Annotated in this window: 53 protein-coding genes and 8 pseudogenes (1 of these 61 only partly in view); 27 read left to right on the forward strand and 34 right to left on the reverse strand. The window is 67.9% G+C overall.

Annotated elements, in window-relative coordinates; all coding sequences use genetic code 11:
* Window positions 1-538: 538 nt before the first annotated feature.
* From AAW14_RS00005 to AAW14_RS00015, 3 genes are all read right to left on the reverse strand, one after another.
* Window positions 539-1018: a hypothetical protein gene (locus AAW14_RS00005; RefSeq protein ID WP_265558442.1), complete on the reverse strand. Its 480-nt coding sequence runs from the start codon at window positions 1016-1018 to the stop codon at window positions 539-541.
* The gene (locus tag AAW14_RS00010; protein ID WP_265558445.1) at window positions 1015-1674 is read right to left on the reverse strand and encodes a hypothetical protein; all 660 of its coding nucleotides are present in this window, start codon (window positions 1672-1674) and stop codon (window positions 1015-1017) included. The genes AAW14_RS00005 and AAW14_RS00010 overlap by 4 nt, the downstream gene beginning before the upstream one ends.
* A gap of 507 nt (window positions 1675-2181) precedes the next feature.
* Window positions 2182-2481, reverse strand: coding sequence for a hypothetical protein (locus AAW14_RS00015; protein ID WP_265558447.1), 300 nt, complete (start codon window positions 2479-2481; stop codon window positions 2182-2184).
* A gap of 136 nt (window positions 2482-2617) precedes the next feature.
* Between AAW14_RS00015 and AAW14_RS00020 the strand changes: the two genes are divergently transcribed.
* Window positions 2618-3016: a transposase family protein gene (locus AAW14_RS00020; protein ID WP_265558449.1), complete on the forward strand. Its 399-nt coding sequence runs from the start codon at window positions 2618-2620 to the stop codon at window positions 3014-3016.
* Here the strand turns inward: AAW14_RS00020 and AAW14_RS39630 are convergent.
* On the reverse strand, window positions 2988-3239 hold the full coding sequence (locus AAW14_RS39630; protein WP_416223220.1) for a hypothetical protein: 252 nt from the start codon (window positions 3237-3239) through the stop codon (window positions 2988-2990). The genes AAW14_RS00020 and AAW14_RS39630 overlap by 29 nt on opposite strands.
* A gap of 212 nt (window positions 3240-3451) precedes the next feature.
* On the opposite strand from AAW14_RS39630, the pseudogene AAW14_RS00030 reads away from it, so the two are divergent.
* Window positions 3452-3685: pseudogene (locus AAW14_RS00030) on the forward strand (transposase); the annotation flags it as partial.
* A gap of 188 nt (window positions 3686-3873) precedes the next feature.
* On the opposite strand, the gene AAW14_RS00035 reads toward AAW14_RS00030, so the two are convergent.
* A complete protein-coding gene (locus AAW14_RS00035) occupies window positions 3874-4554 on the reverse strand; it encodes a DUF5701 family protein (protein ID WP_265558451.1) in 681 nt (226 codons plus the stop codon).
* A gap of 171 nt (window positions 4555-4725) precedes the next feature.
* On the opposite strand from AAW14_RS00035, the pseudogene AAW14_RS00040 reads away from it, so the two are divergent.
* Window positions 4726-5232: pseudogene (locus tag AAW14_RS00040) on the forward strand (transposase); the annotation flags it as partial.
* A 72-nt stretch (window positions 5233-5304) separates the two neighbouring features.
* Here the strand turns inward: AAW14_RS00040 and AAW14_RS00045 are convergent.
* The gene (locus AAW14_RS00045; RefSeq protein WP_265558453.1) at window positions 5305-6087 is read right to left on the reverse strand and encodes a class I SAM-dependent methyltransferase; all 783 of its coding nucleotides are present in this window, start codon (window positions 6085-6087) and stop codon (window positions 5305-5307) included.
* 47 nt (window positions 6088-6134) lie between these two features.
* Window positions 6135-7248, reverse strand: a pseudogene (locus AAW14_RS00050) (IS630 family transposase); the annotation flags it as partial.
* A gap of 136 nt (window positions 7249-7384) precedes the next feature.
* On the opposite strand from AAW14_RS00050, the gene AAW14_RS00055 reads away from it, so the two are divergent.
* Window positions 7385-7759, forward strand: a complete 375-nt coding sequence (locus AAW14_RS00055) for a DUF2255 family protein (protein ID WP_265558454.1) — start codon at window positions 7385-7387, stop codon at window positions 7757-7759.
* Here the strand turns inward: AAW14_RS00055 and AAW14_RS00060 are convergent.
* Window positions 7721-10384 (reverse strand): ATP-binding protein, encoded by a 2664-nt coding sequence (locus tag AAW14_RS00060; protein ID WP_265558456.1) that lies wholly within the window; start codon window positions 10382-10384, stop codon window positions 7721-7723. The two genes, AAW14_RS00055 and AAW14_RS00060, sit on opposite strands and share 39 nt — an antisense overlap.
* Window positions 10385-10517: 133 nt before the next feature.
* Here AAW14_RS00060 and AAW14_RS00065 point away from each other — a divergent pair, with 133 nt between their 5' ends.
* The 4 genes from AAW14_RS00065 (at window position 10518) to AAW14_RS00080 (ending at window position 13924) form a co-directional block, all read left to right on the forward strand.
* Window positions 10518-11798 carry an MFS transporter gene (locus AAW14_RS00065; protein WP_265558458.1) on the forward strand — a complete coding sequence of 427 codons (1281 nt, stop codon included), beginning with the start codon at window positions 10518-10520 and terminating at the stop codon, window positions 11796-11798.
* A complete protein-coding gene (locus tag AAW14_RS00070; protein ID WP_322740990.1) occupies window positions 11795-13138 on the forward strand; it encodes a carotenoid oxygenase family protein in 1344 nt (447 codons plus the stop codon). The genes AAW14_RS00065 and AAW14_RS00070 overlap by 4 nt, the downstream gene beginning before the upstream one ends.
* A 149-nt stretch (window positions 13139-13287) precedes the next feature.
* Window positions 13288-13422: a hypothetical protein gene (locus AAW14_RS00075; protein ID WP_265558461.1), complete on the forward strand. Its 135-nt coding sequence runs from the start codon at window positions 13288-13290 to the stop codon at window positions 13420-13422.
* Between the two features lie 64 nt (window positions 13423-13486).
* The gene (locus tag AAW14_RS00080) at window positions 13487-13924 is read left to right on the forward strand and encodes an ester cyclase (RefSeq protein WP_265558463.1); all 438 of its coding nucleotides are present in this window, start codon (window positions 13487-13489) and stop codon (window positions 13922-13924) included.
* Between the two features lie 987 nt (window positions 13925-14911).
* Here the strand turns inward: AAW14_RS00080 and AAW14_RS00085 are convergent.
* Window positions 14912-15439, reverse strand: a complete 528-nt coding sequence (locus tag AAW14_RS00085) for a DinB family protein (protein WP_265558466.1) — start codon at window positions 15437-15439, stop codon at window positions 14912-14914.
* 203 nt (window positions 15440-15642) lie between these two features.
* Between AAW14_RS00085 and AAW14_RS00090 the strand changes: the two genes are divergently transcribed.
* The 4 genes and pseudogenes from AAW14_RS00090 to AAW14_RS00110 all read left to right on the forward strand — a co-directional run bounded on the left by AAW14_RS00090 (window position 15643) and on the right by AAW14_RS00110 (window position 20596).
* Complete coding sequence (locus AAW14_RS00090; RefSeq protein ID WP_265558468.1) at window positions 15643-16728, forward strand: Gfo/Idh/MocA family protein; 1086 nt, start codon at window positions 15643-15645, stop codon at window positions 16726-16728.
* A gap of 858 nt (window positions 16729-17586) precedes the next feature.
* Window positions 17587-18357 (forward strand): hypothetical protein, encoded by a 771-nt coding sequence (locus AAW14_RS00095; protein ID WP_265558470.1) that lies wholly within the window; start codon window positions 17587-17589, stop codon window positions 18355-18357.
* Window positions 18358-19478: 1121 nt separating this feature from the next.
* Window positions 19479-19991 (forward strand): annotated as a pseudogene (locus tag AAW14_RS00105) (transposase); the annotation flags it as partial.
* Window positions 19992-20056: 65 nt separating this feature from the next.
* Window positions 20057-20596 (forward strand): AAA family ATPase, encoded by a 540-nt coding sequence (locus AAW14_RS00110; protein WP_265558472.1) that lies wholly within the window; start codon window positions 20057-20059, stop codon window positions 20594-20596.
* A gap of 129 nt (window positions 20597-20725) precedes the next feature.
* On the opposite strand, the gene AAW14_RS00115 is transcribed toward AAW14_RS00110, so the two are convergent.
* Window positions 20726-22684, reverse strand: a complete 1959-nt coding sequence (locus tag AAW14_RS00115) for a pentapeptide repeat-containing protein (RefSeq protein ID WP_265558474.1) — start codon at window positions 22682-22684, stop codon at window positions 20726-20728.
* Between the two features lie 694 nt (window positions 22685-23378).
* Between AAW14_RS00115 and AAW14_RS00120 the strand changes: the two genes are divergently transcribed.
* Complete coding sequence (locus AAW14_RS00120) at window positions 23379-23579, forward strand: SCO3870 family protein (protein WP_265558476.1); 201 nt, start codon at window positions 23379-23381, stop codon at window positions 23577-23579.
* Between the two features lie 88 nt (window positions 23580-23667).
* Here AAW14_RS00120 and AAW14_RS00125 read toward each other — a convergent pair whose 3' ends face one another.
* Window positions 23668-23838: a hypothetical protein gene (locus AAW14_RS00125; protein ID WP_265558477.1), complete on the reverse strand. Its 171-nt coding sequence runs from the start codon at window positions 23836-23838 to the stop codon at window positions 23668-23670.
* Between the two features lie 95 nt (window positions 23839-23933).
* Between AAW14_RS00125 and AAW14_RS00130 the strand changes: the two genes are divergently transcribed.
* From AAW14_RS00130 to AAW14_RS00140, 3 genes are all read left to right on the forward strand, one after another.
* Window positions 23934-24221, forward strand: coding sequence for a tyrosine-type recombinase/integrase (locus tag AAW14_RS00130; RefSeq protein WP_265558479.1), 288 nt, complete (start codon window positions 23934-23936; stop codon window positions 24219-24221).
* Window positions 24218-24553: a helix-turn-helix domain-containing protein gene (locus tag AAW14_RS00135; protein ID WP_265558480.1), complete on the forward strand. Its 336-nt coding sequence runs from the start codon at window positions 24218-24220 to the stop codon at window positions 24551-24553. Before AAW14_RS00130 ends, AAW14_RS00135 begins: the two co-directional genes overlap by 4 nt.
* A gap of 131 nt (window positions 24554-24684) precedes the next feature.
* A complete protein-coding gene (locus AAW14_RS00140; RefSeq protein WP_265558483.1) occupies window positions 24685-26109 on the forward strand; it encodes a hypothetical protein in 1425 nt (474 codons plus the stop codon).
* Here the strand turns inward: AAW14_RS00140 and AAW14_RS00145 are convergent.
* From AAW14_RS00145 to AAW14_RS00155, 3 genes are all read right to left on the reverse strand, one after another.
* Entirely contained in the window at window positions 26106-26312 is a 207-nt protein-coding gene (locus tag AAW14_RS00145) for a hypothetical protein (protein WP_265558485.1), read from the reverse strand. The genes AAW14_RS00140 and AAW14_RS00145 overlap by 4 nt on opposite strands.
* Window positions 26313-26436: 124 nt before the next feature.
* Complete coding sequence (locus tag AAW14_RS00150; RefSeq protein WP_265558487.1) at window positions 26437-26730, reverse strand: DUF1330 domain-containing protein; 294 nt, start codon at window positions 26728-26730, stop codon at window positions 26437-26439.
* Window positions 26731-26868: 138 nt separating this feature from the next.
* The gene (locus AAW14_RS00155) at window positions 26869-27666 is read right to left on the reverse strand and encodes an ABC transporter permease (protein ID WP_265558489.1); all 798 of its coding nucleotides are present in this window, start codon (window positions 27664-27666) and stop codon (window positions 26869-26871) included.
* 181 nt (window positions 27667-27847) lie between these two features.
* Between AAW14_RS00155 and AAW14_RS39635 the strand changes: the two genes are divergently transcribed.
* On the forward strand, window positions 27848-28150 hold the full coding sequence (locus AAW14_RS39635; RefSeq protein WP_416223221.1) for a hypothetical protein: 303 nt from the start codon (window positions 27848-27850) through the stop codon (window positions 28148-28150).
* 223 nt (window positions 28151-28373) lie between these two features.
* Here AAW14_RS39635 and AAW14_RS00165 read toward each other — a convergent pair.
* Window positions 28374-28617, reverse strand: a pseudogene (locus tag AAW14_RS00165) (IS701 family transposase); the annotation flags it as partial.
* 880 nt (window positions 28618-29497) lie between these two features.
* Between AAW14_RS00165 and AAW14_RS00170 the strand changes: the two are divergent.
* Window positions 29498-29998 (forward strand): hypothetical protein, encoded by a 501-nt coding sequence (locus AAW14_RS00170; RefSeq protein ID WP_265558490.1) that lies wholly within the window; start codon window positions 29498-29500, stop codon window positions 29996-29998.
* A 71-nt stretch (window positions 29999-30069) separates the two neighbouring features.
* Here the strand turns inward: AAW14_RS00170 and AAW14_RS00175 are convergent, their stop codons facing one another.
* From AAW14_RS00175 to AAW14_RS00190, 5 genes are all read right to left on the reverse strand, one after another.
* Entirely contained in the window at window positions 30070-30396 is a 327-nt protein-coding gene (locus AAW14_RS00175; protein ID WP_322741001.1) for a transposase, read from the reverse strand.
* A 225-nt stretch (window positions 30397-30621) separates the two neighbouring features.
* Window positions 30622-30777, reverse strand: a complete 156-nt coding sequence (locus AAW14_RS39640) for a polymorphic toxin-type HINT domain-containing protein (protein ID WP_416223235.1) — start codon at window positions 30775-30777, stop codon at window positions 30622-30624.
* A 139-nt stretch (window positions 30778-30916) separates the two neighbouring features.
* Window positions 30917-31915, reverse strand: a complete 999-nt coding sequence (locus AAW14_RS00180) for an SIS domain-containing protein (RefSeq protein WP_265558493.1) — start codon at window positions 31913-31915, stop codon at window positions 30917-30919.
* Window positions 31916-31950: 35 nt separating this feature from the next.
* Window positions 31951-32931: an ROK family protein gene (locus tag AAW14_RS00185; protein ID WP_265558495.1), complete on the reverse strand. Its 981-nt coding sequence runs from the start codon at window positions 32929-32931 to the stop codon at window positions 31951-31953.
* A gap of 131 nt (window positions 32932-33062) precedes the next feature.
* Window positions 33063-34532, reverse strand: coding sequence for an APC family permease (locus AAW14_RS00190; protein ID WP_265558497.1), 1470 nt, complete (start codon window positions 34530-34532; stop codon window positions 33063-33065).
* A gap of 150 nt (window positions 34533-34682) precedes the next feature.
* Here AAW14_RS00190 and AAW14_RS00195 point away from each other — a divergent pair, with 150 nt between their 5' ends.
* From AAW14_RS00195 to AAW14_RS00205, 3 genes and pseudogenes are all read left to right on the forward strand, one after another.
* Complete coding sequence (locus AAW14_RS00195) at window positions 34683-35885, forward strand: ROK family transcriptional regulator (protein ID WP_265558499.1); 1203 nt, start codon at window positions 34683-34685, stop codon at window positions 35883-35885.
* Between the two features lie 64 nt (window positions 35886-35949).
* Window positions 35950-36285, forward strand: a pseudogene (locus AAW14_RS00200) (transposase domain-containing protein); the annotation flags it as partial.
* Window positions 36286-36687: 402 nt separating this feature from the next.
* Complete coding sequence (locus tag AAW14_RS00205) at window positions 36688-37128, forward strand: VOC family protein (RefSeq protein ID WP_265559237.1); 441 nt, start codon at window positions 36688-36690, stop codon at window positions 37126-37128.
* Window positions 37129-37678: 550 nt separating this feature from the next.
* Here the strand turns inward: AAW14_RS00205 and AAW14_RS39645 are convergent.
* The 3 genes from AAW14_RS39645 to AAW14_RS00215 form a co-directional block, all read right to left on the reverse strand.
* Window positions 37679-37870: a DUF6098 family protein gene (locus AAW14_RS39645; protein WP_416223222.1), complete on the reverse strand. Its 192-nt coding sequence runs from the start codon at window positions 37868-37870 to the stop codon at window positions 37679-37681.
* A 29-nt stretch (window positions 37871-37899) separates the two neighbouring features.
* Complete coding sequence (locus AAW14_RS00210) at window positions 37900-38127, reverse strand: DUF5133 domain-containing protein (RefSeq protein WP_265558501.1); 228 nt, start codon at window positions 38125-38127, stop codon at window positions 37900-37902.
* Between the two features lie 244 nt (window positions 38128-38371).
* Window positions 38372-39787, reverse strand: coding sequence for a sugar porter family MFS transporter (locus tag AAW14_RS00215; protein ID WP_265558502.1), 1416 nt, complete (start codon window positions 39785-39787; stop codon window positions 38372-38374).
* A gap of 467 nt (window positions 39788-40254) precedes the next feature.
* On the opposite strand from AAW14_RS00215, the pseudogene AAW14_RS00220 reads away from it, so the two are divergent.
* The 4 genes and pseudogenes from AAW14_RS00220 (at window position 40255) to AAW14_RS00235 (ending at window position 43066) form a co-directional block, all read left to right on the forward strand.
* Window positions 40255-41509: pseudogene (locus AAW14_RS00220) on the forward strand (IS256 family transposase).
* Window positions 41510-41594: 85 nt separating this feature from the next.
* Window positions 41595-41936, forward strand: a complete 342-nt coding sequence (locus AAW14_RS00225; protein ID WP_265558504.1) for an ArsR/SmtB family transcription factor — start codon at window positions 41595-41597, stop codon at window positions 41934-41936.
* A gap of 3 nt (window positions 41937-41939) precedes the next feature.
* The gene (locus AAW14_RS00230) at window positions 41940-42446 is read left to right on the forward strand and encodes an SRPBCC family protein (RefSeq protein WP_265558506.1); all 507 of its coding nucleotides are present in this window, start codon (window positions 41940-41942) and stop codon (window positions 42444-42446) included.
* Entirely contained in the window at window positions 42446-43066 is a 621-nt protein-coding gene (locus AAW14_RS00235) for a dihydrofolate reductase family protein (protein ID WP_265558507.1), read from the forward strand. The genes AAW14_RS00230 and AAW14_RS00235 overlap by 1 nt, the downstream gene beginning before the upstream one ends.
* 237 nt (window positions 43067-43303) lie before the next feature.
* On the opposite strand, the gene AAW14_RS00240 is transcribed toward AAW14_RS00235, so the two are convergent.
* The 7 genes and pseudogenes from AAW14_RS00240 to AAW14_RS00270 all read right to left on the reverse strand — a co-directional run bounded on the left by AAW14_RS00240 (window position 43304) and on the right by AAW14_RS00270 (window position 49831).
* Window positions 43304-43786 (reverse strand): asparagine synthase-related protein, encoded by a 483-nt coding sequence (locus AAW14_RS00240; RefSeq protein ID WP_265558509.1) that lies wholly within the window; start codon window positions 43784-43786, stop codon window positions 43304-43306.
* 24 nt (window positions 43787-43810) lie between these two features.
* Window positions 43811-44245, reverse strand: a complete 435-nt coding sequence (locus AAW14_RS00245) for a VOC family protein (RefSeq protein ID WP_265558511.1) — start codon at window positions 44243-44245, stop codon at window positions 43811-43813.
* Window positions 44246-44772: 527 nt separating this feature from the next.
* The gene (locus AAW14_RS00250; RefSeq protein WP_265558514.1) at window positions 44773-45906 is read right to left on the reverse strand and encodes a hypothetical protein; all 1134 of its coding nucleotides are present in this window, start codon (window positions 45904-45906) and stop codon (window positions 44773-44775) included.
* 1358 nt (window positions 45907-47264) lie between these two features.
* On the reverse strand, window positions 47265-47420 hold the full coding sequence (locus AAW14_RS00255; RefSeq protein ID WP_265558516.1) for a hypothetical protein: 156 nt from the start codon (window positions 47418-47420) through the stop codon (window positions 47265-47267).
* Between the two features lie 8 nt (window positions 47421-47428).
* Window positions 47429-47748: pseudogene (locus AAW14_RS00260) on the reverse strand (transposase family protein); the annotation flags it as partial.
* Window positions 47749-47796: 48 nt separating this feature from the next.
* Window positions 47797-49152, reverse strand: a complete 1356-nt coding sequence (locus tag AAW14_RS00265) for a serine hydrolase domain-containing protein (RefSeq protein ID WP_265558518.1) — start codon at window positions 49150-49152, stop codon at window positions 47797-47799.
* Window positions 49145-49831: a TetR/AcrR family transcriptional regulator gene (locus AAW14_RS00270; protein WP_265558521.1), complete on the reverse strand. Its 687-nt coding sequence runs from the start codon at window positions 49829-49831 to the stop codon at window positions 49145-49147. The genes AAW14_RS00265 and AAW14_RS00270 overlap by 8 nt, the downstream gene beginning before the upstream one ends.
* Window positions 49832-50018: 187 nt before the next feature.
* Between AAW14_RS00270 and AAW14_RS00275 the strand changes: the two genes are divergently transcribed.
* Window positions 50019-50858 carry an IS5 family transposase gene (locus AAW14_RS00275; protein WP_265558523.1) on the forward strand — a complete coding sequence of 280 codons (840 nt, stop codon included), beginning with the start codon at window positions 50019-50021 and terminating at the stop codon, window positions 50856-50858.
* A gap of 24 nt (window positions 50859-50882) precedes the next feature.
* Here the strand turns inward: AAW14_RS00275 and AAW14_RS00280 are convergent, their stop codons facing one another.
* The 4 genes from AAW14_RS00280 to AAW14_RS00295 form a co-directional block, all read right to left on the reverse strand.
* Window positions 50883-51035: a hypothetical protein gene (locus tag AAW14_RS00280; RefSeq protein ID WP_265558525.1), complete on the reverse strand. Its 153-nt coding sequence runs from the start codon at window positions 51033-51035 to the stop codon at window positions 50883-50885.
* Between the two features lie 52 nt (window positions 51036-51087).
* Window positions 51088-52857: an ABC transporter ATP-binding protein gene (locus tag AAW14_RS00285; protein WP_265558527.1), complete on the reverse strand. Its 1770-nt coding sequence runs from the start codon at window positions 52855-52857 to the stop codon at window positions 51088-51090.
* Between the two features lie 80 nt (window positions 52858-52937).
* Complete coding sequence (locus AAW14_RS00290) at window positions 52938-54086, reverse strand: cupin domain-containing protein (RefSeq protein WP_265558529.1); 1149 nt, start codon at window positions 54084-54086, stop codon at window positions 52938-52940.
* 167 nt (window positions 54087-54253) lie between these two features.
* The gene (locus AAW14_RS00295) at window positions 54254-54415 is read right to left on the reverse strand and encodes a hypothetical protein (RefSeq protein ID WP_265558530.1); all 162 of its coding nucleotides are present in this window, start codon (window positions 54413-54415) and stop codon (window positions 54254-54256) included.
* Window positions 54416-54878: 463 nt separating this feature from the next.
* Between AAW14_RS00295 and AAW14_RS00300 the strand changes: the two genes are divergently transcribed.
* Window position 54879, forward strand: partial view of a hypothetical protein gene (locus AAW14_RS00300; protein ID WP_265558533.1) — a 1-nt sliver only. 263 nt of this gene lie beyond the right edge of the window; only 1 of the gene's 264 nt is visible here; only part of the start codon is in view: it crosses the right edge, with 1 base visible at window position 54879; its stop codon lies off the right edge, out of view.

The raw sequence follows: 54879 nt of genomic DNA on the forward strand, positions 1-54879 counted from the left end.
CACCCCCCACCACCCCCACCTCGCCGCCCAACTCGACGCCCTCACGAACCCCGCCACGAAACCGGCAGCCCCCCACCTGAACCGGGATGCGGGATCGACCATGTGATCAGGCGGCTTCCTGTATCACGTAGCCGTGGACGACGTCGCGCCGTTCCGCGGGACGGGCTGTGCGACGGGTGAGCCGGCGGGTCATTCAGGGTGATGGCGGCCCACGTGATCAGGGAATCGCTCATCTCGGGCAGGCGTTCGTGGTCGCGGCAGTGCCGGCGACCGAGACGCCGCTATCGCCGACCTGCCCCTGCCGTGGAACTCGGGGGTCGTCGAAGGACACGTCCATCGCAATGGGACACTCAAAGCAACTCGCGCGCGGTGGGTCACTCGTGCGCCTCATTCGCGACACACGTGCGCCCAGCCCGGCCTGGCGCGGGCGCGCGACGTACACCCCAAGGGCCTGTGCCCGCCGCGCCGTGGGTACCCGCTCTGGCGATAGCCCACATTCGCAACGGAGTGACCCTCGCGCAGTTGGACGGTCACCCCGTCACGCGGGAGGCTGCGCTTGCGATGCCGCGCTAGTTGCACCCTTCGCGGCAGCCGCGACGGCCGCCATGTCCCCTGCATCGCTGCGCCGCAGGACGATGATCTTCAGGATGGCGATCAGGCTTGGCCCGCACAGCACCATTGCCAGCCACCACACGTCTTTCGCGACGTACACGCCAGCACCCAGCATGGCGACGCTCATGACCGCGCCCACGATGAGGCTGGTCATGCGGAGCTTGTATTGGCGGATCTCGCGCTCAGCGCGGGCCTCACGTTCGGCAGCCTGCTTCTGTGCCTCCAGCTGCTTAAGGCGGATCTGATGTTCGCGCTTCAGCTGGGGCTCAAGCGCCTCGAAGGCAACCTTGAGTTGTTCCGGTCCGCCCAGCGCAGCGCCCCACTTCATGGCGATTTCCAGGCCAGCAGAGATGACTGGGTCGTCGTCGCGGGGCAAGGGCATCGCGCTGCTGTTCTCCACGTTCACTGCTGCGCCCCTCCGCCACCGCTTCCCGCGGGTGTGTAGTCGAGTTCGGTTGGCTCAGGTGGGGGGCCGAGGCGCATGAACATCCTGGCCATGGTGTGTTCGATGGTTTCCTCGGCGGTGGGGGCCACTGCTTCGGCTTCCTCGGGCCCGAGTGGCTGGTCAAGCAGGCGGCCCTGCGCTGTTGAAAGCTGCTTGCCGGTTGAGCTCGCGCGCTGCCAAATCGCCACCGGAATCCCGGGGTTGTCGAAAAGCGCGGTGAGGTGTTCGACGTTGAGTCGCGGTCTGGTTTCGGATTCTGGATGTGGTCCGTCCAGCTTCGCGATGCGCTCAGTCAGCTCATCGAATGCCGCAATACGATCGCTTCCGCGTCTTCCGCTGAGCCTCTGTAGAGCCGCCGCCAGGTCGGGATTGTCCGCATCTTCGGCAGCCCCCTCGTTGGCCTGTAGAGCCCAACGGAAGCGGGTCTCAGCGCCTGATGACTCGCCATCGACCGTCATTCGCACAGCGCCAGGTGGCATCGGGCTTTCGCGGGTCAGATCACGCAAACGCCAAGTCTCGGTGAGCGCCTGCTGACGTTCTGCTTCTACCTCATCCGCCGAACTGGCTTCCTCAGCACTGGTTAACCGGGTGTCGAGCGCTTCAGCCACTTCGGTCATCTGTGGAATCCGGACGGGTACCTCGTCTCCAGCGTCGACGTACTCGTCCTGCTGTGGGAGCTCCGCAGACTTGTCACCGATCTCCTGCCTGACTTCGGCCTGCGCACCGGTGCGCTGCTTCCGACGCGACAGCCTTGGTACGAACCTGCGAATAGCCTCCACCCCCCTGCTGCCCAACTCACCCTATACAGAGGCAAGTTGCGGACGGGAGGATTCTGGTATCACGGAGCCATCCGCCTGAGACGCCCCCGTGAAGGGGCGCCCGGTCGCGAGTTGCTGTCCGCAGATAGAAGCGCTTCCGCGCTGTGAAGCGTGAGTGCCCCCTACTGTCGGCCGGGCATCTGCTCCCGTCCCGGCCGCACCGCCGCGCTGATGGACCTGTTCGCCCAACTCCCGGCCACGGTCCTCACCGACTGCTGGGCATCAGCCCCGAAACCGCGACTGCCTGGACGCAGGCCGGCGGGCAATGGGCTCGATACGCCGCTGACCTTCCCGACCGCCCCGGGTTCAGGGCAGGTGCTGGCGCACGGACGCCCAGCTTGCGAGTTGATCTTTGATCGGTCCGGGCGGCAGGCTGGGCAACAGCCGGTCGGCGTGAGCGGTGAGGTTCTTGTGACGGCGCAGGTCGCCGATCTGCTCGACCGGGAGGTCTCGCCAGCCTGCCGCGGCCGACTCCGCCCGGCGCGGCTCAAGCGAGAGCACAGCGAGGGTGTCGTTGGCCAGAGCTTCGGGGTTCCAGTCCGGGTCAGTATCGGTGCAGAGGTGTTCAATGACCCAGGTCCGAAGTGCGAATTCCTGGCTGCGCATACGGGCTTGCTCCCACACACCGTCGACGTGAAACCGACTGTTCGCCCAGGGACAGCTTGGCCCAGCGAAGATCGGGCATCGCGCGACTGTACAGACCGATAGACGTGGGACTGCGCAAACGTTCTGGGACTCGCTGGTGTTCGACGGGATCGTCGAGCGGACCGTCGAGGCGGTGACGGCCGTTTTCGGCACGGTCGACGTGGCGGCAAAAGGCCAGGCGGCCGGGGCCCTCTGTCCGGACTGCAGTGGCTTGTCGGACCCGGTACACGACTCCTACCAGCGCAGACTCAGAGATCTCCCGGTCGGTGAGTTCCGGGTCGTGATCCCGTTGACGGTCCGGCGGTTCGTCTGTGGCTCGGCGGACTGCCCGCGCCGGACGTTCGCCGAGCCGTTCGCGCAGTTCACAACCCCGTACGAGCTTTTCATCACGCGGCTCAACCATGTCCTGGAGCGCGTCGGGCTCGCGCTCGCCGAGCGGGGCCGGCGCCCGGCTGGCCGGTGGCTGGTCAACTTGGCCTGTGGTCAGGGCGGATGACATTGCTGCGCAGGGTCACGCCAGTGCCGGACCCACAGCCCAACTGAGCGAGGAAGAGCGCACGGCTTTGAAGAACGTCCTGGCACGCTGCCCGGAACCGGACACCGCCGCCGAACGCGTCCGAGACTTCGGCGAGATACACACCAACCGACTTGGCCAGCATCATCGCCGGGCGACAGAGCACCGAGTTGGTACCGCCCCGGCGCACGATCTGCTGCAGCATTTGCCCCTCCTGATCGCTCAGTCTGCGCACCCGCCGAGGCTCGGCCACCGCACCTCCGGCGGTTGGACGGACGTCACCCCCCCCCCATCCAACCGCTCCCATCGTCAACCGGCGAACCCATGCGGTCACAGCACCAGGGCCTGTACGGAGTCGTGATCAATGGTGCGATGGATCCGGCTCCGGCTCGCTCTGCGTACCGGTACAAAGCCTGGATGGCACGACGCGAACTCCGCGATCACGAGTGGGAGTTGATCGAACCGCTTCTGCCGATCGGGCGGTTCGGGCCCTACGCCTACCGGCTGCGCGAGCAGTTCGAGGGTGTGATCTGGCGGTTTCGCACCGGCAGTCAGTGGCGGGAGATCCCGCGTGAGTTCGGTGCTTGGCCGACGGTCCATGACCGGTTCCCCCAGTGGCGGAGCGCCGGGGTGTTCGCTGCGCCAATGGAAGCCCCGCTCACCCACGATGTCGAGCAGTACAAGGGCCGCAACACCGTCGAGCGAGCCATCAACAAAATCAAGGCGTGGCGCGGCCTGGCAACCCGCTACGACAAGACACCGGAGCTACCTGGCGGGGCTTCAGCTGCGCAGTCCGATCACCTGGCTCCGCAGCCTCCACCCGGCCTGACCACGACTCCTTACAGGTCCTGGACCCGGCGGCCCGTTGCCGAGGCGAAGCCCAGCCAGGTGTGGCGGTTGCCCCACCAACACCAGCCGACCTTCGGCGCATTGCGCCGCTCGCGCCCGTCCCGCCCCGTGCCGTTGCTGATCCAGATCGCCGGAGTACGGGCGTCCAGGGCGCCGTTCGCCTTGCGCAGCCGGGAACCGATGGTCATGAAGCAGCGGTTGCGCTCCAGGATCGCCGGCTGCTGGAGCACCCAGTGGATGCCCTCGGTGAGCAGCAGCGGGGTGCGGTCCCCTTTGGTAAGGGCGGGCAGCGCCTCTTCCGGGCTCCAGTTGGCCATGTGGTCGCCACGATCGAGACCGGTGACGAGGTAGAGGGGAGCCTCGGGCAGCGCGGCCGCTTCGAGCGGGGCAAAGTAGTCGACATCGGGCATGTCGGTGACAACGAAGCCCGGCTTGCCATCACGGCGGAGTAGCGGCGTGAGGGCGGAGGCAGGAGCCTGGTCTGGGTGAACAGCGAGCAGAGCACCATCGCTGGTCGCAGCAACCTCGGCGGCCCTCGCGAAGGCACGCAGCTCGGCGGCAGGCAGCCCGGCGATCTCATGCACCCCCAGCTCGATCAGACGCTCGGCCTGCACGCTCAAGTCCGGGAGTACCGGGGGAACGGTGGGGGTGACGGATATGGTTTCGGGCACGATGCTCCCTGGGATAGCGATGTGGACGGGCCCAGGCTGAACGAGGCGACCCGCCGGAACATTCCCGCCGCTGCCGTCTCCACCCTTCCCGTGATCACGACTCCGTACAGGCCCGAGTAGGACTCCGTTAGGTCTTCACGACGGGGCCTGTTCAGGGGCATGTTGGGTTGGGTGGACACGCATGAAGTGAACCGGGTTCGTGCGAAGTTGGCGTTGTACGTGGCTGATGTGTTCGCTTCGGTGTCGCGGAAGGACCAGCGGGCCAAGGGCGACTGCTACCTGCGGGGACTGATGCTGGACGGCCGCCGCAGGTCGATCCAGGCCATGGCCGCTCGGCTGCCGGACGGCAATGAATAGAACCTGCAGCAGTTCGTGAACCAGTCCACCTGGGATCCGGTGCCGGTGCAGCGGCGGATCTGCGAACGGATGCTGCCGCTGATCGACCCGACGGCCTGGGTCATCGACGATGCGTCGGTACCCAAGGACGGAAGAATGTCGGTCGCCGTGGCCCCGCAGTACTGCGGAGCCTTGGGCAAGCGCGCCAACTGCCAGGTCGCCGTCAGCGTCCACGCGGCCACCGACACCGCCTCCTGCCCGCTGCAGTGGCGGCTGTTCCTGCCCCAGGAATGGGACTCGGACACCGACCGCCGCACCATCACCCGCGTCCCGCGCGAAGTGCTGTGACCGGCAACGTTCACGGGTTTGCCATGGATGAACGGAAAGTTGGGCAGGGCGGAGCCGATGTCTGGGCTACTGCGCTGAGGGAGCGCGCTGTGCGGTGAGCACGGGCTGGTAGTACCCGCTGGAGGCCGGACTGTGCCAGGCGATTTTGGTGAAGCCGGCTTCAGTCACGAACTCTGTCAGCTGCGGGGGTGTCAGCGCCCAGTGGGTGGTCCGGCGGACTCGGACCTGCCAGGTGTTCTCCGCGGGGATGAGCTGGAAGTGCTCCAGGTCGTAGCGTTCGCCGTCTTCGTGCCAGTGCCACAGCTGGAAGGTGATCGCTTGGCCGTCGCGTGTTTGCGAGACCTGGGGAGGTGTCGACGTGGGTCTGGTCTGGCGCGTCTCGTTATAGGACCGGACGGTGATCACCAGCAGTCCGTCGTCTCGGAGTACCCGTCTCATGCCGAGGAGTGCCGTCCGGAGATCTTGCCCGGAGAGTAGGTGCGTGAGCGAGTTGTCCGCGCAGAGGACGACGTCGAATGACGTCTCTCTGAAAGGCAGTTGGCGCATGTCAGCCGCAGCGGCCGGAAGCCGGCTGCCACGGGCCGCCGCCTCGGCGGCGGCGCGCGCGGCGGCGACCGGACTCAGGTCGCTGCCGACGACTTGGTGCCCGGCCCGGGCCAGCCCGATGGCCTGGGTGCCGATCCCGCACGAGCAGTCCAGGACGGTGTGTGGTCCCGCGCCGAGAGATTGGCGGACGAGCCCGCCCAATACCTCGGCCTGGTAGGCCATGCTTGCGTCCCAGTCCCGGAACATCAGGTGGTAGTCGTGGGCCAAATCGTCGTAGAAATCCCGCACGGAGGGCTCAAGCATGTATCCCACCGTAGTGCGTGGTCGCCGGGGAGTGCGGACAGTTCAGGAGCGGCTGCCTGACTTCGGCCGCCCCAGCGGATGCCCTTCTCGCTGCGGATACGGGCACATTCGCGGCGTTGGGCGGCCAGCACGTCGGGGTGGCGGGCGTTCGCGTTGCGCCAGCGGAGGTAGGCGTGAAGGGCTCGGGTCTGCGCGGTGTGGTTGCGATGGTTGGAGTTAGCGATGGTGAACTGCCGCAGCGGTCCGAAGTGAGCCTCGATCGGGTCGGCCCAGGACGCATAGGTCGGGGTGAAGCACAGCTCGACCCGGTTCTTCTTTGCCCAGCGCCGGAGGGTCTCGCCCTTGTGGGCGGACAGATTGTCCAGGATGACGTAGATCGGGGCGCCGTCCGGCCGGGCCGCCCGGATTGGCCTCAGCGCAGTCAGGGTGTTCGCGGCCCCTTTCTTGCGCCGGTTGCCGCCCCAGAGCGTGTCGTCGCCCACCGAGTAGCAACCGTGAAAGTAGCGCACCCCGTGAGTACGGTGATAGGTCGCGGGATGCCGCTCGGGCCGACCCTGTTCGGCCCAGCACGATCCGGCGGTGGGCCTGAGCCGAGCGGGCCGAACTCGTCGAACGCGAACACACGGTCCGGGAAGTGCTCCAGCACGTGCTCGATCCGGTCGAGCTTGGCGTCGCGCTCGGGGTCGGGGGATTCCTTCCAGGTCTTGGTGCGCTGGAAGGTGACGCCGCGTCGGGCGACAGGCACCGTAACGCCTCGCGGCCGATCCGGATCACACGGCCGTGTACGCGGCACAGGTAGGCGGCGAGTTTGCGGAGGGACCAGCGGGCGAAGGGCTGCCCGAGATTGGTCGGGCGGGTGGTGGCCGTCTGGACGACGAAGTCCTCCTCGTCAGGACCGAGCAGGCGGGGACGGCCTCCCGCCCACCGAGGGTCCAAGCAGGCCAGACCTATCTCGTTGAACCGGTGGATCACATCCCGGACCATGTCCTCATCGGCCTGCACCAACTTCGCGGTCACCGGCACCCGGTTCCCGCCAGCCGAGGCCAGCAACATCATCGCGCGCCGGTAACGCACCGCACGGGTGCTGCCCCGGCGCACGATCTGCTGCAGTTTCTGCTGCTCCTGGTCAGTCAACCTGCGCACACGGACAGGCTCAGCCACCACACCCCCAGCGGTAAGATCGGACGTCACCGCGCATCCCACCGCTCGGACACCCAACCCGGCGAACCTACGTGGTCAGAGCACTAGGTGAAGACCACCGACGCGTACGTAGTGCCGCCACGGTGAAAGTTGGTCCATGAGCACTTACATGGATCGCCCGGAGATCGTTTTGTGGGTACGGCATGCGGACGGCCGGTGGTCGCCCAGGACGGTCTGGGTGGTGGTGCTCAGCGGGGAGGCTTATGTCCGCTCGGCTTTCGGCCGGCGCAGTGCCTGGTACCGCCGGGTCCTACGGCATGTGGACACGGAGGTGGAGGTGGCCGGGGTCCGGCTGTCCGTCACCCTCCGACCGGTGGATGACCCCGAAATCGTCCAGCGCGTCTCCGGTGCCTACCGGGCCAAGTACGGGTTGAGCTGGCCCGGCCCCGTGGAGTCGATGAACCGGCCCGAGTCCGCGGCCACCACCATGCGGCTAACGAATGTCGGGCAGGTCTCGCAGTTGTCTGCGTGAGGTGAGCCCGAGCTTGCGGAAGATGTTGCGCAGGTGCGCGTCGACCGTCCGTGGGCTGAGGAACAACTTCGCCGCCACCTCCTTGGAGGTGGCGCCGTCGGCGACCAGGCGTGCGATGTGCACCTCCTGCATTGTCAGCTGGTCCGATGCCTTCGACGTGCGGCTGCGGGCCTGCTCGCCCGTGGCGCGCAACTCGCCGGCGGCCCGCTCGGCGAACGCCTCCACGCCGAGGTCGGACAGCGACTCGTGCGCCAGCCGCAGCGCGGACCGGGCGTCACGCCTTCGGCCCTGGCGGCGCAGCCACTCCCCGTACAGCAGATGTGCCCGGGCGCGGTAGACGACCAGTGCGCCGTCGTCGAGCAGACCGATCGCCTCTTGGTAGGCGGACTCGTCCTCGGTCACCAGGGCCCGCGCATAGGCCTCGACTCCAAGACCCCACGCGTGGCCGCCTGCCTGGGTGCGCTCTTGGAGGGACGCGAGGGCCGCAGCAGCGGCCTCGGTCTCGCCGCACCGCATGGCCGCCTCGACGAGCTCGGGCAGGGCAAGGCCCGCCGTGCCAACGGGGCCGCACTCGACCGCTTGCTTCGCCGCATTCAGCGCGGCCGGGTAGTCGGCCAGGCCGTTGCTGAGCACGGCCGTCGCCCACTGCACGCTGAGGCTCATCCGGTGGTCCACCGACGCGAACAGTTCGACGGCCTCCTTGCGCCGTCCGCGCAGCGCGGCCAGGTGGAGGCGCGGATAGACCAACGGCGCCGCGCCGGTGGCGTCGGCGATCGCCTCCTCCTCGGAGATGAGCTCCACCGCGGCACCGAAGTCGCCGGTGTGCGCGGTCACGGCGGCCTGCATGGCCAGTCCGATGGGCAGCGCGTGGAAGGAGCCCGACTCCCGGCCGGCCGTGACGGCACGGGTGGCGATGCCGTACATGGCCTCGATGTTCCACAGCTCGTTGGCCACCATGAAGCCCAGTGACGGCCGCCTGGCCCACACCTCCTCGTCGGCGTCGGCGACGACCGGCCTGAGGATCTCCCCCGCCGCCCGGTGCCCGTCGCTGACCAGGTTGATCAGGCCGGTCAACACCACCGCCGCGCCGGATTCCGACTCGCCCGACGGCGGGACTTTCCTGACGGCCTCCACCACGTGGTCGAGGCCGCCGAGCAGAAGGCCCATCTCGATGGCGTCCAGATAGCACTCCCGTGACCAGGCGGGGTCGGTGGCCGCCAGCCGGGCGGCGGCACGCAGGAGGTACTTCGTGGGGCCTTCGTCCCCCCGGCGGCGGACGAACGACAGCCTGCCGCGGAGCAGGTCGGCCCTGGCGGCCTGGCTCGGATCGTCGGTTCGGACGGTGGTGAGCAGTTCGGCCGCGGTGTCGAACTCGCCCACCGAGAGCTTGGCCTGGACCGCGGCGAGGACCCGCTCGGTGCGTTGGACAGGGCCGATGGTGAGCGCGGCCGAGCGTTCGAGGAAGGCCGCCGCCGCCGCGACACCGCCACGTTCGCGGGCGCGGGTGGCGGAGGCTTCGAGCTCGGCGGCGACCTGCTCGTCCGGGCCGGCACTGGCCTGGGCGCGGTGCCAGGCCCGCCGGTCGGGGTCGGCGACCGGGTCGGTCGCGGCGGCCAGCGCCTCGTGCGCCCTGCGCCGCTCCTCCGGTGCCGCGGCGTGGTAGGTGGCCGAGCGGGCGAGGGGGTGGCTGAACCGGATCCGGGTGCCGAACTCGACCAGCGGGGCGCACTCCGCGACGGCAGCCGCGTCGACGCCCAGGAGTTCGGCCGCACGCCACAGCAGGCCCGGGTCACCGATCGGGTCGGCTGCGGCGACGGTCACCAGCAGCCGGGCCGCCGGGGGCAGGAGCTCCAGCCGGGACCGGAAGCTCTGCTCGATCACGCCAGGTACCGAGTCGGGCTGGGCGAAACCGCCCGCCATTCCGGCGAGTCCGGCGGTCCTGGGAAGCTCCACCAGCGCGAGGGGATTGCCGCGCGCCTCGGCCAGGATGCGGTCGCGCACCCGCTCGTCCAGCGGAGCGCGGATCGCCGCGGCCAGCAGCGCGCGGGCATCCGATTCGCCAAGACCCTGAAGCGAACGGCCGGGCAGCTCGTCCAGCTCGGGCAGGCGGCTCGGATCGCGCGCCGCGAACACGAGGGCGATCGACTCGGCCGAGATCCGGCGGGCCAGGAAGGCCAGCGCCTTGGCCGACGCCCGGTCCAGCCATTGTGCGTCGTCGACGACGCACAGGAGCGGGCGTTCCCGCACGGTCTCCACCAGAAGGCCCAGTGACGCGACGCCGACCAGGAACGGATCGGGTGTGCCGGTGTCGAGGCCGAAGGCGATCTCCAGCGCCTTGCGGTGCCGCGCAGGCAGCGCCATCAGCCGGTCGGTGACGGGCGCGAGCAACTGGTGCAGCGCGGCGAACGGCAGCTCCGTCTCGAACTCCGCGCCGGACGCCCGCATGACGAGGAATCCGGTCTCGGCCTCGTCCAGGTGCCGCAGCAGCGCGCTCTTGCCGATGCCTGGCTCACCACGCAGGACCAGGGCGCCGCCCCGGCTCTCCCGCGCCGCTTCGAGTAGGGCGTCGAGCTGCCGTATCTCGTCATGACGACCGATCAGCTCATCGGTGTGGGTCTCCGGCATGTCCGAAAACCTATGCGGTTGTGCGCCGCAAGGGAATCCAGAACGGACAGTGCCCCAGAAGCCGCCCCGGCGGGAGTCGTATAGGCAACGATTACCGACGCGAGCGGCGGGCGCGCGCTGCGAGTGTCGAGCCATGACCCGCACCGCAAGGCAACCGACCGCCACCGGCTGGATACCGCTGGCGGTTCTGGCCACTGCCCAGTTCCTGGTTGTGCTGAGCACTTCGATCGTGAACGTCGCCCTGCCCCAGATCCGGGCCGGGCTCGATCTGTCGGACGCGGGCCAGGCGTGGACGGTCAACGCCTACGTACTGGTCTTCGGCGCGCTGTTGCTGCCGGGCGGGCGCGCAGGCGACGTATACGGCCTTCGCCGCGTGTTTCTGCTCGGCGTCGGCCTGTTCGCACTCTCCTCCCTGGGTGCGGCACTGGCGCCCACGGCGATCGTGCTGATCGCTTGCAGGGCAGTGCAGGGAATCGGCGCCGCGCTGCTGGCGCCCACGGCGCTGGCCCTCGTGCTGACGATCTATCCCGACAGGGAGCGGCGTGGCACCGCGCTCGGAGTGTGGGGCGCGGTCTCCGGTGCCGGCGGGGCGGCGGGCGTGCTGCTGAGCGGGCTGCTCACCAGCCTGTACGGCTGGCGTGCGGTGTTCGTCGTGATGACGCCCCTCGCCCTGGCCGTCCTGGTGGCCACCCGGCTGCTGGTCGGGGCCGACCGGCCGCGTGGCGGAAGCCTGGACGCGCCGGGCGCAGTGACGGTGACGGCGGGGCTGGTCGCACTCACCTACGGCCTGTCAGGCCCTTGGCCGCTCGCTGTGATCGGTCTGGCGCTGCTCGGCCTGTTCGTGGTGCTCCAGCGCCGCGCCGCCGACCCGCTGCTGCCGACGCGCATGAGCGTGGTGGCGGTGCCCAACGTGCTGATGGCCCTGCTGGGCGCGGTCTGGCTCGGCCTGTTCTACTTCCTGCCCCTCTACCAGCAACGCACCCTTGGCTACTCGCCCTTGGAGGCCGGGCTGACCCAGCTTCCCCTCGCCCTCATGATCACCCTCTCGTCGTGGGCCACCGGCAAAGTCTCCGGACGCCATGTGCTCCCCGTGGGCCTGCTGGTCCTCGCGGCCGGACTGGCCTGGCTGTCCCGAACCCCGGCCGACGGCACCTTCCCTGTGGACCTGCTCGGCCCGACGCTCCTCATCGGCATCGGGCTGGGGGTGGCCTTCGTCCGGCTCACCGCGATGTCCTCCACGGGCGTCCCGGCTGCCGACAACGGCCTGGCCGGCGGGCTGGTCAACGCCACCCGGCAGATCGGCGGAGCCATCGGCCTGTCGTTCCTGACCCTTCTCCCCTCCTCCGGCGCGGCCTTCCTGGCCTGCGCCGCCCTGACCGTGCTCATCTCGGCTCTCTCAACGCGAAAGGCATGACCATGACCCTGAACAAGCCGTACATCAGCGGCCACTTCACCCCCGTCACCGACGAGATCACCGGCCGCGAGCTGAAAGTGCGCGGCACCCTCCCGCCCGAGCTGAACGGCCGCTACTTCCGCAACGGTCACAACCCCAAGCCGGGCATCACCCCCACCCACTGGTTCCGCGGCGAGGGCATGATCCACGGCGTCCGCCTCACGGGCGGCCGGGCCGAGTGGTACCGCAACCGCTGGGTGCGCACCCCCTTCCTGGACGGCGTGCCGTTCACCGGAACCGAGCTCGAAGTCAGCGCCGCCGCCACCAACATCATCTTCCACGGAGGCCGCTATCTGGCCCTGCAGGAGGCCAACCTGCCCTGGGAGGTCAGCGCCGACCTCGACACGATCGGCGTCTACGACTTCGGCGGCAAGCTCACCAGCGCGATGACCGCCCACCCCAAGGAGGACCCGGAGACCGGCGAGCTGCACTTCTTCAGCTACAGCCCCTTCCCGCCGTACCTGACCTACTACGTGGCCGACGCCTCCGGCAATATCGTCAAGTCGGAGGTCATCGACGGCTCCGGCCCGTCGCTCATGCACGACTTCGCCATCACTCGCGAGCACGTCGTCTTCATCAACTCGCCGGTGATCTTCGACCACGCCGAGCAGTCCGGCATCCCCTACCGCTGGCACGACGACGTCCCGCTGCGCATCGGCGTGATGCCGCGCGCCGGGGGCAGGACCACGTGGTTCGAGGTGGCCGACCAGGCGGCGCTGTTGCACGTCACCAACGCGTACACCGACGCGCAGGGCCGGATCGTCCTCGAAGCACCGTGCTTCGACCGTTCCGCCTGGGAGAGCTCGTGGAAGTGGTGGGTCGGCGCTCCCGGCTACGGCACCAGCCCCGCCACCGGCTCGACCTTCTACCGGTGGATCATGGACCCGGCCACGGGCAAGGTCACCACTGAGTCTCTCAATGACCTGGTCACCGAGTTCCCGTCGATCAACGACGCCCACGCCGGTTCGGCCTACCGCTACAGCTACGCCATCGCCTTCCCCGGCGCGGGCCTGTCGGGCTACCACACCGTCAAGTTCGACACGCGGACCGGCCAGGAGAAGCTGCTCGCGCACGGCGAGGGCCGGATGCCCGGCGAGGCCGTCTTCGCGCCCGCCGAGGGCGGGACCGCCGAGGACGACGGCTACCTGCTCACCATCGTCAGTGACCTCACGGCCGACGCCTCGGAGCTGCTCGTCCTGGACGCGAGCGACCTGAGCACCGTGGCCGCAGTCGAACTCCCCCGCAGGGTGCCCGCCGGTATCCACGGCCACTGGATCCCCGATTCCGAACTGCCTGCCTGACCCACCCCGGCCGCCCGGGCCGCCGCTGACTCCCCCGCAACAGCGGCGCGGGCTCCAACGCCACCGCAGCAGCCCTCGTCCTCTGGCTCCGCACCTCTCAGGTGTGTGGGTGGCTGACCACACACATTTTTCAACACTCTGGAGTCCCGATGAAGTTCCTGTTCGAGAACGACGCGTTCTCCTTCGAGGCGCTGCGCCTTCGACTGGACCGACACGGTCCTCACCCGCTGCGCCGATGGGCGCAACTGAAGCCGCAGCCAGTCGCGGCACCCCACGGCTTGTGACGAACGGCAAAGACCGCGCGCCGCATGTCCTGCAAGAAACCCATCACTACGAAGGAGAACTGCCATGTCGGCTTCCGCCAACGCCCTGCTCGCCGAGCCGTGGAAGGACCTGTGGAACAACGACCTGTCCCAGACCGAGAAGATCATCGCCCCTGACTTCGTCGCGCACGCCGCCCCCATCACCGGGTCTGGCGACGACACCGTGCACGGCCGTGAGGGCCTGAACGGCTGGGTGGCCGGCATCCACACCATCCTGCGCGACCTCAGCTTCGAGATCACGGTCGGCCCGATCGCCACTGACGACTACCTGGTGGTCCGCTGGGCGGCCGAAGGCACCTACGCCGGAGGCTTCCCGGGAGCGTCCGACGACGCCGTGGGCAACCGCGTCCACTTCACCGGCACCGACACCCTGCTGATCAAGAACGGCATGCTCGCCGAGTACTGGGCCAACGCCGACAGCCTGCTGTTCGTGCAGCAGCTCGGTGTCCGCGAACTGTCCTGAACGGCGCGCAGCCGGTTCCACAACGGGTCGGCCCGGCAGACTGCTGATGGCCCTGCCGCGTGAGTTGACGTCCGCCGCGCAGATGAAAGAGGCATTGCTCGGTCTGGGACTGCAGACCGTACTCACTGCGGGCAGGAGCAGGGCCTGAAGCTCACCTTCCCGCCTGCCTATGAGGCCGGGGGCAAGGTCCTCGCCTCCCGCATCGCTGTCGCAATTTGAGTCACAGCCGAGCGTCCGGGGTCACCTCCGCGTCATCGACGGCGCTTACGGGCTCCCGCGGAACTGGTTTGGAGCCGAGGTCCCGCCCCCGTCACCTCGCTGCCTTCGTCCCGACCATGCTCCGCCCGCTGCCACACCCGGTGTGGTCTGCCGGATGCAGTGGCGGCAGAGGCGTTGTGGTGGGAACAGCACATTGGGGAGGTGCTGCGCGGGGTTCCGCCGCAGGCAGCACCGGGCACGATGCCGAAGCCGGAGTACGACCGGGCGGTGGTGTCGCTGACCCGCCGTGAGCAGGCCAAGGCAGCGGAATTGACTGCTGCTGGGGCGGCCTGTGACAGCGAGCGCGATCGCCGGCGCCGCCGCCGCTGTGAGGCCCGCGAAGTGGTCGGGATGGCCGACAACCGAGCCACCAGGCCGGTCACCGCGCACGGCTGGGTGGACCCGCCGGTGATGGAGGCGATGCGGAAGGCGATCGCTGAAGCCGCGCAGGATTTCTCACGGACGGCGACCTACCTGTTCCGGCGGACCGGCCGGATCCTGGAGGCGGATCACGGGCGGGGTGCGGTGGAGTTGCCGTCGCAGCGCAGTCTCTACCTGCTGCTGGAGAAGCTGTCAGCGGGAAAGCACACCACCGGATCGGCCCGCACCCGCCGATCTCTGGCCGACCGGCCCGAGGGGCCGTTCGGCGAAAGGAACGCGTGGCCAGGCCGCCTTCGGCTGAGAGGGAGTCGGATGCTTGCGCGGTCCTTCCGACCGCGCAAGCACGTTTCACGCGCCGGTAGTTCCGTCGATCTGCTCGCGGATGAGGTCGGCATGACCGTTGTGACGCGCGTACTCCTCGATCATGTGCACCATGATCCAGCGCAGGGAGACTCCCTGATCGCCGATGTGGCCAGCTTCCTGTTCGGACAGTCGGCCGGAGTCGTCCAGCGATCCGTCGGCGATCAGCTCACGGCCTCGGGCGACCTCCGCTTGCCAAGCAGCCATCGCCTCGTCGAGCCCTCGTTCCGGCTGAAGGGCAAACCCGTCGAGGTTGCTCTCCCCGAAGACCGGAGGCGCATCCTGACCTGCGAATACACGCTGGAACCAGTTGCGCTCCACCTCAGCCAAGTGCTGAACGAGACCGAGCAGCGTCATCGACGAGGGTGACACCACAACAAGCCGTAATTGCTCATCTTTGAGGCCCGAACACTTCAGGGCGAGAGTCGCACGGTGAAAGTCCAGCCACGCTTCCAGCGTGGCGCGCTCGTCAGCGTGCGCGGGCGGGATTGGCCGTCCATCTGGTGTCGTATTCATGAGCAAACCCTGGCAGCAGCAGCCGTGGCTCACGACCGTCTTCGCTGGCGACGAACACGCGTCTCACCCATCTCCCAGGCGAACCACTGACATCGAAACTCACTGACATTGATCTTGCTGAACCACGGGAGGTGACTCCCGGAACCACCTCCGTGTCGGTGTCGTAGGTCTGAGCGCGAGCGGCGGGTGGGCGGCCACCCCATGTGCCCGCGCTGGCCGGGCTCGACGGATACGAGTTGCGGGCGCTGAGCGCGAGTACCGCCGAGTCGGCGCGTGCGGCCGGCGAGAGGTATGCGGTGCCGCTGGCCTTCGCCAGTGCAGAGGAGCTGGCCCGCAGCGAGGAAGTCGACCTCGTGGTGGTGACGGTGAAGGTTCCGCACCACCTGAAGCTCATCCGACCCGCGCTGGAAACGGGGAAGGCGGTGTTCAGCGAGTGGCCGCTCGGTGCCGACCTCGCGCAGGCCGAGCAACTGGCCGACCTCGCGCATCGCAGGGGCGTGCTCACGGCTGTCGGTCTGCAGGCCCGGTCGGCTCCGCCGCTTCGGCATCTGCGGGACTTGGTCACCGACGGCTACGTGGGGCGGGTGCTGTCGACCAGCATGCTCGGGTCAGGCTGGATCGGTGGCGCCACTTACGACGACAGCCATGCGTACATTCTGGACGTCACGAGCGGCGCCACGCTGCTGTCGATCCCCTTCGGGCACTCGGTCGACGCGCTGACCATGGTGCTCGGGGAGTTCCGCGAGGTGTCGACTCTCATCGAGAACCTGCGCCCGGAGGTCGTCCACGTCACGAGCGGGGCGGTCGCGGCCAAGAGCGCAGAGGACCAGATCGCCGTCACTGGTGTGCTGGAGTCGGGGGCCGTGGCCGCGGTGCACTTCCGCGGTGGGACGTCCCGCGCCACCGCGTTTCATTGGGAGATCAACGGCACGGAGGGTGATCTCGTCGTCAAGGCCGACCAGGCTCTGTGGTTCCAGGGGCGGCTGCGGCTGTACGGCGCCCGGGGAGAAGACGGCGCCTTGGCCGAACTTCCGGTTCCCGCCCACTATCAGCGCTCGCTGACGCAATGGACCGAGCGATCCGCCGAGCCCGCCTGCAACGTCGCCCACGAGTACGCGCTCCTGCGCGACCAGATCACCGGGAGCCTTGCGCCGGACAGGGACGGCGTTCCCGACTTCCGGCACGCGGTCCGGCGGCACGGGATGCTGGGAAACATCGGGGAGGCAGCGCGGACCGGCCGGAAGGTCACTCGCAGAGCAAGGCTCGTAGGAGCGTGCCCCACATGGTGAGGCGGCGGAGGCGTTTGTAACAGCAGAGGGCGGCCGCCAATCCGAGAAAAGTCAGGTAGTTGCCCGGGTGACGCTCATAGCGGTGGTTGAGTCTGGGTACCCGCTCGGGTGTTGAGTGGTTGGGTCAGATGGCTCCTCGTCGCCTGCGGCGTCATCCTCACTTTCTGGCTGGGCGTACTGCTCGGCCGTTGGCTACCAATCGGAGTTCCCGAGAACGAAGCCCGGGCCATGCTCGTCGCGTACCAGGTTCGCTCGAGCTGGTCGAGGGCGCGGAGCGCGTCCTCCAAGGCAGCCACCAGCGCCGACCAATCACCTCCGATTACCGGAAATGGCACACGCAGCACTGACAGCCACACGTTACTCCGCCGTAGTTCCGGGCGTGATGGACGGCGAGCCCCGCGGGTTGTCGGAGTTCGCCCGTGGGTTCGTGGTGAACATGCTGATCCGCCGCGGCCATCGTCGATGACCCAGATACCGGCTCCGGGACTGGTGGGCTCGTATGTCGAGATGTCGCGTATTCCTCGTTGAGGTCGGTCCTGGTGTCACCGTGTGTGGTCGCCGGGGGCGTATCGGCTGCCACGCAACCAGAACATCGCCGCCCAGCGCGCCCGTGATGCACAGCGAAAGACCGGGGAAAGTACATGTCCGCAAGGACAACGTCCGCCCTGGTGCGCCGATGACCGCGCCGCCGGGGAACGCGCAGGCAGCCCATGAGACTGCTGCGGTTGAGTGACAAGGAGTACGGCTCCACAAGGAGGTTCACGATGTCGCGAGATGATTTCTCTTAGCTTCTTCTGAGATTCGCATGTGTCGCCCAGCAGGTGGACGCCTGCGTCCGCCGCCCATGGAGGTCATCGGATGAACCTTCGTCCCTGGGTTGCAGCGCCACTGGCGGGTGCGGCCATCGCCCTCGTGTCTCCGTCGGCCGCCGCCGCTGCGCAGGCGTCTGCACCGCACGCTTCCGGCTCCCTGTGGTTTCATGAAGGGCACCGGCACCACGGGCACCACAATCCCTGGCGTGACTGCTACAGCCACCGCCGTGTCGTGCTCATCGACAAGAACCTGAGGGCGATTCTGACTGATGGCCAACGTGGGCCGGAGGCTCTCGTCCTCCAAGGGCAGCCGGGAACTTCGTCCTCGTCGCCGGCGGCGCCGTGGGGCAACTTTACTGTCTCGACGTATCTGGACGTGAATTATCCCACCCAGACCTCCAGCCAGTATGAGTTTGCGATTCGTGATTTCTTCAGGGTGCACCCGCTCTTCGTGGTGAAGGCCTTCGACCGCCACGAGCGAGCCTTTCCCTTCCCGGCCGCCCACTGCATCAACGACCAGGACGACGGTGACCGCCGGGACCGTACTCGTCCGCATGGCGGTCCACCTGCTGACGGGAGTGGCTCGTCCGGCTCCCCGTTGCCCCAGAAAGGGGACCACCATCAAAACGGCCAGGGTGAGCAGGGGAACCCCGCGCCCGGGGGCACCATTCCCGCTGTTCCACGTGATACTGCGGCCGCTGGCTGCAGCACCGGCCTTCTGAGCGCGAAGCACATCGTGATCGCGGCCAGCGGTTTGCTGATGATTCTAGGAACGCTGGCTACGGCCTGGCTTCGCCGACGCAGTTCTGCCGCGTGACACTGGGTCGGAAGAGGAACCGGCAGCACCCTTGGTCCCTGACATCACGTCGCATCAGGGACCGGATGTGCTGGCACCCCAGCCGTACCAATTGACGAACGGCCGACCCCGGTGTGGAGATCGAGGCAAGAGCCGAGACGGTCTTCTTCCCTCGGCAGCACCTGCGGTTCGACCGCCACCGGCAAATGCGCACCACCGCTGCTACCGGTCGCCTGAGATCTCCCGGCGGGACTGGTCAGAAGGGACTGCTGCTTCCGGCGGAGGCCGACGTGTCCGAGGGACTGGGTGTGGCCGAGGGGCTCGGGCGGGGGTCGTGAGGGCAGAGCCAATCAGGGTTTTTGAATCCGAAGCTCAGGCCCCACTCCCAGTCGCAGCCGCCCCAGTAGGGTCTCACCCAGCCGCAGTAGGGGCCGCCGTAGCTGTAACAGGGGGGCACTGATTCGTGCGCGCCCGGAATCGTGAAGGGTGGCTGAGGCGATTCGGCGTTGCTCCGCGAGGTGCCGGTGGCGCTGACCATGCGGACCTGCGTGGCATGGGAACTCTGGGGCATCAAGTCCGTGAAGAAGGGGAGCAGGCCGATGGCTGGGGCGGAAGCCGCCACCGTTGCAGCAGCGAGAGCGCAACGGATCAGGCGCATGACTGTTCCTCTCGGCTTTGTGGTCTGTGGCAGGTGCGGACGAACTCTGTGCACGGGCGACCCCGCTGTGCGCGCTGGAGCTGAACGTATGGTGTGGGGACCCCCGACAACCAGCGAACCGCCAGCCAGGTGGCCTTGCACCGGTTTTTTCACTCGAAAAGTCTCGCCTCGATCCACTGTCATGTGACACCGACGGCATTCTTCGCACGATTCCAACTCGGGTCCCCACCGCACCGGCGCCGTCTGGCGCAAGTCGCCGCACAGCGCCGACGAAGGCCAGTGCGCGGAGATCACCCACCTGCCCGGCGGCGGCATCGCCGTCCCGGACTTTATGAACCTCCACCTGCCCGCCGGCGCCATTCCGCGGCAGAGTGGCAGGGCCTGCTGGTCACGTCCGCTTGCTCCTCCTATGTCAAGCGGCTGCTGCGAGGTGGACCCGCTGCTCGGTAAGGCCCGGTAAACGCATCAGAGAGCCTGCGCTTGAGGGCGTCCCAGCCGGCTGCCGGCCACCTGCCACCGCACGCACGGGGTGCGCTACTTCCACGGCTGCTACTCGGTCGGCGACGACACCCTGTGGGGCGTCAACCGGCGCAAGAAGGGCGCCGGGAACACGCTGGCCGCGCTGAAATCGATCCGCGCCGCCCGCCCGGACGGCGCACCGATCTACGTGATCCTGGACAACCTGTCCGCCCACAAGGGCGCCGACATCCGCCGCTGGGCGAAGAAGGACAAGGTCGAGTGGTGCTTCACCCCGACCTACGCCTCGTGGGCCAATCCGATCGAGGCGCACTTCGGGCCGCTGAGGCAGTTCACCATCGCCAACTCCAACCACCCGAACCACACGGTCCAGACCCGAGCCCTTCACGCCTACCTCCGCTGGCGCAACGCGAACGCCCGCCACCCCGACGTGCTGGCCGCCCAACGCCGCGAATGTGCCCGCGTCCGCAGCGAGACAGGCATCCGCTGGGGCGGACGCCCTCTCAAAGCCGCAGCATGACCGCAACCCCGCGAACCTGCGCGGTCACAGCACTGTCCCGGGGTGGTCATGTCTACGCTGGCGGCGTGACATTGGTGTGGGTGACGGGCAATTCAGGGACTGGTAAGTCCACGGTCTGCGGGGTGTTGCGAGCGCGTGGCTACGTTGCGCTCGACGCCGACGAGGACGGCTTCAGTTGCTGGATCGACCGAGCCAAGGGCGAGGTTGTGGTGGATCCTCCGCATCCGGTTCCTGGGGGCTGGCTCGACCGATACGGGTGGGCGATCGTCCGTGAGCGCGTTGAGACTCTCGTCGAGGAGTCTCGTTTCCGAGTCGCGTTCTTGTGCGGGTCGGCGGAGAACGAGGCAGACGTCCGCGATCTTTTCGACCTCATCGTGTGCCTGGTGATCGACGAGGACACCCTCCGCCACCGGCTCGCGACCCGCACTACGAACGCATTCGGTCAACATCCCGAAGAACTGGCAGCGGCCCTGAAGTGGAATCCTCGGATGCGAGCGATCTACGAAAGCCGTGGCGCGACGATCATCGATGCATCCAAGCCGGTGATCGAGGTGGTGGACAGCGTGATCGACGCATTCCATGGGCTGACAGAGGACACCCGATAACTCGGATCACGTCTGCGCACCGCGTGGTCGCTCAGCGGCAGTCCGAGCGCCACCTCCGCCGACCCGGCGAACCTATGTGGCCAGAGCACTAGCGACGTACACGGAAACTGCCAGCGTTGCTTGGGGTGGTCAGCGTTTGATGCGGCCGCGTACGGCGAGGGCTGCGAGGGCGAGGAGGGTGGGTTCGAGCAGGCGGGAGGTCATCTCGATGTAGATGCCGGCGGTAGTGAGGTCCTGGCCGCTGGAGCGGAAGACGACGGAGTTGACGGCGACGCGAGTGGCTTTCTCCGCGCGGGCCCCGGTGATGCGCTTTGTCCATCCACCGTGCAGGACTGGGTCGGGGGTGGTGGTGTTGAGACTGATCTTGCTGCCGTGAAGGGTTCCGATGGTGGCGGGGTCGGGGTCGTGGATGGGCAGGCCAAAGCCCATGAGCAGCAGGACGGTGAGGGACATGGCGGCCAACAGCCAGCCCGCCGCGCGGGAGGCGCGCAGACCGTAGCCGGACAGCAGCCAGTACCCCCACAGCAAGCGCCGTTCGCTCTTGGGGGTGATCAGGTCGTGGCGACGCATCTCGCACTCGCCGTAGTAGAAGTCGGCGGCGCCGGGTTCGTTCTTGCCGTCCTCCAAGGCTTTGCGCAGCTGCCGGTAGAGGGCGGCGATGTCCACGGGATCGGGAGTGAGACCGGGGTCGGGGTGGTGGGGTCCGCAACGCCACTGACGAGGCGAGGGGGCCAGACCGGCGGGTAGCGCGGGCTGGCCGACTGTCCGGGCACGCCAGTGGTGTTCCTCGGCAACGGTTCGCCGGTGGGTCCAGTGCACCGGCCAAAGCCCGCGGCGTTGCCAGCCGGTGGGGGCGACAGCGAAGGCGGTGCGGCCTTCCAGGCGGATCTGGTCCAGGTGGAAGGCTCCGGAGAACAGGCAGTCGGTCAGATCGGTATCGGTCAGGACCAGGTGCGAGGCATCCACGCCCTGCACGGAGGTGACCCGCACGGTGTCCGCGCCTGTTATCAGATCCTCGCCCACGGGCCCGGCGAAGGGGCTGGTGAAGGGGCTGGTGTGGGCGATGACCGCTACGGGGGCGGAGAGGACCGCGTGGCTGAGGTTGACGGCCGCGTACCGAAGACGCACGGTTGCCGTCGATTCCCACCGCGTCCGCTCACACACCACCTCTCGCGCCGCAATCTCTACCGTCACTGGCACGGCGAACACCGTCCGGGACAGGTTGAAGCGCCCTGCGCATACCAGGGGGCCCAACACCGGCGTGCCCTCGAACCGCACTCCGTCGAACTGGGCGTCGTGGGCGAACTGCGTCCCATTGAAGTGGGCGTCGCCGGCGAAATGGGCCTTGCCGAACCGGGCAAGCCCGGTGAACTTCGTCCCGATGAAGAGGGCGTCGCTGCAGAACTTGGTGTTGCTGAACCGGGCTGTGCGGTCGAACTGCACCCGGTCGAACTGGGCGTCGCCGACGAACTGCGCCGCCATGAACCAGGCCTCGCTGGAGAAGCACGTCACGGCGAAGTGGGCATCGCGGGAGAAGTGGGCCTTGACGAACCGGGCGTCGTCGGTGAACTCGGCCCCGAAGAACCGGGCGTCGTCGTCGAACTGTGCCTCGACGAACCGGGCGCCGCCGGAGAAGCGCGCTCCGCTGAACGTTGCGTCGCCGGAGAACCGCGCCTTGTCGAAACCGGCGAGGCCGGAGAACTGCACCCGGGAGAACCAGGCGGTGCCGGAGAACTGCGCTCCCCTGAATGAGGCGGCGCCGGAGAACTGCGCCCCATCGAATCGGGAGGCGCCGGAGAACTGCGCCCCATCGAATCGAGCGCTCTTGAAACGGGCGGTGTGGGTGGTGGGGTCACGGAGGGCGTCGAGGAGGGCGTCGAGGAGTGCTTGGGTGAAGGGGGTGCCGCGATGGTCGATGTCTGTGCCGGGCGTCAGGCTGATCAGGTAAGCGTTGAGGTCGGTGTCGGTGAGGTGGGCGAGGCATGCGGTGCGGCCGGAGACTCGGATGCCGCGGCAGCCGACCGGGTCGGTGGCCGGGGCTGCATCAAGCCCGCAGTGCGGCCAGGACGGTGATACGGGTGTGCTCACGTAGCGACTCCGCGGGTATGTCTGTCGGTCCAACAGAGACAGAGGGCTGCGAACTGGGACCACGTCAGTCCCTGCCCGGCGGAAGACGCTGTACGTCGTGGAGGGGGTTTCCGTCGGCTTCCCTCGGTGGTGATCGACCTGGTACGCGGCCCAGGCAGCTGCGGCCTGGCAAATGGACCGGAAAGGCATGCCGGTGCGGGCGGCGGCGATCGTCAGCTCCTGTTCGGTCAGTCGTCAGCCCCGCTCCACCCGTGCCTCGGCACGGATCCGTGGCCCGTCGACGCGCCTCACGTGCCAGAAGCATTCACTGCGCCTTTGGCCTGCATGAAGGCTTTTACAACCCCAGATGAGGAGGGACATCGTTGACGCACTCCCGTAGTTCGGGGTGGGAGCCAGGGATCGGGCTCCCGAGTTCGGGGGCGACGGACAGCGCGGTCAGAGCGCGGGCCCCAGTCGGCCAATCCCTCGGGCATTGCGCTTGCTCCTAGAAAGAGACGTCGAAATAGTCCTTTTCAGACGAACAACATGCGGGCCCGATGCCGCCCGCGGCGGCGTAGCGGGTGTATGCGGATGGCCGGGCTCGGCCGCCCGTCACGCGCGTGAGCTGCGCTGTTGGGGGCAGGGAGAGGGCAGTTGACGGTGCATACGTAAACTCGGAATCGACCAGTCGTCTTGCAGCTTGGAGGAAGTACTCATGAAGAAGGCCCCATTCGGCCCACTGACTGCCGCGATCGTGGCGCTCGGGGTGGTGCTTGGTTTCCTGGCGCTCCAGCTCCGAGCGGACGGCTACGAGCAGTACGTCGGATCCGTAGCGAACGCCAGCTGCCTGATGTACTTCACCGCGGCCATGGTGGTGGTCACATGGGTCCGCGACCGTCGGACGCACTCTAACTGAGTTCCTCGGTGAGAAGAGGCGGCGGGTGCCAGGGCATTGCCCTGGCACCCGCATTTTCTTCAGGTCATGGTCACTCTCGACGGCGCGCTCAGGAGGCGAGTGTCTGGCGCCCGCTTGGTGCCGCGCCGAGATGCAGAACTGAGCGCTTGTAGACACCTGCCGTCAGCCACGCGGCCCCGCCCGTTGCCACCGTCATCAGCGACGCCGCCGCGCCCTGTTCCCAGAAGCTGACCTCGTGGACGGCGGCCGGCATCGGCATCAACAGGCAGGGGAACGGAGGACATCCGCCGAACGCGCCACGCTCGACCAGGGCGTGACCGTACGACGGGGCAAGGGCTACACCCTGCGCATTTGATGCGGATCGGTTGCCAACGCATCAACTCCCGCTTCATCACCTACCGCAAGGCCCTGGGCCTGGACGCCGGGCTGGACTACCACTCCTTCCGAAGGTCCTACGTCACCCACCTCATCGAGGACGGCTGGGATCCCCGCTTCGTCCAGGAACAGGTCGGTCACGAGCACGCCAGCACTACGTCCATCTACACCTGCGTATCCTCGGACTTCCGCACCCGCACCCTGCGCCGGCACCTGGACGCCACCGTCGCCGCCGCCCTCCAGGTCCAGAACGGGAAGCAGGCATGAAGCACAAGGTCGGCTACAGCTGGCGGTTGCGTGAGGTGATGGCCCAGCATCGCATCTTCACCGCGACCGAGTTGGTCCCGCTGCTGCGCGAACGCGGCATCGACCTGTCCGCCTCCCAGGTTCACCGCCTGGTCTCCGGAACCCCGGAGCGGCTGTCGCTGCAAATCCTGTCCGCGCTCTGCGACATCCTCTCCTGCACCCCGGCCGACCTGGTGGCCACCACCGCTGAGAACGCCGGCGTCCGCAAGACCGCCACCGGCGACCTGCGTGCCTCGGCCGCGAACGTCGCGAAGCTGCGGCCCCGTGCGGCCCGCATCCTGCCCGACGCATGAGCCGGCCCTACGCCACTGACGAGCAGTACGAACGCTGGTTCATGGCCGACTGCTCGCGCTGCGGCCAGCGCAGACACAAGGCCGGCACCTGACCGGACGGATACGTCTGCCGGACCTGTTCGGACCGCGCGGTGCGAACGCGAGGAACCTGCCCGGGATGCGGCCAGGACCGTGCCCTCCCGGGGCGTCACCCCGTCGATGGCTCCGCGATCTGCACGACCTGCGCCGGCTTCTCCCAGACCTTCGACTGCTCGCGCTGCGGCTTCGAGGGCAAGCTCCTGGGCGGACGGCTCTGCGCGCGGTGCACGCTCGCCGACCGGCTGACCGCCCTCCTGGACGACGGCACCGGCCGCGTCCGGCCCGCGCTGACGCCCTTGTTCAACCTGCTGGTGGCCATGGACGAGCCCAGAAGCGGCCTGGCCTGGCCGGCGATGCGCCGCGGTCAGCCGGGAAACGCCTCCCAGATGCTGCGGCGGTTCGGTCTCGGACAGGTCCCCCTGCCCCACGACGCCTTCCACGAACTACAGCCCTGGCGGGCAGCGGCTCATCTGGAAGAACTCCTGATGACCAGCGGAGTCCTGCCGGCCATCGACAAGTACATCTGCTCCTTCCAGCGATGGCTGCCCGGCCACTTGGCCGACATCGCCGATCCCGAACAGGTCAAGACGATCAAGCTCTTCACGACCTGGCACGTCCTTCCCCACCTACGGGAACGAGCCGATCGGAGCCGGATCACACCGAGCGTCCGCCGCTTCGCAGCCGAGCAGATCAAGTACGCGACGGCCTTCCTGCAGTGGCTCAGCACCCGGAACAGCACCCTCGCATCCTGCGGTCAGCTCGACATCGACGCCTGGTTCCAGGAGAAACCCGAACACGGCCGCACCTGCCTGAGGGCCTTCCTCAACTGGGCCAGTCAGAGCCGCCGTTGTCCACGCTCTCTGTCCATCCCCGCTATGAAGATCTCCCGGCGCCCCGCGCTGAGCGAGGACCAGCGGCTGGCGGCTCTCGGCCGACTGCTGACCGACACGGACACACCGATGCGCCTCCGCGTCGCCGGCGTCATCGTCCTTCTCTATGCGCAACCCCTGACCCGGATCGTCCAGCTGACGGTCGACGACGTGCTCCATGAGGGGAAAGCCACCCTTCTGCGGCTCGGGGAGCCCGCGTCCCCCGTCCCCGCGCCAGTGGCAGCCCTGCTACTGACCTACATCGCGGGCCGCGACAACATGAAGACCGCCACCAATCGGGCATCGCGCTGGCTCTTCCCCGGCCGCCGGGCCGGCCAGCCAGCCGTCCCGACCACCTCTCCGCGCTCCTACGCGAGATCGGCATCCCGGTCGCCGCCGCCCGCGGCGCCGCCATCCGACAGCAGCTCCTCGAACTGCCCGCCCCCGTCGTCGCAGACGCCCTGGGCTACCACGACAAGACCACCAGCCGCCTCCTCAAAGAGACCGGCGGAACCTGGGGCCGATACGCCGCCGACGATCACACGAGGTCTCCCGCCGGTTGGACTCCTCGGGGAGTCATGCCCGCCCAGGCCAGTCACTCACGTCTAGGCAGTCCCCGGAGGCAGGCCGCTCTCGACCAGGTGGAGGTGCCGGACGAGTTCCTCCAGGCCAACCTTGAGCGAGGCCTTGTCGTTCTCCCTCAGCACCGTCGAGGCGGAGGAGACCTTTCGCTCGTTGCTTCTCGCGCCCCACTGCTTGGCCATCTTGACGTAGGTCAAGGAGACGTTGAGCCTTGTGGCAACGGCTGACATGCTGCCAGCCCAGCTTTCAAGGTGAGTCGCAAGCCAACTCTGGTCGCGTGCCTGCCCGGCGGTGTGGTGCTTCTTCTCCGTCGCGGTGCCCGTCGGAGCTGGACGCCGGGCAGGTCGCCGACTGTCAGTCGATGCCTTCGATGATGCGGAAGTCGCGCTCGACGCCGTCGGAGAGCGCGACCAGTGCCTCCTGGTAGGCCTCACTCTCGTGGGCCGCGAGGGCCTGTTCGAAGCTGTCGAACTCGATCAGGACGGTGCGCTCGGCGATTCCGGCGTCGTGTGCGACGACCCGACCGCCACGGGCGAGGGGCCGCCCGCCCCCGACCCGGACGGCCGGACCGGCCAGCTTGTTGTAGGCAGCCAGCTTCTCAGGGTCTGAAATGGTGCGGTAGACACTGACCCAGTAGCCTTTTGGCACGGAACCCCCAGTGTTCGTAAGAGCACATCTGACTTCGAATATATAATTCAGTTCGATCGTACCCAACGACGGGACGCCGGGGTGGTTCGGAGAACGCGCCGGTCAGCCGACCCGGCGGTCGCCGTGAGGAACTCGCGGTCAGCATCCCGAGTAGTAGGCAGCGTCGGCGACCGGCCGGGTCCCGTTGCGCATCGGCCGCAGGCACAGCGTCCGTGCCAAGCTGGCCGTGTCGGTGTCCTGGAATGACCCGTTCGGCGCTGGCGGAGCGGCACGTTGGATGGCTGAAGTTGCCTCGTCTGAGCAACCTGCGAAGTCGGCGACGGTGACACCGCCCCTGTCCTCATCACGCTCGACGTCTGCACCGAGGTAGAAGAAGGTGACGATCAAGCGGTGCTCGACCTCGATGCTCGCGGACCAAGCGGCCAGGAGCGGTGCCAGCTGTGATCGGGCTTCGTCCACGGCCAAGGCCGTGGACGGCGAGGCGTCGAGCCGCTTCTCACTCAGCAACAGGTCCCAGCCGTCAGCCCTGTAGGTGACGGGGAAGGCAGCCTCGTCCCAGCTGAGTGGGTGCTGGTCGACCCACTGAACCGAATATTGCAGTGTACGAATCCGCTCGCTTTCCACACGACCAGTGTCGCGTCCGACTGAGAGCGGCGCTCCCCGGAGGCGGTCATCCATCGGGCTGATCTTTTTGAAGAACCGGTGACCGTTGAATACGCGAGCCCACCAATACCGAGGCCGGAAGCCAACGCTGCTGGTGTCCGTCACCGCCGAGGTGCCGATCGCCACCGCCGCCAGCACTCCCATCTGCACGAATGCGCTGATCCCGATCCCGAGCACCTTGCCAACCAGCAGCCGCAGTGGCGTCAGAACGGACAGCAGGACCTCGACCACGCGGGTGGACTTCTCCTCGACGACGCCCTGGGACACCACCATGCCGACCCGCGCGGTAGTGCGCGGGGCAGGACCGCTTCGACGCGAAGAGCGCTGCTTTTCGTCAGAGGATCCGCAAACGACCCGGCCTGCACCAGCCCCTCGCCGCCGTCCGCGTCGGCGGCACCCTCCCGGTCAGCGCCCGTCGAGTGAATCCTGCGCCGGGCGGTCCGTATGGAGTGGCATGGCCCGCGTGCTCGGCGAGCTGCCAGCTGTTCTTCCGGCCGACCGGGCCGAGCAGGCCGCGCACGTGATCCCGCATCCGTTGCCGCGGCTCTACCCGCCCGAATCGCTTGCCCACCCGCAGCAGCAGGGACTCCAACTCACTGGCCCACAGACCCGCTTCGACATCCGACTCCACGACTGGCTCAACGCACTTCGATCGGGTGAGTCACGAACCACCGCCCCCCTGATGGGGCGTCAGTCAAATAGACTCGAAACCGACGCGCTGACCAGCGCAAATGGAGAAACGCGACTGGAGTATTAGTACTCCAGCAGCGGCTCGTGTCCTGAGCTGCGTTTTCGGTAGTGGCAGCTTCGGGCGATGGCTGGCGGTGTCTTCTCCAGGCCAACCATTTCAGTGCGTGCGTGACGGGTTCGTGAGTGGGGTAGGAGAGCGTTCGGGAGTCGCCGGATCTCTGCCACGGTGAGCGGGATAAGGGCTGATCCGTTTCTGCAGCCCCCTTTGTGTCACTGCTGGCCTTGGCTGCAAGTGCGGCCAGGACAGCGTGGGCGAGCATGGCCAGGGTGATGTGCCGGTACCAGCCCACGTATCGGCGAACCTCGTACTCGTCCAGGCCTGACTCGTTCTTCGCGGCCCTGGGAGCATTCCTCGATCGCAAAGCGGCTGCCGGCGACGCGGACCGGCTCGGCGATCTCGATGCCGACGGGGGCGTAAGTTAGGTGGTAGGCGATCTCGCCGGGGTTGGACAGGCTGCGGCGCGCCATCACCCACCGGTGGTGGGTCGGCGGGTCGGGATCGAAGATGATGTTGACGGGGAGTTTGGCCGCGGCTCAGTCATAGCTCTGATCTGCACATTAGGCCGGGGCTGCCGGGCCGGATGGCCAGCAGCGGACGCGGGCAGCGCCGCCTCCCCGGCCAGAACCGCAGTGGTGAGGACAACAGCAGCCAGACGGCAAGCAGTCGTGGAAGTGAACACAAGTTCCCCGTGCGTGGTGCGGGCACGCCCCGCGCAGCATGCGGCCGCGCACGAGCGGCGCGATGTGCGGATGCGGGGCCGGGTTGGCCACGCATTCACGCTCTGCAGCCCAAACGCGCAGAGTCTGGATGATCCGCCGGGCCAGACGGTCGGGCGGGAGAGCGAACGGGTTGGCAGACTACGGCAGGAGTAGCAGCCGTCAGGAGATGCCGCTTCAGGCTGCAGCAGCGTTCGGCCCAGCACCCCAGCAGATAGTCGTGTCGACGACGGCGTAATTGGTTCTGGCGGCGATTCCGTGACTCCCCAGGTCATTGCGCGACTGCCGGAACGTTTCTTGCGGGCATTGCCCAGGTATGGGGGCCGCGAGGGTCGAGGATGTGTTGTTTACCGGTATCGATGTGCGTGTCACGCCACAAGGGCTTCCTCGCCCGGCTCGGCACATCTGCCGGTACCTGCCCTCCGGCGCGGACCCTGGTGCTTCAACTGAGGTTGAAGTAGGGGGCTTGGTGTCGGCGTGAGCCTTGGCGGGGAATGGCTGATGGCCGGTTAGCGGCCGTTGACGCGGCACGGGACCGGGTGGAGTCTTCCCATCGGTATCGGCGGAGCGTCCCCCTTTTGCCGGGTCTGTCGGCTGTGGGCGGGGCCTCACCATGCGATGTGATGGAGGAACAGTGATGAAGCGTTCATCGATTGCCGCGCTGGCTCTCGTACTTGCGTCCTCAGCGGGATTCGCCGCGGCTCCCGCCGCGCAGGCTTTGCCGTCCCGGGCGGCCTCGAAGCCGGGACAGGCTGTCATCCTGGCCTTCAAAGGCAGCCATCCTGAGCTGAACGGTCTGCGCGTGAAGGCGCTAAGTTCCCCGGCCATCTACCTGATTCTCGACGGGCGACGTCGTTGGATCCCCAACCCGGCCACGTACAACAATCTCTTCCGAGACTGGAACGGCATCCAGTCGGTCGTCGACATCGGCAGTATCGACTCCGGCAGCGCGCTGTCGGACGGTGCTTTCCTCGGCAAAGCTTCTAACGCTCCCGCGGTGTATTTGTTCAGCAACGGCGTCAAGCGCTGGATCACCAGCCCGGCCGCGATGGACAAGTACTACTTCGACTGGCGGAAGATCCAGACGCTGCCGCCCGGCGCCGTGTCCTCGATCCCCACAGGCGCCCCAATCTCCTGAACGCTCCCCCGGCCCCTGTCATGTGGACGACGACGTAATTGGTTCTGGCCACGAATCCGTGAATCTCCAGCTCATGCGCGAAGCGGAATTCGAGTGCGGAGGAGACGAAACGAGGCCCGGCCGTACACGGCCCGCTTGATCGTCTTGATTCGGTTGACGTGGCCTTCGACGATGCCAGAGCTCCACGGCAGAGTGAGGCCGGCGGTCACGGCTTGCAGGTCGAGGCACAGGCACTGCGCGAAGGAACGGATGGGGGCCGGCGCGTCGCGCCCGGCCTCCCGGACCCACTCCAACAACTGGTAACCGCACCGTTGTTGGAGCAGGTCGTGGAAGGTGCGGGCGAGATCGCAGGCTCGGGCGATATCGGGACACGCGAGCCGAGCGGCCAGTGCGGTCAGCGGGTAACTGCAGGGTCCTACACAGGCGTTCGCCGGGACGGCCGCCCCAGAAACGTCGCGATGAAAGCATCCATCGCCGCAGCCCGGCGCTGTGACGCCGGTACCGTTCGCTCAGGTCTGGGACCCGCTCGGCGAACGTCCGCCCTTGAACACGAGGTTCGCTCGCAGAAGTAGCGGCGCACCTGAGCAAGATCACCAACAGCCTTCCCACCAGCGGACGTTCCATCACGCAGGGACCGATGTCGAACCTGCAAACACGTAGTAGGTGTGGAAGCTTTCGACGGTGAGGTTGTAGGTCCGTACGCGCTGGTAGAAGGCACGGTTCGCCTGTACGCGTACCATGCTCCCGCCGCTGCTCAGCAGGGTGGAACCCGGTCGCAGACACGAGGCTTACAAGCCACCGCTGGGCTTCCGCCCGAGATTGCGGCTGTTCCAGCTGCCGGCCAGTTCGTCACCACTGGCCGACGCCGTGTCCACCGTCTTTCGGCGCACTGGCCCGAGGCGCTGATCGGATGCGTCATCAGTGGGTGAGCGTGACCTTGTTCAGGCCGGTCGGCCGGTCCGGGTCGATGTGGAGGGCGCGGGCCGTGGCCAGGGCGAGCTGCTGGCCGCGGACCGTGGCCAGCAGCGCCTCACCGAGGTGGCCGAGCGGCGGCCAGGGCACGTCGGCTTCGGGTGCGGTGCCCAGCAGGCATGTCTCGGCACCGCGCTGGGAGAGGTCCGCACGCAGCGCCCGGGTGTCGTCGTCGGCAGGACCGGAGCCGGCCAGGAGCACGGCGGGGGCGTTCGGGCCGGTAACGGCGATCGGGCCGTGGCGGAAGTCGGCCGTGGAGAAGCCGTGGGCCATCAGGCCGGTTGTCTCCTGCAACTTGAGCGCCGTCTCCAGGGCAGCCGGGTAGCAGGCACCGCGCCCTACGACCGCCAGCCGGTCGCATCCGGCGAGCACCCTGGCGGCGTCCTCGAGCCGCCCGGCGGCGGCCAGCACTCGGGCAACGGCCTCGGGAAGCTCGGCGGCTTGACGCTGCGTCAGCCCTCCCGGGCCCAGTCCGGAAGCGACCGCGAGGACAGCGAGCATCTGGCCGGTCACTGTCTTGGTCGCCGGGACCGCCTGCTCCAGCCCGGCGTGCAGAGGGACCGCGAGATGCGCCGCGTCGGCGAGTGCCGATTCGGCGTCGTTGGTGATCGCGACGACCTTGGCACCCGCAGCGGCATAGCGCTGGGCCAGGTCGACGATCTCCGGGGTGCGGCCCGACTGCGAGAGGGCAACCAGAAGCCAGCCGCGGAACCGGTCAGGGTTGCGGCCGTAGGCGGTGGTCAGGCTGGGCGCGACCATGCAGGTGGGGAGCCCGGTGTTCAGTTCGACGGCATAGCGGCCGAGCAGGGCGGCGTGGTCGGAGGAGCCACGGGCGAGGAAGGCGACACCAGTTGGCAGGCTCCCCGGAAAGACTGCCGTGGCCAGCTTGCCGATGGCGGCGAAGCGTTCCGCCAGGGCAGCAAGCACCTCCGGTTGCTGATGCATCTCTGCTTCCATCCAGTTGCCGGTCTGGCCGGGGATCATCGAAGGCCTCCAGAAATCACGGTTCCGGTGTGGGTGAGGGGTTCACAGGCACGGGCGCTGTCCAGGGCGAGCGCGACGGCGCCGTGCAGCGAGGCGTCCTTGAGGAAGCGGGCGGCGCGGATCTCCGGCGGGAAGGGGACCGCCTGGGTGACGGCCCGAACCAGTGCCGGGAGGATGGTGTCGGCGGCGGCCATCATGCCGCCGCCGACCACGATCCGGGCCGGGTCGATGAAGACGGACAGGTTGGCCAGGGCCGTGCCCAGCACCTGAAGCATCCGCTGCACCAGTTCGCGGGCCGCCGCGTCGCTGCGCCGGAAGAGCTGATAGCCCGTCGACTCCTCGCCGAACAGGGCGGTCGCCTGCTCGCCGAGGGCTTTGCCGGCGACCGCCTCCTCCAGGGGCGCGCGTCCGGCGGTGACGGCGTCGACGGGGGCGTCACCGGGGTTCATGTAGCCGATCTCGCCGGCGGCCTGGTGAGCCCCGGACAGCACCTGCCCGCCCAGGACCAGGGCCGCGGCGATGCCGGTGCCCAGGCTCACATAGATGCCCGGGTCCGCCCCGCACAGCGCGCCGAACCTGGCTTCGGCAAGTGCACCGGCCCGCACGTCGTTGGCGACCGCGACCTCGGGCACGCCGAATTCCTCCGCGAGACGGTCGGCGAGCGCGAGCCGCTCCCAGCCGGGCAGGTTGGGGGTGAGCAGGATGCGGTCCGGCTGGATGACGCCGGGGGCCACCGCCGCCCAGCCTGCCACCGACAGTCCGTACCGGTTCAGGGATGTCTGCTCCAGCTCGCGTACCGACTTGGAGGCGAGGGAGATTACCTGGTCCGGGCCGAGTTCGGCGCGGGTGTCCAGTCGTGTGCGGGCCAGCACGAGTCCCGTCCCGTCGGCGAGGGCGATCTCTGTTTTGGTGCCTCCGAAGTCGACACCGATCACGGTGCAGGCGCTGGTGCGGTGGTGTGTAGCGGATTGAGGCATGCGGGTAGTCCTCTGGGGAGCTGCCCGGCCGGGATGCGCGTCAGCGGGGTGGCGGGCGGGCCCGGCCGGGAGTTCGGACGGATCGGGTCGCCTCCGCGGTGCTCTGTGGCAGAGGCGGCGTGCGGGGCGGGTCAGCCGACGGTGCCGAGGGATTCGGCTTGCTGGGCGGTCAGGTACTCCTGGCGTATCTCCTTCGGGCCGAAGGGCCAGGCACGCTCGGCTCGGGACCAGACCAGGTAGGCGGCGCCGCCGAGGGCCACCCAGGCCAGTGACCACTCGATGGGGTGGACACCGGCGTTGGCCTTGTCGGCGTAGCCGTAGATGACCAGCCAGCCGATGCCCGCGACGACACTGGGCAGGGGGTAGAGCAGCATCTTGTAGGGGCGGCGCAGGTTCGGCTGGCGGCGGCGGAGCACGGTGACGGCTGCGATTTGGGCCAGCGCCTGGATGATCACCATGACGGTGGTGAGCAGGGTGATCAGGATGGTCAGGGGTGGGTGCGCGGCGGAGGTGCCGACGTGCCGGGCGAGCAGGAACCCGGCCGCGGTGATGACGCCCATGGCGGCCAGGCCGAGGACGGGGAACTGGTGCTTGGGGTGCAGGCGGCCGAAGGCCTTGAAGAAGACTCCGTCGCGTGCGGCACCGAAGGGGACGCGGGAGCCGCCGAGGAGTCCGGTGAAGACGGAGGCGAGTGCGGTGACCAGGATGAGCACGGTGACGGTGTCGGCGGCGCCCTTGCCGAAGGTCTTCTCGAGGACCGCGGAGGCCACGGACTGGGAGGCGACGTTGTTGGGGTCGAGCATGTCGTGCCAGTTGACGACGCCCAGGACGCCGATCTGCAGCAGCAGATAGACGGCCATGATGGCGAGGATGGCGTAGACGATGGACCGCGGCAGTACCCGGCCCGGGTTCTTGACCTCGGCCCCGAGGTAGGCGGTGGTGTTGTAGCCGAGGTAGTCGTAGATGCCGATGGTCAGTCCCGATGCCAAGCCCAACCAGAAGGCACCGTGGGTGAGTTCGACGGCATGGGCAGGCCAGGTGAAGGCCATCGAGGCGTCGAAGTGGGTGAACGCGGCGAGGATCACGGCGAGCACGGACACGATCATCACGGTCCACATGACGACGGTGATCCGTCCGATGTTCTCGACCTTGCGCCACAGCAACAGTACGACCAGCGCCACGACGCCGAGGCCGACCAGGTCACCCTGGCCCGTTGTCATCGACGGCCACAGGTAACCGAGGTACTGGACCAGGCCCTGGACGCCGGTGGACATGATCAGCGGGATGAAGAGCATGGCGGTCCACACGAACAGGAAGGGCATCAGCCGTCCGGTCCGGTACTGGAAGGCCTCGCGCAGGTAGACGTAGGTGCCTCCGGATCCGGGCAGCGAGGCGCCCAGCTCGGCCCAGACCAGGCCGTCCGCGAGGGCGAGCAGCGCGCCGGCGATCCAGCCGATGACGGCCTGCGGCCCGCCGAAGGCGGCGACCATCAGCGGGATGGTGACGAAGGGGCCGATGCCGCACATCTGACTCATGTTGATGGCGGTCGCCTGGAACAGGCCGATCTTTCTGGAAAGTCCGGGAGTCTCGTGGGTTGACAAGGCTGCCTCCGGGGAGAGGGGGTCGAGGGCGAAAGTAAAGTTAAATTCCTTTACTAATGACGTCAAGGGCGAGGCCGGTCACGGACTGCCTACAGTTGCTTCTGACAGGTGGCCCGACACCCGTCGGGGCCGGAGCGAGAGCGGAGGACCGTGGACGAGCAGCCCTGGAACCGGCAGCGCCTGCGCAGCAACAACGAGTGGCTGCTGCTCGAGCACCTGCGCAATGCCGCCCCGGCCTCCCGGGCCCAACTCGCCCGGGTCACGGGACTCTCCAAGCCCACTGTCTCCAGCGCCCTCGCCGCGCTGGAACAGCGCGGGCTGGTGCGTGAGGCGGGGACCGCCCTCCCCGAACGGGGCCGCACCGCTGTCCTCTACGAACCCGACCCCACCGCTGGCTATGTCCTCGGCATCGACATCGGCCGGGCCCGGCTGCGCGCCGCTGTCGCTGACCTCTCCGGTGAGGTGCTCTCACGGATCGACGTCCCCAACACCGGCCGCACTGCCGCCGCCCTGGCCGATGCGGCAGCCCGAGCGGCCGGGAAGGTAATGGACTCCGCTGATGTCTCCGCCGACCGGGTCGTCCACGCCGCCGTGGGTACCCCCGGAGTCTTCGACCCCGAGGACGGCCGTGTACGTTACGCCGTCAACCTGCCCGGCTGGGGCCGCGCCGGACTCTTCGACAAGGTCCGGGAGCAGCTGGGCGGCAGCGCACTGGAGCTGTCCGTGCACAACGACGCCAACCTCGCGGCGCTCGGCGAGTACGCCTTCGGAGCGGGCCGGGGCAGCAAACTCTTCGTCTACGTGCTGATCGGCACCGGCCTCGGCATCGGCATCGTCTCCCACGGCGAACTCTTCACCGGCGCCCACGGCGCGGCCGGCGAGGTCGGCTTCCTCCCCCTGTCCCTTGGCTCCCCCGAGCTTCTGCGCCACGGCCCGCGCCGCGGCGCGCTGGAGGAGGCGGTCTCCGCCGACGCCGTGGTCCGAACCGCCCGCGAACTGGGGATGACCGGGCGGCTCACCGCCAAGCGCATCTTCGACGAGGCCCGCGCCGGCACGCCGGCCGCGGTGGCCGCGGTGCGGCAGGAAAGTGAACGCCTGGCCCTGGTCGTCGCCGCCGTCTCCGCCGTGCTCGACCCCGACCTGGTCGTCCTCGGCGGTGGCGTCGGCCGCAGCACCGACCTCCTCCTCGCCCCGGTCCGCGCAGCCCTGCACCAGACCACCCCGCTGCGCCCCGCCCTCGCCCCAAGCGAGCTCGGCGACAACGCCGTCCTGTTGGGCGCCATCGCCACCGCCCTTCGCAGCGCCCGCCCACGAGTCTTCAACCTCCCGACGAACCAGACGCACGCGAGCTGACGGCTCCCGCTCAGCAGCGGCTGCGGGGTCTGCTTCGCACGAGGGGTGCCGGGCCGAGGTCATCATGGCCCGGCGGTCACGGGTAGCTCCTGGAGCATCCCGTGCCCCGGGACAGCAGCGGCCTGTGAGTGTCGAGGTCACTGTCCGAGGGGACTCCGTTGTCTGTCCGGTGTGCCACCGCAGGCGTTTTTCGGGACCGGTCGTGGGTGTGGCTGCCCGGTCATTTAGGGGTGTTGACAGGTGGGTGCCGCCGTCGCTGGTGGACGAGGTGGTGCACGCGTCCGGCCGGGGCGAGCGGCGGATGCGACCCCTGCCCGCCCCGGTGATGGTTTGCTTCGTGCTGGCCGTGGCGCTGTTCCCGGGCTGCCGATCCCGCCGGGCGTGGGCGGCGTTGAAGGCCAGGTGGCCCGGGTCGGTCGTGGCCGACCCCTCGGCGGCGGCCTTATGCCAGGCCACGTGTCAAGTGTCCAAGATCCGGGGGCAGGCCCCGGCCGACCAGCCCGGCAGCTTACGACTTGGTACGCGATTGAGGTCGGGACGTGCTGGCCTGGTGGATTGTCCGGCCGCCCGCCGACGGTCGTGGCCGCGCCGTTCCCGGAGCGCAGACTCGCGCTGTGCCGCCCACGGGCCAGCCACTTCCTCGATCAAGTCGCCGAGACGTGCACGATCAGGGCCGCAGAAGGCAGGATGGGACAAGGTCGCGCGGCCGAGAAGGACGTCACAATCCACTCAACCTGCGGGGCCGTCGTCATGTCACGGCCGACCCCGCGCTACCGCGTACCGAGTCGTTAGGCTCAGAGACATGACTATTCAGCGGATGGACAACGTCGCCATCGTCGTCGACGATCTGGACGCGGCAGTCGCCTTCTTCACCGAGCTCGGCATGGAGCTGGAAGGCAAGGCGCAGATCGAGGGCCTCTATGCGGACCGCACCGTCGGACTCGACGGCGTCCGGAGCGACATCGCGATGATGCGGACCCCGGACGGCCACAGCAAGCTGGAGCTGACCAAATACCACACCCCCGCGGTATCCGACGCCGAGCCGCGGAACCCTCCGCCCAACACGCTGGGCCTGCATCGCGTCATGTTCGCCGTCGACGACATCGACGACACCATCGCCCGCCTGCGCGCCCACGGCGCCGAACTCCTCGGCGAGGTGGCGCAGTACGAGAACATCTTCCGGCTCTGCTACCTCCGCGGCCCCGCAGGCATCATCGTCGCCCTGGCCGAACAGATCGGCTGACGCGGGCCTGCCGCGCGAGGCATGTCGACGGTCAGCACCGCTATGACGCATCCACGATAGGGGCGGTGCGGGCTGCTGTACGAGCCCGGAGATTCCGCCGGCGGGCGGTGTCGGGCGCGGGGAGGACTTCGCGGGCCCGCACGGCCGCCCAGCCGCTGGTGCCGAGGGGGAAGTCGGCGTTCCGCCGTTCGGCGGCGGCCGTGCGAGCTGGACGAGCGGCTCGCGCGGCAAGCGACTGCGTTGCACACCTCGGCGCCGGCCGTCGATGGCCTCCCCCGCCGGGGGCCCGGTCGGTGGCACATCGTCCTTCCGCCGATCCGGCTCTCCAAAGCGTGGGTCCAGCCCCGGCGTCGACCAGGGCGCCCGACAACGCAGGCGCACGGCCCGGGCCCGGGACGCCGGCCGGCACCGCAGCCGCGGGGTGCCGTTCGTCGTGTCGTACGGGCTCGGGCGTGCGACGAGGCGCCGGCCCTGACAGCCGGCTTCCTCAACCCGAAGGCCCCGCTGGCCGAGGAGGACGTCACAATCCACTCAACCTGCGCGGCCGTCGTCATGTCACGGCCGACCCCGCGCTACCGCGTACCGAGTCGTTAACGCCGGTCAGGTCATTCGTACTGCTCACGTCCGTCAGAGCGCGGTCCGGGCCGCGGGACCAGCGTGCGCAGAGGCAACGGCGACGGATGACGAGCCGGATCAGCTCATCGAGGCTGGTGAAAGTCGGCAGGTCGGCGGCGGTGCTCATGGTGGTGCCGGGTCGGATGCAGCAAGCAGTCAGGGGGCAAGGACGGAGTCGTCTTCGGTACGGGCTCCGGGCAGCTGATGGCGAGCGGCGATGAGGGCGGTATCGATGTCGCGCGTGCCGGTCGACACGCACAATGTGTACGCGACGTCATTCATACGCTGGCGCACACCCTCGCTGCCGTCTTCGGCGTGCAGGATGCGCAGCGTCTCGTACTGCTCGATCAGGTTCTTCAGCACGGCGGGGTGTGCCATGAGCATCGAGAGCCTCCCTCGTCTCCGCTACTCGCACGGGTCATACACCGACCCGTGTGCCCCGGGCCCCGGCTGCCAATCCCATGCATATGGTGCAAGCAGCCGCAGCGCGGGGCGCCGGCCCAGCGCCTGAAGCAGGTCGTCGGTCTTCACATGGAGTGCGGTTGTGAGGGTGTCCAACTCCGTCTTCACACACTGACGTTGGACGCCCTCGTCCCATGCCCGCAGCCGATTGGTCCTGCTCAAGCAGTCAGACGCGAGCGAAGTCGCGCGGGCGGAACCGCCCGCTCTTCAGGTGCCTCTCGATGTCTTCGAGGCTGTGTCCGGTGAGCTCGGGCATCCGCCACCACACGAACAGCCACGCCGCGACGTTGAACATCCCGTAGATCCAGAACACCTGGCCCACACCGAAGATACTGATCATCGTCAGCAGTGTGAGCGTGATCAGCAGGTTCGTGCCCCACAGAGTGGCCGACTGCACGCTTGTGGCCGCCGCACGCACCGCCAGGGGGTAGATCTCGGAACCGGTCAGCCAGCCCATCAGCTGGAGCCCGCCAGCGTTGAAAAACATGAAGGCTAGCAGGCAGGCGACGATGGGTGGCACGTAGGCGCGGCCGGAGTGGCCGGTGACGAAGAAGGCGCCGAGCGCGAACAGGCTGAGCGCCGTGCCGGGCACCATCACCAGAGTCAGCCGGCGGCGCCCGACCTTGTCGACGATGATCAGGCCGACCACCATCATGACGAGGTAGACCGTGCCCAGCGCCACGCTGACCCAAAGCGCGGTCGTCTTGGAGAAGCCGTTGTCGGTCAGGATGGTCGGAGCGTAGTAGATGATCATTTCGATGCCGGACAGCTGGGTGAACAGGGCAATGCCGCAGCCGACTGCCAAGGCCGGCCGAACCCATGGCTGCCGCAGCCCGCTCCAACCGCGGTTGCCTCTGCTGGTCCGCTGCTGGCGTCCCTCCAGAGCGACGATCTCTTCGAGCTCGGAGGAGACGTCGTAGCCGTCGGGCCGCAACCTGTAGAGCACCTTCTGCGCCTCCTCCACGCGACCGAGGCCGAACTTGAGCACCAACCACCGAGGGCTCTCGGGCAGGCGCAACTGCAGGAGAAGCATCACCAGTGCCGGTGCGGCGGCTGCGCCGATCGCCTCCCGCCAGGAGACCGCCTCGCTCGCACCCACGAGCGTCGCGACGACGATGCCGACACCGATGGCGAGTTGGAAGCAGAGCACCAGACGTCCGCGGATCGACTTGGGGGCCAGCTCGGCAACGTACATGGGTACGGTCTGAGTGGCGCCGCCGACGGCGAAGCCGAGCAGCACCCGGGCCAGGGCCAGACCGACCGCAGTGGGTGCGAGTGAGCTGGCCAGGCTGCCGAGGACGAACACCACGCAGATCATCAGGATCGTGCGGTGTCGACCGACGCGTTCGGACAGCAGGCTGCAGGCGAGGGAGCCGACCACGGCACCCAGGAGGATCGCGGCCGCGATCACCTCCTTCATGGTGTTTCCGATGTGGAACTCCTTGGCGATCTGGAGCAACCCGCCGGAGATGACGCCTGTGTCGTAGCCGTACAGCAGCCCGCTGATCGCGGATACCACTGCCGCCATCAGCATGCGCCCGTTCAGGACACCGATCGGTGGCGCCTTGTCTTCACGGGTCATGGTTCCTCCAGGACGGTGAGTGGTCCTGGCCCGCGTGGCTCGCTCGGTGGGCAGGACGGGTGGCACCGCACCCGTCCGTGGTGTCAGCGGCCGACTCGGTGTCATCGCCATGCTCTGCTCAACGGCGCCCGTCGGCCGCGCGACACGACCGAACCGGCGTGACTGTCCGGGGCACACCGCCGACTCGGCGGAGCCCTTGACGCGCTACGGCCATGATGAGGCCCGCGCGTGCGGCGCCGCGCTATTGGGCCTCGCTGGTCGGTTGCGGCTTGTGACAGCCGGTGGCAGGGCAAGACCCGCAACTCCCGCTCCACGGGCAACGGCAGCGGATCACCGCTCCGGGAGCAATGCTCGGGACTTGTGGATCGGCTCCGGGGAGCACGCGAAGGGCGTACCTTCCCGGGTGATTGATCGCCAAGTCACCGAGTTGAGGCCCGCGTTGCAGCGCGGGCCGGGAAAGCACGCCAGTGCTCAGCGTAGTCAACGCCGACGGTTCCACCGAGTCCGGCTCTTTGATCGACGAGATCGTTCGCGAGGGCGCTCGGCGGATGCTCGCCGCTGCGTTGGAAGCCGAAGTTAACCAGTACATAGCCGAGTTGGCTGGCGAGACGGACGAGCGTGGTCGCCGGCTGGTGGTCCGCAACGGCCACCACCGGCCCCGCATGGTGGCCACCGCCGCAGGACCGGTCGAGGTCACCGCGCCCCGGGTCAACGACCGCCGCATGGATGAGGAAACCGGCGCCAGGCGACGGTTCTCCTCCAAGATCCTGCCGCCGTGGTGCCGCAAGTCGCCCAAGGTTAGCGAGGTACTGCCGCTGCTCTACCTGCGTGGACTGTCGTCCGGGGACTTCATGCCCGCCCTCGAGCAGTTCCTCGGCTCGGCGGCCGGACTGTCACCGGCCACGGTGACCCGTCTGACCAAGCAGTGGCAAGACGACCACACCGTCTTCCAACAGCGCGACCTTGCGGGCAGCGACTACGTCTACGTATGGGCCGACGGCGTGAACCCCAAGATCAGACTCGGCCAAGCCCACTCCTGTGTGCTGGTCCTGCTCGGCGTGCGCCTGGACGGCACCAAGGAACTGGTCGCCCTCGCGGAGGGCCTGCGGGAGTCTGCCGAGTCATGGGCCGACCTGCTGCGCGACTGCCGCAGGCGCGGCATGCGCGACCCCGAACTCGTCGTCGGTGACGGCGCGATGGGGCTGTGGAAGGCGCTCACGGAGGTGTTCCCCCGCCGCCCGCCACCAGCGGTGCTGGGTCCACAAGGCCCGCAACGTCACCAACGCCCTTCCGAAGTCCGCACAACCGGGCGCGACCAAGGCGATGCAGGAGACCTACAACGCCGAGGACCGCACGCACGCCGAGAAAGCGATCGAGGCATTCGCGAAGATCTACGGGTCCAAGTTCCCCAAGGCCGTCGCGAAGATCACCGACGACCGCGAGGAGCTGCTGGCCTTTTACGACTTTCCCGCCGAACACTGGATCCATCTGCGAACGACAAATCCCATCGAATCAACCTTCTCGACGGTCAAGCTCCGGACCAAGGTCACCCGCGGCGCCGGCAGCCCGGCCGCCGCCCTCGCGATGGTGTTCAAGCTCGTCGAGTCCGCTCAGGAACGCTGGCGGGCGATCACCGGGGCACACCTCGTGGCCCTGGTCCGCTCCGGCGCCCGGTTCGAAAACGGCGTCCTGATCGAGCGGAAGGAGGCCACCGCAGCCTGATCAAGCATGCAGATCGCGATCCAACAAGACTCGCCCGGTTCCCGACCGGCTTGTCGCATGCCGATATAGGCATATGATGGTGGCCATGGCACGAGCAGCGACGACGTCGGACGTCTTCAACGCGATCGCCGAGCCGCAGCGCCGGAACATCCTGGCGCTGCTGCAGGCGGGTGAGCGGCCGGTGACCGACCTGGCGCAGGAGCTGGGGATGACCCAGCCGGGGGCGTCCAAGCACCTGCGGGTGCTCCGGGAGGTGGGGCTGGTGCGGGTCCGCGGGGCGGGCAAGCAGCGCCTCTACGGCCTGGACGCCCGTGGGCTGCGGCCGGTCCACGAGTGGGTCGGCGGATTCGAGCGGTTCTGGAACGAGAGTTTCGACCGGCTGGACGCCTATGTGCAGGACCTGAAGCAGACACGGCAGGAGGATTGACCGATGCCAGGAGCAAGGCAAGAAGCACAGGCGGAGCTGGCGACGGCCGACCGGGAGATCGAGATCTCCCGGGTCATCGACGCCCCGCGGGAGCTGGTGTTCGAGGCGTTCACCGAGGTTCGGCACCTGTCGCGGTGGTGGGGTCCGGAGGGGTTCACCACCACCACGCGGTCCTTCGAGTTCCGCGAGGGCGGGGAGTGGGACTTCGTGCTGCACGGGCCGGACGGCACCGACTACTCAGAGTGGATCCGCTGGCTGCGGATCGCCCCGCCGGAGCGGATCGCGCTGCTGCATGGTGAGTCCCGCGACGACCCGAACGCCTTCGAGTCGGTCCTGACCTTCGCGTCGGACGGCGAGCAGACCCGGATCGTGATGCGCACAGTATTTCCCACCAGGGAACTGCGCGACCAGGCGGTCGAGAAGTACCACGCGATCGAGGGCGGCCAGCAGACCCTGAGCAACCTGGCAGCCTACGTCACCGAGATCCTTCGGAAAGGGGTGGAGGGCTGATGGCCGGGAAGGTGTTCTTCAGCGTGTCGATGTCGCTGGACGGTTTCATCGCACCCGAGTCCCTCGGAGACTTGATGGGGCAGCAGTGGATGGAACTGCAGCAGTGGATCTTCCCGCAGCGGTTCTTCCGGGAGAACCTGAAGCTGGGCGAGGGCGGCGAGGAGGGGCGCGACAACGACATCCTGCGGGAGACGTACGAGCGCACCGGCGCAAGCGTCATGGGCAAGCGCATGTTCGACGCCGGCGAGCAGATGTGGCCGGAGGAGGCGCCGTTCCACACGCCGGTGTTCGTCGTGACACACACCAAGCGTGACCCCTGGGAGCGGCCCGGTGGGACCACGTTCCACTTCGTCAACGACGGTATCGAGTCCGCGCTCGACCAGGCCCGCGAGGCCGCCGGCGACCGTGACGTCCGCATCGCGGGCGGCGGCGCGACGATCCTGGAGTACGTGAACGCCGGCCTGATCGACGAGTTCTCGATCGCGCTGTCGCCCGTGCTGTTCGGCTCCGGAATCCGCCTCTTCCAGGGCGTGGACGCGCCCAGGGTCGCGCTCGAGCCGGTCGGTTCGGAGCCGTCGTCGCGGGTGACGCACCTGACTTACGCCGTGCATCCACGATAGCCACACCACCACTCGACCCGATCGACCCGAGCACCCACGGCGTACACGCCTGAATCAGCAGGCCACGACGGCCAACCGCGAATAGCCGCAATACCTGATCCACAACTATTGACTATTGCTCCCGCTCCGGCACCACCCGACTCTGCGCGGCGTCGCTCCCGGCCGCGCAGCCGTCGGCTGACCGCTGCTGTTACTGGCTGTTCCGACCGTCCCCATGAGCCAGGACGCTCCGCGGCTTTACAGGCCGCTGCGGCCCCTCCGCCTCGGGGGGCCGCACCGCACGTGTTGAGGCAGGCCAGTGAGCTGGTTCGGCACGCGGCCGCAAGCCCGGAGTTGTTGATGGCGGAAGGCGACTTGGGCCGTGGCGTAGCGAGGCACGCCCAGCAGCTCGTCCGAGCCGTCCACCGACAGCAACACGTCCACGCCGTACGCGCCGGCGCGGGAGGCCGTCGCCGCGTTCACATCCGGCCGGGGGTCCAGACGCAGGCCCACCGCACTCCACACCGGCCGCAGTTCCACCGGCTCCCGTCCGGGCTCGACGACCTCCAGCTCCACCCCGGTCAGGTCCAGGTCCCGCAGGATCCGGGCCACGACCGGCACACGGCTTTCGCCCCGGTCATCGGTCATGTCCGCCGTGAACGCGATCGCCCGACGGCCTTCCGCGACCGCATGGGCGTGCAGGAGGGCGGCCAGGGAGGCCAGGCCGCCCGAGACGGACACCCCGATCGTCTCGACCCAGGACGCTCAGTCGAGACAGAACTCGTTGCCCTCGATGTCCTGCATCACGATGCACGACTCATTGTGGTCATCGGCAACCAGCAGTCGCACACGTATCGCGCCGAGCGCGACCAGTCGTGCGCACTCGGCTTCGAGCGTGGCGAGGCGCTCTTCACCCACGAGCCCGGTGCCGACTCGCACGTCAAGATGCACCCGATTCTTGACGACCTTGCCTTCGGGGACGCGCTGGAAGAACAGCCGCGGGCCCACGCCTGAGGGATCGCTGCAGGCGAACGCTGAACCCTGCCGCTCGGGCGGCAGAGAGCGATCGAAATCGTCCCACGTAGCAAACCCCTCCGGTGGCGGCGGTACGACGTACCCCAACACCTCGCACCAAAAGCGAGCGACACGCTCAGGTTCTGCGCAGTCGAAGGTGACCTGGAACTGCTTGATCGATGACATCGGCGCACCATAGCAGGGGGACCGCGTTGCTCATTTCCCGGCATGGATCCGCATGTTGTCGGGAGGACGTCCCCTGCTAGCCGCTGCTGTGTCGTGCGGTCGCAGGGGGTGAACCACTGTCGATGCCTCCAAGGGGTTGCCCGCCGTTCCGGACCAGACCGCGGCCACGGCCCTCGCCGCGTTTCCCGACGGCAGCCCGCCGATCCGGGACCGCACCTACAGGTGGACAGTCCGCGAGAACGACGCAGCCCTGGCGGCGCAGCCCACCGGTGGGAGCCAGGACCCAATCCTGATCAACCACCCTCATACGGAAGATCAGTTACGGGACACCCTTTACAGTGGCTAACAGAATGAGGTGGATCGAAGCCGTGAGCCGTGTCCGGGCGGCGAGTCGAGCGCTGTCCGACGTGTGGGGGCAGGTGCGTGCCCGCGCTGGCCCTCTGATGTGCTGGGCCGGGCGCCCCGCAACGGGCGGCGCCCCGCACCGGAATCGGCGGTCGGTGCGGGACGCGGCATCGGAGGTTGTGTCAGCCGACGCAGCCGGTGACGATGACGGGGCTGCCCGCGCAGTTGGTGGGAATGTTGCGCCGGATCTCCGACCGGTTCACCGTGAACTGCGTGTCGGTCCACACGCCGCCCGGTGCGACGGTCGAGGCGTTGTTGTTCACCTCACTGCGATCGAGCGTCACCGCACCGCCGGGGTTGTAGATGCCGCCGGCCTGTGACGTGCCGGAGCCGTTCGCGCTGTTGCGGTCGACCGAGCTGTCCCGCAGCACCAGAGTGCCGGCGGGATTGTTGTAGATGCCGCCGCCCTGGCCGTTGGAGCCTCCTGCGACGTTGCCTGAGACCTCGGTCTTGATGAGCGTCAGCGAGACCGCGTTCCAGATCCCGCCGCCCTGCGCACCTGTGGTGGTGTTGTCGATGATCTTGCTGTTGATGAACTGGACGGGGCCGCTTTCTGTGTCGATGCCACCGCCGTCAAAGCTGCTGGTGTTGTTCTTCAGGGTGGTATTGCGGAAGACCGCGTTACCGTCCTCGTGACCGATGGCCCCGCCAACCCCGGCGTTGTTGTGTGTGAATTCGACGGTGTCGGTGGTGACGGTGCCGTCCGATTGCAGGCCTCCACCCTCTCCCGCGTTGTTGAAGGTGAACTCGCTGCGGGTGATGTACGCCGTGGCGCCGCCCACGACAAAGACGCCGCCTCCCTCGATGTCGGCCTGGTTGTTGTCGAGGGTGACCTCGTCGAGCTTCAGATTGCCGGAGCTGTCAACGAGGATGCCTCCCCCCGCATCGGGCGCGTTGCCGCCGCGGATCGTGACGTCGTCGAGCCGGAGGTCACCGGTGGAGGTGACGTGGAAGATGCGGAAGGCACCGGCCGTCAGCCCGTCGCGGACGATCGTGGAGTCGCGGCCCTCGATGGTGAGCTGCCTGTCGATGGGGGGCAGTCCGTCGGCGCCGGCGTAGGCGGTGGTCAGGTGGTAGGTGCAGTGGCGGGCGAGGACGAGGGTGGCTCCCGCGGGCGCCGTGGCGAGCGCGTTGATCAGGGCCGTGGTGTCGCACCGCACCGAAATGCCGGGGGCCGCGACGGCCGGTACCGCGCTCACACCGTTGACCACGATCGTGGCCAGGGCGGCAATGCCGGACAGGGTGGTGTATCGCATGGCTCTCCTTGAAGCGCAGGGAAGCCCGGAGCAGAGACAAATCCCTCGCCCATGTCCCGGACACTGGGAGCAAAGCCGCCCCCCGCACCCCTTCCCGTGCGCCGCAAGGCCTCCTCACCCACACACAGCAGCAGATTCGGTCAAGAGGCCGCATCATCGTCCAACCAGCCTGTACGACCATGACACTTCCCGCCGCCATCAACGGAGGTCCTCCACGCGCGGGAACGCAATCCGCGACCTGGCCGCAAGTCCCTGCACGGCGTGATGCGGCCGTTGCCCAGGAACCGGACGTCCTGGAACACCTCGCACGCTGTACGCCCCTCAGCAACCACCGTCAGGGGCACACCCCGAGCAGGCGTTCTTGCACAACGGCCCCGAAATGAGCCGTCATGCACCAAAGCGCGTCACGGGGGCTCGCACGCCTCTCGGCGGCGCTGCTTGCATGGGAGACAACTCACCAAGCACACATCGTCAGGGGGACCATGTGAATCTCGCCCGAAAGCTGGCAGCCGGAGCCATCGCGGCCGACCTCACCACCGCTGGCGTCGTCACTGCAACCCCGGCCAGCGCCACGAGGGAGAGGTCCGTGAGGGCACCACGCAGTATACTGCGCGCGTTCGCAGTCATCAGTCTGGGTGATCGCAGCCGCGCCGGCTTCGGCGACACCACAGGCTCCAATCGTCACCGACGTCTCCGTCAAGGTGACATCCGCGAGGGGCTCGGTACTACCCTGCGCGCAGCAGATTAAGGCGCAGGCGCCAAAATCCTGGTCGCCCAACGCTGTCGCCAAGGCAGTCGCAACACTTTGCGGCTTCAAAGTCAGCCACGCCGAAACGACTAGCCCGTCAACGATGCATCCGCTATCGACGGGGCCTGGCAGTTTCTGCACAAAAGCAGACGACGGCATTCCCACCGTCGAAGACGTGAGAATCAGTTGGTGCTTTGGGGTGCACGCCGGCACTCCAGGATGGGCGCAGCCAACTAGCCTGCATTGCAGCCAGTCTGCGACCGGGTTCGCGATCGATCTGAAAGGCCCGTGCCAATGGTATGGGCAGAACCCGGCTTTTGGAAATGGAGACCAAGCGTTCGGCGCAACCGAGAACTTCACTAGTAGCGCCAAAGTTTTTGGGGTTGGGTTTAGCGCTGATCACTATCTGAACGTAGCGACACACTGGGACGGCAGGAGTTGCATGAGTAACGACGAAGATACCGCCGGTAGCTGCTGGTTCTAGCCTCTTGTGGCCCCCATCGCGAGATGGGGGCCACTTTGGCGGATCTAGAGCTCTGCTCAGAAGAGTTCAGCGCGAAGCGGGAAATTGATGAGTCCGATGACGGCGTCAAGGGTCTCGGCGAGCTTCTCAAATTGGGGCACGGAAGCGCCCGCCCTCCTCGGAGAGGATCCGCCAACGCTTGAAGCGGGCCACCGTGTGCTCGACGTCCGCCGGAGGCCGCCCGGTCTGCCCGTAGCCCAACGGGATCTGCACATCGGGGAACCACGGGTCGCACTGCGGCATTTCCAACCTCAGCTCGAGGTTGCTACGTGGAGGGCGAGGACGGCCTTGACCAGGTCGGTGATGCGGGTGGTGCTGCAGCGGAGCTTGTGCAGGAGGCGCCAGGACTTCAGGGTGGCCATTGCCTGTTCGCAGACCGCACGGATCCTGGCGTGGGAGACGTTGACGGCCTTCTGGCCTTCGGAGAGCTTCTCCCAGCGGCCGCGGTAGGGACGCGCACGGCGCTGCCGGCGCCCTGATACCCCTTATCGGCCCAGCAGCGCACGCTGGCCTCGGTCAGCGCCGCCATCACGCCGTGGGTGCGGGCGGCTTTGACGTCGTGTACCGCGCCACGCGCAGATAGGCGCGGGGGTACCCGTGACAGCACGGCAGGCACAGGTCAGCCGCTCTGGGCGACGGCGCGCAGGGCGTCGAAGGTCTCCTGTTCGTCTTGCTGGTCGCCGTAGTCGCTGAGTTTGACCACGACGGTCCTGTTTACGGGGTCGACGTAGATGTACTGCCCGTATACGCCGAGGGCGGAGTAGTCCTTGCCGTTGCCTCCGGGCGGATGCCACCACTGCGCGGAGTAGCCCCAGCCGTCGACCTTGTGTGGTGCTGGGGTGGCGATGCGTGTGATCCATGCCAGGGGGATGATTTGTTTGCCTTGGGCACGGCCGTTGTCCAGAACGAGCTGGCCGAGCTTGGCGTAGTCGCGGGGGGTGGCGTTGATGCAGCAGAACGCCTTCTCATGGCCGTTGTCGTGGTCGAGGTTCCAGGTGGCGCTGTCCTGTGCTCCCATCGGTGCCCAGATGTTGTCCGCCAGGAGGACGGCCAGCGGCCGTCCTTGGACCTTGGCCAGGACCTGTCCGAGGAGTTCGGTGTCGATGCTGCGGTAGGCGCCTTGGCTGCCCGGCGGGAATTGCAGGTCGCGATGGTCCTGGGCGAAGGCGGGCAGGTCCCGGGTGAGGTACATCCGGGCGGTGCCGGTCAGCGGGTAGTACTCGTTGTAGTTCTCCGGGACGTCCACACCCGACGTCATGTCCAGCAGGTCGCGCACCGTGATGGCGTCATAGGCTCCGCCGGTCTTCAGCTGGGGCAGGATGTCGACCAGCCGGTCGCCTTCCCGGAGTTTGCCCTGTTCGACGGCTTGCCCGGCGAGAAGGGACACCACCGACTTGGCGGCCGACCAGGACGACAGGCGGGTGGTGGGGCCCACCCCGTCGCGGTACCACTCGTGGGTCAACCGGCCGTCCCGGAGGACGAGGAAGGCATTGGTGTGGGTGGTCGTCAGGAACTGCTCGACCGGCACCCGCTCGCCCTTCCACGGCACGGCGGCAGGAAGCGACTCGTCGTGGACGGGCAGAGGTGCCGGCGTGGCGGAGGCGGGGACTGTGCGGGTGGCGAACAGGTCGCCCTGCCGCGAGGGCTCGGTGGCCAGCAGTTGGACCAGCGTGGGTGGGGAGGGGATGTCCAGCAGCGCGGTGGCCGTGCAGGAGCCGGCCACCAGCACACCAAGCGCCACCGGCAGCGCGATGAGGGTGCGCCGAAGTACGCGCCGTGTCCGCGGCTTTGCAGAACGCGAGGCGGCCACGGTGCGCTCGGTCGGCTCCACGGCCCGGGTGGTGGGACCGGCAGCGGAAGCAGACCGGGAGCTGGCTGCCGGTTCGGGACCGCTGTCCTGCGGGGCTTTCTGGCTCGTGTCGACAGCGTCGTCAGCCTCGTCGGCGGCTTCCACAGCAGGGCGATGGTCAGACATCGGCGTCGTCCGTGGGGGTGGTGCGGGCGGTTGCGTCGACTGCCAGCCAGAACGCCTCCATCAGCGTCTGGAAGACGGCCTCGTCGTCCTGCGCAGCCAGGTGGGGCAGGTGCGTGGTGATGGCCGGATAGCGCTCGGAGGAGATGGTGGCGTACGCCCCGGCCCAGGCATGCTCGTCGGCGGCGCGCACCTCCTGCGGGAGCGCGGCATACCCGGCACGCATGCCCGCGTACGCCAGCACGGTGTCGGCGAGCATCCGTTGGTAGCGGGCCACACTGCCCTCGTCCAGACCGATCTCCTCCAGCGCCGCGAGCATCATCTCCATCGCGGCGAACTCCCCCGGGCCGCGGGTGGTCCGGCACGCGACGGCCGCACCGACGTACGGGTGGGCCTCAAAGACCTCCACCAGGGAGCGGGCCAGCTCCTGCAGCACCTCCCGCGGCCCCAGGCCGTCGGGCACACGCTCCACGGCCATGGCCAGCAGCCGGTCACCCACCGCCAGCAGCAGCGCGTCCCGGTCCGCGAAATGCCGCCACACCGCCGACCGGTCCACGCCCAGTTCCTCCCCCAGAGCCCGTCCGGTCAGCCCGTCCGGTTCCGCCCGCGCCGAGATCCGCACGGCCGCCTCCACGATCAGCTCCGGCGACAACCGCACCGCCCGGCCCTTGCCCACAGCCATACCCGTCCCCCACTCTCGCAATCATCAGTGCTGTCATCAATGATGACAATGCTGGGGTGGGATGGTCAACTCTGGAGTGCCACCATGAATGCGGCGACGTTCGGGAAGGGCTTATCAGCCGGACGCAGGCAGTCGAGGCGATCTGCCGCCAGCCCAGCGCGACGCTCTGCGACTACCAGGGAGACCTGTGCCTGTTCTTCCGTCATGGCTGACCGAACCGCTGTGGGACCAGTTCTCGGCGCTGCTGCCCCAGCGGCCGCCCTACCACCCTCACCATCCTCTCCGCTGCCACCGTCCGCGCATCAGTGACCGGATCGTGTTCGACAAGCTTCTGCAGTTGCCGAGGTTCGGCTGCCCCTATGAGGCGATCGCTGACACGACCTGCTCGGCCAGCACCATCCGCAGCCGTCGCGATGAGTGGATCCGCCTGGGCATCTTCAGCCAGTTGAAGCGGATCGCGCTCGACTCCTACGACCGCATCGTCGGCTTGATGCTGGATCAGATCGCCATCGATGACTCCCTCACCAAGGCACCCGGCGGCGAGGTCGCCGGGCGTTCCCCGGTCGACCGGCGAAAACAGGGCCTGAAACGCTCCGGCATGACAGACGGCTACGGAATCCCGCTCGGCCGCGTTCTGGCCGGGGCGAACTGTCACGACTCTCCGCTGCCGGCCCCGACCCTGGACCGCCTCGCGGAACTCGGGCCGCCGCCCGACGAAATCACGGTGCACCTGGACGCTGGGTACGACTCGAACAAGACCCGCGCCCTGCTCGACGAACGCGGGCTGCACGGTCGGATAGCGCACAAGGGCGAGAAAGCCCCGATTCAGGCGAGCCGGCGGTGGCACGTCGAGCGCACCCACGCCTGGCAGAACGCCTTCCACCGTCTTTCCCGCTGCTACGAACGCCGCGCCGTCGTGATCGACGCCTTCTTCGACCTCGCGCACACGATCATCACCGTCCGCCGCCTGATCCGACGATCCTGGACCACCCACCGCTGGGACAACCGCCCCAGGCGATGCCCGTAAGCCCACGCCTATCTGCGCGAGTTCTTAGTCGACGTCGTCCACGCCGAAGTCGAAGCGGCGGTCATTGGCATCGTGGTTGTCGTCGAAAACGCCCGTGCTCTTGTCGCCGTACGGCCTGACCGCTGCCCCTGACGGGCGGACGACCGTGATGTCATTCGGATCGAGTGTCTTCTCCATCGCCAACTCTCCCTCTCCGTTTGTTCTTCCGTGGATATCCCTGCGTGCGTGCCTAACCGGTGGTGGCTGTGAGCAGGCGGCTCCGCGTGACCAGAGCGGCGTAGTGGCCGCCGTTGGCGAGCAGTTCCCGATGGCTGCCCCGCTCGGTGATTCGGCCGTGATCGAGGACGATGATCTGGTCGGCGTTTCGGACCGTGGACAGCCGGTGGGCGATGGTGATGGTGGTGCGGTTCGCGGCCAGGGTGTCGAGGGCCTGCTGCACGGCGGCTTCGGTGCGTGTGTCCAGAGCGCTCGTGGCCTCGTCGAGAACGAGCACCGCGGGATTGCGCAGCATCGTGCGGGCGATGGCCAGGCGTTGCCTCTCGCCGCCGGAAAAGCGGTGCCCGCGTTCGCCGACGATGGTGTCGTAGCCGTCGGGCAAGCCGGCGATGAGGTCGTGGATCTGTGCGGCTTGTGCGGCGGCGACCACTTCCGCGGGCGTGGCGTCGGGCTTGGCGAAGCGCAAGTTGTCGGAGATCGTCGTGTGGAACAGATGGGTGTCCTGGGAGACCACCCCGATGATGTCTGCCAGTGTGTCGGAGGACAGACCACGGATATCGACGCCGTCGATGGTCACACGCCCGGCGCTGACATCGTAAAGGCGCGAGATCAGGTACCCCAGGGTGGTCTTGCCGGCCCCGGTGGGGCCGACCACCGCGAGATGGCCGCCAGCGGGCAGGTCGATGGTGATGTCATGCAGGATACGTTCACCGCCGTAAGAGAAGTCGACGTGTTCGAAACTGACATGTCCAAGAGGTGCCGACAGCGGGATCGGCCGGGCGGGTTCCGGAACATCGACAGGCAGATCCAGGTATTCGAAGACCCGCTCGAAGAGGGCCAGCGAACTTTGCCATGCGATACCGACCTGGAGAAGCTGTACGGAAGGGCTGAACAGTCCTTGCTGAAGGGTCGTGAAGGCGATCAGCGTGCCAATGGAGACGACCGGCCGACCATGGTCGGCGGTGAGACCGGCTCCCCAGTAGATGAGGACCGGCATGGCCGCCATGATGACCTGGATGCTTGACTGCCGCCATCGTCCCGCCATCGACGCGCGGATGGTCAGACTCGTCAGTTCCCTTGACTGCCTGGCGAATTCGCTGGTGAGCACTGCGGAACGGCCCATCACCCGGCCCAGCAGGAAGCCGTTGACCGACAGCGATTCCTCGACGAGTGTGGACATCAAGGCGAGTTGCTGCTGCCTCTCCTGGGTTATCGACCGGCGCTCCTCGCCGACCCGTCGGCTGATCAGGACGAAGATCGGCAGTATCAGCACGGACATGATGGTCAGTTTCCAGTCCAGTGCGATCATGGCCGCCAGGCTGCCGAAAACGGTGGTCGTACTGGCCACGATGGTGGTGGCCACATTGGTGACCGTGCTGCTCATGCCGCCGATGTCGTTGGCGATGCGGGACTGCACCTCACCGGTGCGGGTCTTGGCGAAGAATGCCAACGACATACGCTGAAGATGCCCGTAGACGGCATTGCGCAGGTCGTTCATCACGTCCTGGCCCACAGTCATCGAAAGGTAGGACTGCAGTACGCCGACGGCAGTGCTGCTGACGGTCAGCAGCACCATGCCGCCGACCAACAGGGTCAGCAGCCCGGTCCGCGATCGGGGCAGCGCGAAGTCCAGGATCTCCCGCAGCAGGAACGGCGGCACCAGCGCGGACAGCGCGGACACCACGATCAGCCCGAGCACCACCGCCAACCTGACACGATACGGCGCGAACAGCTTCAGGACACGTCGCAGCGAGACGCCCGGCGGCTTCTTCGACTTCTCCATGGCGGAGATCTCCCGATGGCTCGGTCGGCATGGTGGTTGTGTCCGCCGCTTCGGCCGGCCGGCACAACCACCGCGACGATCTAGACGAAAGTGAGAAACCCCTCACGGAGCAGAGTCCGGATGAGCACCAGCCGGCCCGGTTCGTCCAGATCTCCCGGCACGTCGTTGGCCGTGAACACGTCGGCTGTACCGGTCGCGTGCCGCACTTCGTCAGCCACCGGGACGGGGAACCGCACCGACTTGTTGTGGAAGTCCAGCTCGACCGCGTCATCGGTGACCGTCAGGTTCCAGCGCAGTCCCGGCCTGCGGCGGACGCGGGTGTCGATCCACAAGGTGGCAAGCCTGTCCAGGTCGGTCAGGTGGCCGCGCAGCGTCGGCGATCCGATCGACGCCGTCCGCTTGACGTTCTCGGCAACCGCGGCAGACGGCGACAGCCGCGTCCGCAGGACGTCGAGCAGTTCGACGAAGGTCCCCTCGACCTGGTGCCTCAGGTGCACATCGTGGGCGAAGCCAATCGGTAGCCCCTGACGGAACCGCACCTCCTCGGTGAAGAGTTGGCGCATCGCGTCGGTGAACACATCGGACCACAACACCGGGTGGACACCGATCGTGATGTGCACCGAGGCACGGTCCTGCGCCGTGGCCCAATGGACGGTTCCCCTCGGCAGGTACAGCACGTCCCCTGACCGCAGGTCGAACGCCTGCTCCGGGTCCGGCTCCGGCTGCGACTTGTCGTACGGCTGTCCGCGCAGCGGCAACGCGTGGGGCTGGCTCGCCAGTCGCCAGTGCTTCGTCCCGTGCACCTGGGCGACAAACACATCGTGTGTGTCGTAGTGGGGCGCGAAGCCCTGTGCTCCTGCGGGAGTGAGATAGACGTTCATCTGGAGTCTCGCGCTCATTTCGGCGCCCAACGACCCGGCCAGCCGCCGCAATGGCTCCCACCGCTGGTCAAGGCTGTTGAGCACGATGGTCGAACCGCTCCGGTAGCGCTCGAACAACGCCTCCAGCGCATTGGTGAGCCCATTGCGCGCGGAGGTCGCCAGCTGTGAAACCGGGGTCTCCTTGCCGTTCACCACCACCCGGATGCCGTCGAGGTGCACTCCGGCCAAGGACAACACCTTGTCGACGTCATCCAAGGTGAGCAAGTCGGCGTAGTAACTGGGGGCTTCGCGCCGTACGAGCAGGGGCCGCTGCTCCCAGTAGTCCCGCCGAAATGTCGCGAGGTCCATCGGATGGATGAGCTGGGAAAGACCGGGGAGAGGCTGCGCGGTCCGCGCAGCCTCTCCCCGATCCGTAAGAAGCGCCATATTCCGAGTCTCCCTACGGAACAGAGATACTGAATTTCTTCGACGGCGGCTCCGGGCCCGAGCCCGACTCGAACCCGGGCCGTTGTCTCTCAGTAGCCGTCGTAGTTGTCGTTGTCGTCGTCCGAGTAGAAGAAGTCGTCATTGTCGGCGCCGAGCGGCTTGACAGTTCCCGCAGCGCCAGCACCGAAGCTCCACGGAACTCCTGACTGACGAACAACCGTGATGTCGTTCTCGTCCAGTGACTTGGCCATGCTTACCCCCTTCCCAATGCCGAGGATGGTGCGCCGGTCATGTGCCGCGGCGATGTGCTGCGCCGTGCGGCTGGTCCGTCGGCAATCACCCGTACGCCTCTGCGACGCGAGGCCGAACGGTCCGCCGACACGACCTGTTCTACTGCGACGTGGCTGTCCGGTGTCGGTGGCTGGACACCGGACAACAAGGTCCGGACAACGGGTACGGCGCGCATCGGCCAAGGGCGCCCGGTGCCCAACTGCGCGGCCGTCTCGTTGTCCAGCCAGGGCTGGGACACGTTAAAGCAGCGCAGAAGGTGCCGTTCGACCCCATGCCGCGCAAGCGTCGCAAGACGGCCAGGCCATTCCGCTGCTGTCGCGTTACGATCCCCACGAGCGCCAAGCCAGCTCGGCGGTGCCGTTCGTCTTCCAACGCAAGATTGGGACGAACCAAGAGGTCATCTCCCCGGCCACCGTTGTGAACA

It is taken from the genome of Streptomyces hygroscopicus (assembly GCF_026168105.1).
Classification (GTDB): domain Bacteria; phylum Actinomycetota; class Actinomycetes; order Streptomycetales; family Streptomycetaceae; genus Streptomyces; species Streptomyces hygroscopicus_D.

Excerpts from the sequence above, each read along its gene's own strand:
- AAW14_RS00010 (WP_265558445.1), bottom strand. The coding sequence starts at position 1,674 with ATGACCGAAGTGGCTGAAGCGCTCGACACCCGGTTAACCAGTGCTGAG.
- AAW14_RS00015 (WP_265558447.1), bottom strand. The coding sequence starts at position 2,481 with ATGCGCAGCCAGGAATTCGCACTTCGGACCTGGGTCATTGAACACCTC.
- AAW14_RS39630 (WP_416223220.1), bottom strand. The coding sequence starts at position 3,239 with ATGCTGCAGCAGATCGTGCGCCGGGGCGGTACCAACTCGGTGCTCTGT.
- AAW14_RS00045 (WP_265558453.1), bottom strand. The coding sequence starts at position 6,087 with ATGCTTGAGCCCTCCGTGCGGGATTTCTACGACGATTTGGCCCACGAC.
- AAW14_RS00055 (WP_265558454.1), top strand. The coding sequence starts at position 7,385 with ATGAGCACTTACATGGATCGCCCGGAGATCGTTTTGTGGGTACGGCAT.
- AAW14_RS00060 (WP_265558456.1), bottom strand. The coding sequence starts at position 10,384 with ATGCCGGAGACCCACACCGATGAGCTGATCGGTCGTCATGACGAGATA.
- AAW14_RS00065 (WP_265558458.1), top strand. The coding sequence starts at position 10,518 with ATGACCCGCACCGCAAGGCAACCGACCGCCACCGGCTGGATACCGCTG.
- AAW14_RS00070 (WP_322740990.1), top strand. The coding sequence starts at position 11,795 with ATGACCATGACCCTGAACAAGCCGTACATCAGCGGCCACTTCACCCCC.
- AAW14_RS00075 (WP_265558461.1), top strand. The coding sequence starts at position 13,288 with ATGAAGTTCCTGTTCGAGAACGACGCGTTCTCCTTCGAGGCGCTGCGC.
- AAW14_RS00080 (WP_265558463.1), top strand. The coding sequence starts at position 13,487 with ATGTCGGCTTCCGCCAACGCCCTGCTCGCCGAGCCGTGGAAGGACCTG.
- AAW14_RS00085 (WP_265558466.1), bottom strand. The coding sequence starts at position 15,439 with ATGAATACGACACCAGATGGACGGCCAATCCCGCCCGCGCACGCTGAC.
- AAW14_RS00095 (WP_265558470.1), top strand. The coding sequence starts at position 17,587 with ATGAACCTTCGTCCCTGGGTTGCAGCGCCACTGGCGGGTGCGGCCATC.
- AAW14_RS00120 (WP_265558476.1), top strand. The coding sequence starts at position 23,379 with ATGAAGAAGGCCCCATTCGGCCCACTGACTGCCGCGATCGTGGCGCTC.
- AAW14_RS00125 (WP_265558477.1), bottom strand. The coding sequence starts at position 23,838 with ATGCCGATGCCGGCCGCCGTCCACGAGGTCAGCTTCTGGGAACAGGGC.
- AAW14_RS00130 (WP_265558479.1), top strand. The coding sequence starts at position 23,934 with ATGCGGATCGGTTGCCAACGCATCAACTCCCGCTTCATCACCTACCGC.
- AAW14_RS00135 (WP_265558480.1), top strand. The coding sequence starts at position 24,218 with ATGAAGCACAAGGTCGGCTACAGCTGGCGGTTGCGTGAGGTGATGGCC.
- AAW14_RS00145 (WP_265558485.1), bottom strand. The coding sequence starts at position 26,312 with ATGTCAGCCGTTGCCACAAGGCTCAACGTCTCCTTGACCTACGTCAAG.
- AAW14_RS00155 (WP_265558489.1), bottom strand. The coding sequence starts at position 27,666 with ATGGTGGTGTCCCAGGGCGTCGTCGAGGAGAAGTCCACCCGCGTGGTC.
- AAW14_RS39635 (WP_416223221.1), top strand. The coding sequence starts at position 27,848 with ATGGCCCGCGTGCTCGGCGAGCTGCCAGCTGTTCTTCCGGCCGACCGG.
- AAW14_RS00170 (WP_265558490.1), top strand. The coding sequence starts at position 29,498 with ATGAAGCGTTCATCGATTGCCGCGCTGGCTCTCGTACTTGCGTCCTCA.
- AAW14_RS00180 (WP_265558493.1), bottom strand. The coding sequence starts at position 31,915 with ATGCATCAGCAACCGGAGGTGCTTGCTGCCCTGGCGGAACGCTTCGCC.
- AAW14_RS00185 (WP_265558495.1), bottom strand. The coding sequence starts at position 32,931 with ATGCCTCAATCCGCTACACACCACCGCACCAGCGCCTGCACCGTGATC.
- AAW14_RS00205 (WP_265559237.1), top strand. The coding sequence starts at position 36,688 with ATGACTATTCAGCGGATGGACAACGTCGCCATCGTCGTCGACGATCTG.
- AAW14_RS39645 (WP_416223222.1), bottom strand. The coding sequence starts at position 37,870 with ATGAGCACCGCCGCCGACCTGCCGACTTTCACCAGCCTCGATGAGCTG.
- AAW14_RS00210 (WP_265558501.1), bottom strand. The coding sequence starts at position 38,127 with ATGCTCATGGCACACCCCGCCGTGCTGAAGAACCTGATCGAGCAGTAC.
- AAW14_RS00215 (WP_265558502.1), bottom strand. The coding sequence starts at position 39,787 with ATGACCCGTGAAGACAAGGCGCCACCGATCGGTGTCCTGAACGGGCGC.
- AAW14_RS00225 (WP_265558504.1), top strand. The coding sequence starts at position 41,595 with ATGGCACGAGCAGCGACGACGTCGGACGTCTTCAACGCGATCGCCGAG.
- AAW14_RS00230 (WP_265558506.1), top strand. The coding sequence starts at position 41,940 with ATGCCAGGAGCAAGGCAAGAAGCACAGGCGGAGCTGGCGACGGCCGAC.
- AAW14_RS00235 (WP_265558507.1), top strand. The coding sequence starts at position 42,446 with ATGGCCGGGAAGGTGTTCTTCAGCGTGTCGATGTCGCTGGACGGTTTC.
- AAW14_RS00245 (WP_265558511.1), bottom strand. The coding sequence starts at position 44,245 with ATGTCATCGATCAAGCAGTTCCAGGTCACCTTCGACTGCGCAGAACCT.
- AAW14_RS00250 (WP_265558514.1), bottom strand. The coding sequence starts at position 45,906 with ATGCGATACACCACCCTGTCCGGCATTGCCGCCCTGGCCACGATCGTG.
- AAW14_RS00255 (WP_265558516.1), bottom strand. The coding sequence starts at position 47,420 with ATGCCGCAGTGCGACCCGTGGTTCCCCGATGTGCAGATCCCGTTGGGC.
- AAW14_RS00265 (WP_265558518.1), bottom strand. The coding sequence starts at position 49,152 with ATGTCTGACCATCGCCCTGCTGTGGAAGCCGCCGACGAGGCTGACGAC.
- AAW14_RS00270 (WP_265558521.1), bottom strand. The coding sequence starts at position 49,831 with ATGGCTGTGGGCAAGGGCCGGGCGGTGCGGTTGTCGCCGGAGCTGATC.
- AAW14_RS00280 (WP_265558525.1), bottom strand. The coding sequence starts at position 51,035 with ATGGAGAAGACACTCGATCCGAATGACATCACGGTCGTCCGCCCGTCA.
- AAW14_RS00285 (WP_265558527.1), bottom strand. The coding sequence starts at position 52,857 with ATGGAGAAGTCGAAGAAGCCGCCGGGCGTCTCGCTGCGACGTGTCCTG.
- AAW14_RS00290 (WP_265558529.1), bottom strand. The coding sequence starts at position 54,086 with ATGGACCTCGCGACATTTCGGCGGGACTACTGGGAGCAGCGGCCCCTG.
- AAW14_RS00295 (WP_265558530.1), bottom strand. The coding sequence starts at position 54,415 with ATGGCCAAGTCACTGGACGAGAACGACATCACGGTTGTTCGTCAGTCA.